Below are 55,951 nucleotides of genomic sequence, written 5' to 3'. Positions count from 1 at the left end.
GGTCAACAGCTGCGCAGTGACCAACGAGGCGGTGCGCCAGACGCGGCAGGCGATCCGGCGCGCGCGGCGTGCACGGCCGGAGGCGCGGGTCATCGTCACCGGCTGCGCGGCGCAGATCGATCCGGAGAGCTTCGGCGCGATGCCCGAGGTCGACCGGGTGATCGGCAATGCCGAGAAGCTGACGCCCGCCGCATGGGCATCGGGCGAGGCCGCGCTGGTGCAGGACATCATGGCGGTGCGCCAGACCGCGCCGCATCTCGCGGCGAGCTTCTCGGCTCATGCCCGCGCCTTTGTCGAGGTGCAGAATGGCTGCGACCATCGCTGCACCTTCTGCGCCATCCCATTTGGCCGCGGGAACAGCCGCTCGGTGCCCGCCGGCGCGGTGGTCGATCGGGTCCAGGCGCTGGTCGAAGCGGGGCATCGCGAGATCGTGCTGACCGGGGTGGACCTGACCAGCTACGGCCCCGACCTTCCGGGATCGCCCACGCTCGGGATGCTGGTCGAGCGAGTGCTGGCGCATAGCGGCGTCGAACGGCTGCGCCTCTCCTCGCTCGACGGGATCGAGATCGACGAGCGGCTGTTCGCGCTGCTGACGCAAGAGGCGCGGGTGATGCCGCACGTCCATCTGTCGTTGCAAGCCGGCGACGACATGGTGCTCAAGCGCATGAAGCGGCGGCATTCGCGCGCGCAGTCGGTGGCGCTGGTTGATCGGCTCAAGGCTGCGCGGCCGGGACTTGCGATCGGCGCGGACCTGATCGCGGGATTCCCGACCGAGGATGAGGCGATGTTCGCCAACACGCTGGCGCTGATCGACGATTGCGACATCGTCCATGCGCATATCTTTCCCTATTCCCCGCGCGACGGCACTCCGGCGGCGCGGATGCCGCAGGTCGCGCCCGGCGTGGCCAAGGCGCGCGCGGCAGCCCTGCGCCAGCGCGCGGCGGTGCGGCGGGCGGCATGGCTTGCGTCGCTGGTGGGAACGCGGCAGGCGATTCTGGTGGAACGGCCCGGCGATCGGGGCCATGCGGGGAATTTCGCTGAGGTACGGATCATGCCGCACCCGTTCGCCCCGAGCTTGCCGAAGGGCCGTTCTTCCTCTTTAGCGGAAGAAGAACAGGACGGCGCTTCGACAAGCTCAGCGCGAACGGAGGTTGGTAGAATCGTGTCGCTCAACATTGCGGACGTGCAGGACGGCAAGCTGATCGGGATGGCTGCGTGAGCGGGCCTTCGTGGCGCGAGCGGCTGCTCGGCGGATTCAAGAAGACCTCGGACCGGCTGGTCGGCAACCTTGCCGGGCTTGGCGCCGCGCGGCTGGACGATGCGACGCTCGACGAGATCGAGGAAGCGCTGATCGCCAGCGACCTGGGCCCCGGCACCGCGGCGCGCATCCGCAGCCGGCTGGCCGAGGGGCAGTATGAGCGCGGCATGGAGGATCTGGGCATCCGGCTGGTCGTCGCCGAGGAGATCGAGAAGGCGCTGGCGCCCGTCGCGCAGCCGCTGACCACCGACAAGGCGCGGCCGCAGGTGATCCTGGTGATCGGCGTCAACGGATCGGGCAAGACAACGACCATCGCCAAGCTTGCCGCGATCCTCAAGGATCAGGGGCTGAAGGTGATGCTGGCGGCGGGCGACACGTTCCGCGCGGCCGCGATCGGCCAGCTCAAGACCTGGGCCGAACGGGTCGGCGTGCCGATCATCGCGGGCGCCGAGGGCGGCGACGCGGCGGGCATCGCGTTCGAGGCGTTGAAGCAGGCGACCGACCAGCGCGCGGACGTGCTGATCGTCGATACCGCAGGCCGGTTGCAGAACAAGCGCGAGCTGATGGACGAGCTCGCCAAGATCCGCCGCGTGCTCGGCCGCATCGATCCGGGCGCGCCGCACGACGTGGTGCTGGTGCTCGACGCGACCACCGGCCAGAACGCCCTGAGCCAGATCGAGGTGTTCAAGGAAGTCGCCGGCGTCACGGGCCTCGTGATGACAAAACTCGACGGAACCGCGCGCGGCGGCGTCCTCGTCGCCGCCGCGGAGAAATACGGTCTCCCCATCCACGCGATCGGCGTGGGCGAGAAGGTCGACGACCTGCGCGGCTTCGATCCCAACGAGGTCGCCCGGATCATCGCCGGGGTCGAGGCGTTCAACAGGTAACTCAGTGACAGGCCGTTCCGGCCCCACAATATAAGGCCATCATGACCTCCAGCGAATCCCCTGCCGCAAAGCCTGTCCCGACTCCGGGGCTGCGCATGCTGATCGATTTCGGCCCGCTCGCCGTGTTCTTCGCCGTCAACAGCCTGATGGGCGGGCCGCAGCTCATGCGGATGATGGTGGCGACCGCGGCGTTCATGGTCGCGATCTTCATTGCGATGGGCCTGTCGCTGTGGAAGACGCGACACATCTCGCCGATGCTGTGGATCTCGGGGGCGCTGGTGCTGGTATTCGGCGGGCTGACCCTGTGGTTCCACGACGAGACCTTCATCAAGGTCAAGCCGACGATCGTCTACTCGATGTTCGCCGCGGTGCTCGCCTATGGCCTGATCGCGAAGAAGCCGCTGCTGCAGATGCTGCTCGAAAGCGCCTATCCGGGGCTGACCGCCAAGGGCTGGCGGCTGCTGACGATCAACTGGACCGTGTTCTTCGTCGCGATGGCGATCCTCAACGAGATCGTCTGGCGCACGCAAAGTTGGGACTTCTGGGTCGGCTTCAAGCTTTGGGGCGTGGTGCCGCTGACGCTGATCTTCGCGATGGGCAACGTGCCCATGCTGCTGCGCCACGGCCTGACCACCGACCGCGAGATCGTCGACAAGGCGCTGCCGCCAGAGCAGTGAGTCCCCGGGCCGGACAAGAAAAAGGGCCGCGGTTCACGTGAACCGCAGCCCTTTTCATATGGGTCGTGACGATCAGCCTTCCTGGTCGGCCCGGCTCACGCCTTCGCCATCAAGGTTCGCCGCGACGAAATCCCAGTCGATGATCTTGGTGATCGCGTCGAGATAGCCCGGGCGCGCGTTGCGATAGTCGATGTAATAGGCGTGCTCCCACACATCGATCGTCAGCAGCGGCTTGTAATCATAGACCACCGGCGTGTCGGCGTCGTGGAGCGAGGTCACCTTGATCTCGTCGCCGTCGAGCACCAGCCAGCCCCAGCCGTTGGAGAAATGATTGGTCGCCTCGGCGATCAGCTTCTTCACCAGCTCTTCCTTCGAGCCGAAGGTCTTCTCGATCAGCTCGGCGAGCTTGCCGGTCGGCTCCTTGGGCTCAGGCGTCAGGCCGAACCAGTAGAAGGTGTGATTCCAGATCTGCGCCGAGTTGTTGAACAGCGCCTTGTCGCCGGTCTCCTTGGCGTGGCGGATCACCTCGGAGAGCTTCTTCCCCGCAAGGCCCTTGTCGGCGACGAAGCCATTGGTCTTGTCGACATAGGCCTTGTGATGCTTGCCATAGTGGAAATCGAGCGTCTCGGCCGAGATGGTCGGCGCGAGCGCGTCCTTGGCATAAGGCAGCGTGGGCAGTTCAAAAGCCATGGGAAGACCCTCCTTGTTCTGGTGTCGCGCCCGCCTAACGCATCAGGCGATGCTTCGCCGCACAAATTTTTCTCGTGCCGCCATCGAAATGGACGATCAGTGGGGCAGCCACGCCCAGATCGGGTTGGCGGGGTCCGACAGCAGCTTCACGGTGAGCGCCACGGACATGAGAACGAGCAGCGGACGCACGCCCCTGCCCCCAAAGCGCATCGCGAGCCGCGCGCCGATCTGGTTGCCGACGATGTTGGATGCGGCCATGCCGAGGCCCAGCATCCACAACACCTTGCCGCCCGCGATCATCGCGAGCAGGCCGGCGACATTGGTGGCGAAGTTCAGGAACTTGGCATTGGCGATGGCGCGAACCAGGCCGAGGCCGGCGAGCGCGACCATCATCGTGGTCAGGAACGATCCCGCGCCGGGGCCGAAGAAGCCGTCGTAGAAGCCGAGCACCGCCGACACTGCGGTGAGGCCGACGGGACCGAGCCGGGCGTGGCGGTCCATCTCTCCCATCGGCGGCGCGAGCAGGAAATAGATCGCCATCAGGATCAGCAGCACCGGCACGAAGGCGGTGAGGAAGCCCGGATCGACATGCTGGACGGTGAAGGCGCCCGCCGCCGAGCCGAGGAACGCCCCCGCCGCGGGCATCGCGAAACGCCGCAGGTCGAGATGCCCGCCGCGCCAATAGGCGATGCAGGCCGAGGCGGTGCCGAACGCGCTCTGCAGCTTGTTGGTGGCGATCGCCGCGACCGGCGGCACCCCGGCCGCCATCAGCGCGGGAATGGTCAGCAGCCCGCCGCCGCCGGCCATTGCGTCGATCGTTCCGGCGACGAAGGCGATGGCGAGGAGGAAGGCGACGATTTCTGCGGTGAATTCCATGCCGGGCGCGATAGGCGGTGCTCGGGAGCGCTGGCAATGGCTATGCGCACCTGCCCACGCCGCCCTTGGTCATCCCGAGCTTGTTTCAGGATCCATTTCTCCACAGGCGGCTGAGCCGCTGGTGGTACGGTGGATGCTGAAACAAATTTAGCATGACGGCAGTGGAAGAGGAAGTGAACGGGTCGCTATCCGCCCGCGTTCAGCAGCTCATGCCGTTTGAGCGCGTGGCGAAGCTGGTCGTAGCTCAGGCCCAGAGCCTCGGCGGTGGCGCGTTGGTTGAATCGGTTCTCGGACAATGCCCGGCTCAGCAGTTCGCGCTCGAAGCGGTTGACGCGGCTCTTGAAGTCGCCTGACAGATCGTCCTCGCGCCGGGGCAGCGGGCCGGGCTCCTCGGTGACGAGCTGGACCGGGGCGGCGTTGCCGGGGATTCCGTGCGGCATCGGCGCGGGACGATAGGGCGAGGCGAAGGGATCGATCTGGATCGCATCCACCGGCCCGTGCCGGTCCCAGCGATAGACAGCGCGCTCGACCACGTTGCGCAGCTCGCGGACATTGCCGGGCCAGCTATAGTCGGTGAGCGCATCGAGCGCGGTGGGGCCGAACCCCTCCCAGTCCCGCCCGATCTCCGACGACATGCGCCGGCCGAAGAACTCGGCGAGGACGAGGATATCGCCGGCGCGCGCGCGCAACGGGGGCAGCGTCACCACCTCGAACGAAAGGCGGTCGAGCAGGTCGGCGCGGAAGGTCCCCTTCTCCACCCGCTCGGGCAGATGCTCGTTGGTCGCGGCGATGATGCGGACATCCACCTGAATCGGGCGCGACGCGCCGATCCGCGTGATCTCGCCATATTCGACCGCGCGCAGCAGACGGTCCTGCGCCGCCATGCTGAGCGTGCCCAGCTCGTCGAGGAACAGCGTGCCGCCATCTGCTTCCTCGAACCGGCCCGCGCGCGATTTGGAGGCACCCGTGAAGGCGCCTGCCTCGTGGCCGAACAGCTCGGCCTCGATCAGCGTTTCGGGAAGCGCGGCACAGTTCATCACGACGAGCGGCTGATCCCAGCGCGGCGACAGGCGATGGAGGCGCTCGGCGACCAGTTCCTTGCCGGTCCCGCGCTCGCCGATCACCAGCACCGGGCGATCGAGCGCCGCCGCGCGCGAGGCAAGCTCGAGCGCGTCGAGAAAGGCGCCGGATTGGCCGATGACCTGGGTCGCGCGCTCCATATCCGAACCTTTGGGGTATTTTCCCAACACTTGGCAAGAGAACATTTGCGACCAATCGCCGTAACACATGAAAAATGGCGGATTTCAGCCAGTTTCCGAACTTGGCACGCCCCCTGCAATATATCGGGCATGCCGCAATCGAGCGGCAAACGAGACACCAAGGGACGGAACGACAATGTACAAGGGCAACAACAGCTTTCGCGCCACGATGGCAGCGCTGGTCTGCACCCTGGTCGTGAGCACCACCTGCCTCGCCAGCGTGGTCGGCCCCGCCGCCACCGCGACGGCAGACGTTTCCACTCAGGCCACGGCCTGAGCGGTCCCGCCGGGCGGGCACCCCCTAGCCCGCCCGGCGGCACGAAGTTTCAAGGAGCAAGTTGAAGATGGGCATTTTCTCTCGCACCCGCGACATCATCGCAGCCAACATGACCGACCTTCTCGACAAGGCGGAGGACCCGGCGAAGATGATCCGCATGATCATCCTCGAGATGGAGGAGACTCTGGTCGAGGTTCGCGCCAGCGCGGCGCGCACCATCGCCGACCAGAAGGAGATGCGGCGCCATATCGCGAAGCTGGAGAACCTGCAGGCGAGCTGGACCGAGAAGGCCGAGCTGGCGCTGAGCAAGGACCGCGAGGACCTGGCCAAGGCAGCGCTGGTGGAACGCCAGAAGGCGTTCGACATGTGCGATCAGCTTCGCGCCGAGATCGCGGTGCTCGACGATGCGCTGCGCGCCTCGGAAGAGGATATCGCCAAGCTGCAGACCAAGCTGCGCGATGCCCGCGCTCGCCAGAACGCGATCATGACCCGGCTGGAAAGCGCCAACAACCGCGTCAAGCTGCGCGAGATGACCAACGGCTCCAAGGTGAGCGAGGCGTTCAGCCGCTTCGACCTGCTCGAGCGCCGCGTCGACTTTGCCGAGGGCCGCGCCGACGCGCTGGCGCTGGGCGCGCCGAAGAAGACGCTGGAGGAGGAGATCGCCGAGCTCCAGTCAGCCGAGAAGGTCGACGCCGAGCTGGCCGCGCTCAAGGCGCGCCTGAACAAGGAGGGCTGAGGCGATGCAAGACTTCTTTGTCGGCCTGGTGATCATCGCACCGATCATCGGCATCCCGTGGCTGATCCTGCACTATACGACGAAGTGGAAGCAGGCGAAGACGCTGACGGGCGAGGACGAGAACCTGCTGGACGAGCTGCACTACACGGCACGCCGGCTCGAAGATCGCCTCATGACCATCGAGCGGATCATCGCCGCCGACAATCCCGAGTTCCGCCTGCGCGGCAACGATGCGCCGCCGATCCGCGAACTCCCCGACTATGAACGCGCACGGAGGAACTGAAATGTCTGCCAGCCGCACGCAACTCTATCGCGACAAGGTCAACGGCAAATGGCTGGGCGTCTGCGAGGGTCTTGGTGAGTATACCGGCGTCGACCCGCTGTGGATCCGCCTGGGCTTCCTGGCCCTGCTGGTCGCCACCTTCCCGCTGATGTTCTTCGTCTATATCGGCCTGGCGATGGTCACCTCGCAGAAGCCGATCGGGCTTTACCACAGCGACGAGGACAGGAAATTCTGGCAGGGCGTGCGGGCCAATCCGCGCCGCTCGACTGCCGAAGTCCGCTCGAAGCTGCGCGATATCGACCGCCGCATGGCCGACATCGAAACATTCTACACGAGCCGCAACACGCAGCTCGCCGACGAGATCGAGCGCCTGCGCTGAGCCGCGGCGTCAACGGGAGGGAATCACAGATGAGCTGGAGTGGACCGGGTTTCGTCGTCGCAATCATCGCGATCTCGACCTTCGGCTGGCTCGTATCGACCTGGATCCGCGCAAAGCACGGCTATCCGGTGGAGAATGAGTGGAGCGGCATGACCGGCAAGGCCGATCCCGCCGCGAAGCGCGAGATCGAGCTGCTGACGAACGAAAATGAGCGGCTGACGGGGCAGATCGGCCGGCTGGAGGAACGGATCGCAGTGCTGGAGCGCATCGCCACCGATCCCGCCGCGCGCACCGCCCGCGAAATCGACTCGCTGCGCTGAAACGCAACGAACGCAAAAGGATAATGAAGATGGATATCGCGTTTGTTCAGCCCTTCTTCCCCCTGATCGTCATCATGGGCGCGATGGGAATTGGCGGCTGGGTGCTCACCACCTGGCTTCGGATCAAGCACGGCTACCCGCTCGACGGAGCCTGGGGACAGGCGGTGTATCCCAAGACCAGCGACGAGAGCATGGAGCGCATCAAGCTGCTGAGTCAGGAGAATGCTCAGCTCCGCGCCGAGCTCGGCTCGATCAAGGACCGGTTGGCGAATGTCGAGCGGATCGTCACCGATGGCAGCGTGGCGCTGGATCGCGAGATCGAAGCGCTCCGCGTCACCAAGAACTGAGGACTGACCACCATGGATAAAGGCCCCTTCGTTCTCGGCTTCTTCATGATCGTGGTGGGGCTGCCGGTGATCCTCGGGATCGGCGCCGACATGTTCCGCCGCTGGCTGAAGCACAAGGAGAAGATGGCCGAAGCGCTCAACGCACAGACCGCCGAGAAGGCCGCGCAATATGCGGCGCATACCGAGCGGCTGGAGCAGCGGGTGCGGGTGCTGGAGCGGATCGCGACCGACAAGGGTCTCGACCTTTCCGACGAAATCGAGCGGCTGCGCGACGAGCGGCCGGTAAACTGACCAACCCTGTGTAACGGGAGTAACAACAATGTTGATCGGGTTCTTCGCGGTACTGGGCGTGATCGGCGCGATCGGCGTCACGCTGTCCGAGATGCGCGACCGCCCCGTCCGCCGCGCCGAGAGGCTCGCGCGCGAGCAGGCGGAAGCGACAAACTGAAACGACACGCCCGCCACGGGCTGAACAAGGCAGGAGGCTAGAAGATGGGTCCGTTTGAGATGGTGATCGGGATCGTCCTGATCGTGACCATCGGCGGCATCGTCCGCGCGAAGATGGGCGTCCGCAAGGACAAGTGGGGCAACGAGCATCACGTCAACGACGGCGCGAACGCTGCCGAGGCCCGGCGTCTTCAGGAAGAGGTGCGCACGCTCAAGGATCGCATCGCGGTTCTGGAGCGGGTGATCACCGACAATCACAGCGCAACCAATCTCGACCGCGAGATCGAGAAGCTGCGCGACGGTCGGAACTGACCGGCACAACGCAACCGAACGCGTCTGATGGAGGGCGTGATGAGTGACCCCAATTTCTACCTCGTGATGGCGACGGCCGGCCTGGCAGGGCTCGGCATGGTCACCGCGGCGGGCCTCGCCGGATGGCGCGGCTGGCTGTCGCTAAAGCGGCAGGAGCTGAACCTGGCCCATGCCGGCGACGGCCACCACCCCGCCCCCAGCACCGCGGGCGCACGGATCGAGATCGCCGATCTCAAGGAACGCATCCGCAAGCTCGAGGCGATCGCCGCCGGCGTCGACCTGTAACGCATAACCGGGAGCGGCACCCTTGCAGCCGCTCCCGGCCCAGCATCGGATCAGCGCGTGATCCGGTGCTGTTCGAGGAAGCGCAGTGCGTCCGTCTGGAGCCGCGCGATCTTTGCCCCTAGGTCAAAATGCCCTGCTGGCATGGCGGCGCAACCCCGCTATAGGCGCGGCGATGCCGAACCTTGACGATATCCGCGACGAATATGCGTTCCTCGATGCCGACGATCGCTATCGCCTGCTGATCGACCTCGGCCGCGCGCTCGAACCCATGCCCGATGCGCTCAAGACCGATGCGACGCTGGTGCGCGGCTGCTCGGCGGCGGTGTGGGTCTATCCCACCGTGCGCGACGACGGCACGCTCCATTTCCTTGCCGACAGCAACGCCGCGATCACCAAGGGGATCATCGCGCTGGTCCTGCTGACGGTGCAGGACCGCAGCCCCGCCGATATCCTGGCGACGCGCATCGAGGACGCACTGGCGCCGTTCGACCTGCGCAACCAGCTCAGTTCAAACCGCACGCAGGGCATCCCCAACATGATCGCGCTGATCCGCGCCACGGCGGAACGCTACGCGGCGTGAAGCCGGACGACGGCCGCCTCTACCGCGCGATCTGGCGCTGGCATTTCTATGCCGGGATGTTCGTGGTGCCGTTCATCCTGCTGCTGTCGCTGACCGGGGCGATCTATCTGTTCAAGCCGCAGTTGGACGCGTGGCAGGAACGGCATTGGCACAGTGCGCCGTTCCAGCGCATCGTCTCGCCCGACGATCAGTTGAAGGCCGCGCTCGCCGCAGTGCCGGGCGCACAATTCTACAGCTATCGCATGCCGCCCGCGCCGGCGGGCGCCGCGGTGATCCATATCGGCCTGCCCGACGGGAGCATGCGCGACGTCGGAGTATCGCCCGACGGTCGGGTTCTCGGCATCGCCGACCCCGACGCACGGATAGCGGTGACGGTTTCGCGCATCCACGGCTCGCTGCTGATGGGAAAATGGGGTGGATTGCTGGTCGAGACCGCCGCCTGCTGGGCGATCCTGCTGATTATCTCCGGCCTTTATCTCTGGTGGCCGCGCGGCCGCGGGTTGGGGGGCGTGCTCTGGCCGCGAATCGGCGCGCGCGGGCGGCTTTTCTGGCGCGACCTCCATGCGGTGACCGGCTTTTGGGTGAGCGGTCTGGCACTCGTGCTGCTGCTCTCCGGCCTGCCCTGGACCGATGGCTGGGCGACCGCATTCCGCGCAGTGCGCGCCGAGCTGGGGCTGGTGCAGGGGCCGCAGCAGTGGAAGGGCGGGATCGACTTTCATGCCGAGCATGACCACGACGCCATGATGCGCGCGCAGGCAAAGCCGGTGACCGCCGGCCTCAGCCTGACCGACATCTATCTGCGCGCCGGACTGGAAGACCTGCCCGAGCCGGTCGTGCTGACCCCACCCGGCGCACCGATGCCGTTCGGCCCGCCCAACGGCAATGTTTGGAAGGTGTCGAGCGAGACGCAGAACCGTCCGCTGGCTCGCTCGGTCAGCTTCGATCCGGTGACAGGCAAGGTCGTGGCGCGCGAGCGGTTCGCCGACAAGCATGTGATCGATCGCGTCATCGGCTATGGCATCGCCTGGCACGAAGGCCAGCTGTTCGGATGGATCAACCAGTTGATCGGCGTGCTCACCGCACTGGCGCTGATGACGCTTGCGGTGAGCGGCGTGGTGATGTGGTGGCGCCGCCGGCCCGGCGGGTCGCTCGGCGCCCCGCCCCGCCCGGCCGACGCGAAGCTGCGCATCGTCGCCGCGATGACGATCGTGCTGGCGGCGCTGTTGCCGATGCTGGCGCTATCCCTGATCGTGCTTGCCGCGATCGACCGGCTGCTGCTCCCGCTCTGGCCGCGGGCACAATATTGGCTGGACCGCCGCCGGCCCGTCTGAGCTTCACGCGAGGCCGGCCGCCCGCGCCACCTCATCGAGGTCGGCGCCTTCGGGCACCAGCAGCCATTCGCGGCTCGCCGCGGCATTGACCATCGTCACGGCGCCGCGCGGGCAGACGCCGAGGCATTTGACGTCCACCACGCCCGCTATGGCCTTGCGGCCCTTCGTCAGCCCCAGATGCTTGCGCAGCGCCTTGCCCAGCGGCTGCTTGCCCTTTGGCCCGAACCCGCCGCCAAGCCGTTTCGAACATTTGGCGCAGACCAGAACCGCGCCCGACCAGTTGGAGCGGATATGCGTCTTCAATCCGGCCGCCACTGGCGCCGTTCCTCGGCGGCGCGCAGCACCTCATAGGCCGTCTGGATCGCCTGGAAGCGCTTCGCCGCCTCGGCATCGTTCGGGCGGATATCGGGATGGTTCTCCTTCGCCAGCCGCCGCCACGCGCCGCGCACGCCCTCGAAATCGGCGTCCGGATCGAGCTCGAGCACGTCAAGCGCACGCATCTCGTCGCGCGAGCGGCTGCCATCGCCGGGGCCGGCCCAGGCGTTATGGCGGCTCGCGGTGAAGCCGTCAGCCGTGCGCCGCTCATCAGCCTCGCGCTTGGCGGCCTCCTCGGCGGTCAGCCCCTCGAAATAGTTCCAGTTGCGGTTGTACTCGGCGGCATGCGCCTCGCAGAAATACCAGCGCTCGGGACTGTTGGGCGATTTGGGCGCGGGCCGGTCGCCCGGCTCCTCGCACCCGTCCCGATCGCACAGGCGCACGCGCACGGTTTCGCGCTCGGACCCGTAGGGCCGCCAGCGGGGGAAGCCCCAATCCATCGAACGTGTCGAACGCGCCATCGCCCGCCAGATAGGCGCGGATGGCGGAAATTTCCAGCGCCGCGCGACGCCCTTGGGGACTTCTCGGGGAAGGTCGCGCGCAGCGCTTGACGCCCCCGCCCCCTCCCTGTAGAGGCGCCGCTTCCCGCTCGCACGGCCCCTTCGTCGAGCGGTCTAGGACGTCGCCCTCTCACGGCGAAAACACGGGTTCGAGTCCCGTAGGGGTCACCAGCGATTTCAAATACTTAGCAGAAGATTTCGAGCCCGAGGGCCGATTTGGCCGGAATCTGGCCGGAATACATTCTCGGATTTCGCGGGATATTTCTGGACGCCGAAGTGCGCTCAGGAGCCTGCGCCGTTGGCACCTCGAATCGGCCGACGCATCGCGACATCGCGAAGATTATTGACCAGAATGAGCGTGCCTCTTCGGCCCTTGGCGATCCGGAGTTCGCCGCTCGCGATCAGATGCGGAGCGCCTAAGACCTGTCATGGCGATGGGAGTGGGAAATGCAGACGCAATCGGCTCGACCTCGCACGCCCCTTTCGGCCTCCGCTCCCGTAATATGGCTGCGTGCGTCCCGGCGTCCGTGCTCACGAGCCATTACGCTCCCGGTAGTTTGCGCCCCGCTTCGGACGGTCCAACTCATGTGAGTGTGCGCCAACGATGCATTGGCCACAGCGGCATGGGGGGCCGACGGAGAGATCGATGCCCAATCAGGACGACAAGCCTCACGACCAGGTCACCGCCTATATGCACGGCGGCAAGGAGGCCGAAGACTTCCGCATCGAGAACATGACGGTCAACTTCGGGCCGCAGCACCCTGCCGCGCATGGCGTGCTGCGGCTGGTGCTCGAGCTCGACGGCGAAGTTGTGGAACGAGTCGATCCGCATGTCGGGCTGCTTCACCGCGGGACCGAGAAGTTCACCGAGTACAAGACCTACCTCCAGTCGATCCCCTATTTTGACCGGCTCGATTACTGCTCGCCGATGTGCATGGAGCATAGCTACGTGCTCGCGATCGAGAAGCTGCTCGACCTCGAGGTGCCCCTGCGCGGCCAGTATCTGCGCGTGCTGTTCGCCGAGCTCACGCGCATCATGAACCACCTTCTCAACCTCGGCAGCCACGTCATGGACGTCGGCGCGATGACGCCGAACCTGTGGCTGTTCGAGTTGCGCGAGGACACGATGAACTTCTACGAGCGTGCGTCGGGCGCGCGCATGCACGCCAACTGGTTCCGCCCGGGCGGCGTGCGCGAGGACGTGCCGGTCAAGCTCCTCGTCGATATCGCCGACTGGCTCGACACGCGCCTGCCGCGCCTGTTCGAGGATTCGATCGCGCTGGTCGAGCGCAACCCGATCTTCCTGCAGCGCAACGTCGATATCGGCGCGGTGAGCCGCGACGACGCGGTGCGCTGGGGCTTTTCGGGGCCGTGCCTGCGCGCCTCGGGCATCCCGTGGGACCTGCGCAAGTCGCAGCCCTATGACGTGTACGATCGCATGGAGTTCGACATCCCGGTCGGCAACAAGGGCGACTGCTACGACCGCTTCATGGTGCGCGTCGAGGAAGTTCGGCAATCCGCCAGAATCATGAGCCAGTGCCTGCGCGACATGCCCGGCGGCCTGGTCGCGAACAACGACCGCAAGGTGACGCCGCCCAAGCGCGCCGACATGAAGCAGTCGATGGAAGCGCTGATCCATCACTTCAAGCTCTACACCGAGGGTTTCCACGTCCCGGAAGGCCAAGTCTATGTCGCGACGGAAGCGCCCAAGGGCGAGTTCGGCGTCTATCTGGTCAGCGACGGCAGCAACAAACCCTATCGCTGCAAGATCAGGCCGACGGGCTTCAGCCATCTGCAGGCGATGGACATGATGTGCCGCGGGCACATGCTCGCCGACGTCACCGCGATCCTGGCCTCGATCGACATCGTGTTCGGCGAGGTCGACCGCTAACCACCGCGGAGACTCAGTCGGTGGAGTTCGTGCTTATCGCCAGAGCCTGCTCGCCGCATTGGTCACACACGCGCGGAACCCGTCCGAAATCGGACGTGAGTCCGAACGCGTCCGTGATTGGCCGGACGGCCCTGGGAGTCACCTGCAGCGATGCGGCGAGGCATCGATCGCAGCTCGTCTCGGGGGATCGTTGTTTGATCAGATCGCGGATGCGTGCAGCTAGCATGCGGCACGGGTGTCATCGCCAGCCGCGATTCGCATTTATCTAGGTAAATGTCCCTGACCGTTTCCACCGGATAGCAGCCGTTTACCGGCGGCCGCCATTTCAGAGCTACGCGGAAGATCCGCCCATATTCTCCCTCTCGACGTGCAATTCTCCCATTACCGGAGGACCTTGAGGACGAGTTCCGCGTTAGCCCCGATATCATGTTCCGGCACCGGCTTGGGCCGAGGCGCCGGTCCGCACAGATGATCCGAGGTGCCGATCAACGTGACCGCGCAACTGCCCTTCACCGATCGGGTCGAGATCGGGTCGAAGCTCGACTCGATCCTAAACGATGCGAAGAAACTGCAGTGCCGGTCCCCTGCCCCGGCCCCCGCACCGACGCCGCGTTCCCTTCCGGAGGAATTGCAACTGGCGATGGACGCCCAGGCGGCCGCGCCCCGCGAGGGTACGGCAGCGCCCTTCGCGGCACCGATCCCGGACTCGATCCCGATGACGGGCGAGGAAGACCCGCTGGTCGAGGTGGACAACCCGGACTTCGCGGATATCGTGGCGGAGTTCATGCGCTCGGAGCGCCGCGCTGATGCGGCCGGAGGTGAGTCGGCGCGCACGGGATTGGCGGAAGCGCTGCTGCCGTTCGCAGAAGACACGCCGGACCCCGCCATGCTGGTGGCGGCGATCGAGGCGCCGTTCGCCCGTTTCTCGGCGGCTGTCGGCACCGAACCCGGGCGCGATTTCCATCCTGCCGATCCGGTGCTGCTGCGGGCCGTCGTCACGATCGCGACCGAGGCGCGCGGCGCGTTGACTGGGCATCGCGAAGCGCCACCCGCCTGACGCGGATATCTGGAAGGAAATGCGATGGAATCGACGGTTCTGCACGGCAAGCGCGTGCTGGTGACGGGCGGGGCCGGCGGGGTCGGCCGTGCCGTCGCCGCGCGCATGGTGCAGCAGGGCGCGCGCGTCCTGCTCAGCGACCGCGGCGAGCTCGACCTCCGGCAAGTGACCGAGAGCATCCGAACCTCGGGAGCCGAAGGCGAAATCGAATCCGTCACCGCCGATCTCTCCAACGCGTCAGGTCTCGGCCGGATGTTCGAGCGGGTCGACGACTGGTTGGGCGGACTCGATATCCTCGTCGCGTGCGCCGGCGTCGGCTCGGGCCCGCTGATGGAGATGTCCGAGCCGGACTGGCGCTATGTCATCGAAAGCAACCTGGTGAGCTATGTCGCCTGCACGCAGGGCGCGATCGAGCGAATGCGGGCGCAAGGCAACCGCGACGGCATCGTCATCCTGGTGGGATCGATCAGCGTCCACATCAAGGCGGTCGGCGAAAGCGTCTACAACGCGTCGAAGGGCGGCGTCGCGTCCTTCGCTGAGACGCTGCGCAAGGAGATGATCCCCGACGGCATCCGCGTCACCTTGATCGAGCCCGGCGCGATCGGCTCGGCGATGCAGCCCTATTCCGCGGCGGAACGCGCGCAACAGATCGCCGAGCACAAGATGCTGCCGCCCGAACAGGTGGCCGAGGCGATCCTGTTCGCCGCCACCCGCCCGCCCGGCATCGATGTCGTGACGCTCCGCATCGAGCCGCTCGACCAGAAGATCTACTGATGGCGCGCAGCCGGGAGTTCCTCGTCGGCACCTACGACCGTGGCGGCGGGGGTGGCCTCTATCCGCTCTCGCGCTCGCCCGCCGGCGCATGGAGCGTTGGCGAACCGTGGCGTGAGGCGCGCAACGCCTCGTTCGGCGTGCGCTCGCGGCGCTTCGGCCTCGACTATCTGGTGGACGAGATGGCCGGCACGATCGTCGCGTGCGACGCGATGGTGCGGCGCGTGTCGGCACGGGTTTCCTCGGGCGGCGAGCAGCCCTGCCATCTCGCGCTCGACGAAGCCAACAACCGCCTCGCCTGCGCGAATTATGGGGATGGGACGCTGGCGATCTCCGGCGAGATGCTCACCATCCCCGGCGGCGGATCCCGCGGCGCGGGGTCTTCGGAAGGCGTCGACGGCCCCGCGGGCACCCCGGGCGGCGGCACGGGCAACGTCTATGACGTCGCGCGCCAGTATCTCGGCCGCAACGCGTCGGACCTCAAGACCGACACGTCCGACGACCTGCCGATGAACCCCAACGTCCCCAACAATGTCTGCTGCGCCAACTTCGTGTCGGGCGTGCTGATCGAGGCGGGGGTGATGGATTCGTCGCTGCGCACCGACTCGGTCGCTCAGCTCAACAGCAACGTGCGCAACGCCGGCTGGACTCAGGTCGATCCGTCCCAGGCTAAGCCCGGCGACGTCGTGATCATCCAGGGCGGCGGCGTCTCGCATACCGAGATCTATGCCGGCAACGGCCGCATGATCGGATCGAACAACGCCAATGCCGATGGCAGCCAGCGCATCACGGAGAACAACCTCTCCTGGGCGCTCGACCATGGCGCGGTGATCCTGCGCGCGCCGGGCGGCGCCAACAATGGCGGCGCGCGCCCCGAGGGCACCAATGGCGCCGACCGCCCCGCCCCGACGGGCGAGGGCACCCGCCAGCAGCGCATCGACCAGGCGATCGCCTATTTCGAGGGCCAGGGCTGGACTCGCGCCCAGGCCGTCGGGATCGTCGCGAACCTCGATGCCGAGAGCGGCATGGATCCCAACATCAACCAGATCGGCGGCGGACCCGGCTATGGCCTCGCGCAATGGGAAGGGCCGCGCCAGGCCGATTTCCGCGCCTGGGCCGGCAAGGACATCCGCCAGTCGAGCTTCGCCGAGCAACTCCAGTTCATCCAGTGGGAGCTCAACAATACCGAAGCCGCGGCGGGACGCGCGCTGCGCGGTGCGGACGATCCGGGCGAAGCGGCCTCGATCGTCACCCGCCGCTACGAGCGCCGCGCCGACCGGGCGCGCGACATCTGGAACCGTTGACGCCACCCACGGTTCAGCCGCTGCATGAAGTGGATCATTGCCCCGTTCGTCGCACTGGCCGGGCTGGCACCCGCCGCGGTGCCGGCCCAGCAGTCCGAGCGGGTGCGCTGCGTGCTCGACGACGGTCGGCCCCAGCCGTGCAGCATGTCGATCGTGACGCGCGGCGGCGTGCGCCACATGACCTTCCGGCTCGGCAAGCGGCAGGTGAAGTTCGTCGGCCGCGCGCAGACCGGCTGGTGGTCAGGCCGGCTCGACGGCAAGCCCGCAATGGGCTTCGAGCGCAATCGCGGCCATGTCGTCTTCAGCACCAACGACCTCAGCCGCAGCTTCGCCTGGTTCTATCCGGGCAGCGAGCACGGCACCTATTGAGCGGCGTCGAACGCGAACAGCGTCGCCGGCACGCCATATTTGGCAGGCCAGCCCTCCCACGCCGCATCGGTCGGGCCGATCGCTGCCTCGACCACGCGCCAGCCGCCCTCGCTCTTGCGCAGCAGGGCGGCATAGCTGCGCGAGACATAGCCCTGCCGCGCCGCCTCGGCCTTGCGCGTGCCGCCATAGTCGAACGGCATACCGCCCGCCTGCTGCATGTCGGCGAACAGAAACGCCCAGCCCCCCTGGCGGTTGAGCTGGCGGACCACGAACACCGGCGGTTTGCCCAGCTCCTCCACCACCGGAATCCGGGAAGCATCCAGGATCGCATTGCGCTCGACGCTATCCACGGTCTCCATCGTCCCCGCCGCGATCATCAGTGCCGTCCATAGCATCGTGCCACCAATTGGCTTTCGTGTTGCTACGCGAACAAATGCTACCCGCGCTGAATGTTCCCATGTCTTGGCGGAGGCGGAGACGAATCCAGCCATTCTGCCAGCTCCCCCGAGCATGAATAGGACACCGCCAAGGCGGCAAGCTCACTTCGTGCGCACTTCGCCATCAAGCGCCACGAAGCCCCCATCCGAGTAGAATGCTGGCACCGTGCCGCTCACGCCATAATAGCGGAAGCTCAGCGCGCGGAAGCGATTGATGTAGAGCACGCCGAAGCCCTGCCGCGGATCGAGCAGCAGATCGATGCGATAACGACCGTCCGCGCTGGCGGGGAAAGCCACCCGGGGCGCGTCGGCGGTACGGCTGCCGACGACGAATCGCGCTTGCTGGGCGGCCGGATCGATCTCGGCGAGGGCTGCGATGGCGCCGCTTTTGGTGAAGCGGATGCCGAACCTGCCCCCCGGCCGCACGGCCAGGCCGGCGGTGATCCGGGTCCCCTTGCCGATCGGATCGGCCGCGGGGGCCGCGGTTGATAGCCGGCCTGCAAGGACGTTGAACTGCCGCGCGACCGGATCGGCGATGTCGACCGCAAGCGCACCGTCGACAGTGCGGCGGATCGCATGCGCGACCAGATCGCCGCCCCATTCGAGCTCCGCATCGTCACGCTTGTCGCGGCGATGGGCGATCCAGCCGAACAGCAACCGGTTCGGACCTGCGCCCGCGGTCTTGCCGGCATAGAAGCCGCGCCCGTCCAATGCATCGAACGCGCCATAGGCATAGGGACCGGCGGAGGTTGCCGCCCTTAGGTAGCGGGTCTGGCGAGACGCGTCGCGCTGATCCGAATAGAGCAGGAACCAGTCCGGCCCTTCCCGGAACAGGTCGGGCACCTCGAGGTTGAGCGGAGAAGGCTCGGCGTAGAGCGGCGGAGCTGCGGTCCAGCGGTCGAGATCGGGCGAGGTATAGAGGCCGATCGCCGCCTGCCCGCTCTTGCGCGTGGTGAGCAGCATCCACCACGCCTTCGCCTCGTCGTTCCAAAAGACGAACGGGTCGCGGAAATCCCAGCGATCATAATCGGGAAGCCCGGAAAAGCGCGGCGTTGTGAGCTTCGTCCACGGTCCCGCGAGACCGGGCGCGTGCGACGCCATCACGATCTCCTTCGGGTTCCCGTCCGGAAGATGGCCGGTGTAGAAGATGCGATAGCCGCCGGCGGGATCGGCAACCACGCTGCCGCTGCCGGTCCAGTAATCGGGAGCGCCGGCGGGGCCGACTGGAACCGCCTCGACCGGGGCCGACCACGCGGTGAGATCAGCAGACGAAGAGACCCGCCAGGGATGACGGCCCTCGTTCTGCAGATAGAAGACGTGGTAGCGCCCGTCCTGATGGAAGGGATTTGGATCGCCGATCCCCTGCGCTTCCAGCCCGAAGAATATGGGGGCAGCGGTTGCGGCTGGATCAGGCGATGGCGAAGCGGCGGGGGTCGGCGCGGGGATCGTGACGCTCGGCCCAGTCTCCACTTCCGGCAGGGATTGCCCGCAAGCCGAAATGAAGGGAACGCCAAGGAGGGTCAGCGGCGTCAATACGCGCGCGCAGAGGATACGCATCGTCAAACTCCCGGACAGAGTAGCGACAGGGTTCCCGCCGATGCGCAGGCACCGGCGGGATCGGAGGTCACATCTTGAAGCGCAGGCCGAGGCTGAAATACCGCCCCTCAACGCGCAGATCGCGCGGGAAGTACTGGCTCTCGTTATAGTAGCGGTAGTTGTTGAACGGCTCGCCAAGGAGGTTGCTGACGTTGCCGACCAGCGTGAAGCCGGGCGTCAGGTCATAGGACACCGAGAAGTCGAGCCGCGAGATCGGGCGAGTCAGCTCGCCCGCATATTGCACCTCATTGGTGGTGCGGTTGTAGCTCGTCACGAACTCTGACCGGCGGTTGTACGAAAGCCGGGCCGAAATGCCGTGCTTCTCGTAGAAGCCCGTCAGATTGTACGCCCAGGTCGAAAGGCCGGTGAGCTTCACCTGACGCGCGCCTTCTCCCAGCGCCAGCGGCAACGCATTCGTGCCGTCGAGATAGGTGACGTTGGCTTGCGCGCCGAAGCCCGATAGCCAGCCCGGCAGGAAGTCGAAGAAGGTCTGGACCGACGCCTCGACGCCCTTGATGCGGCCCTTGCCTGCGTTCTCCGGCCGGTTGATCTGGATGCGGCCATAGACCGGGTCGATCACATCGCGGGTATAGTTGCTGATGAAGCCGTCGAGATCGCGATAGAAGGCCGCGATCGACGCCGATCCGTTCTTCGAGAAATAATATTCGAGCGTCGCGTCGTAGTTCTTCGAGGTCAGCGGCTTGAGCTCGGGATTGCCGCCACTGCCGAACGCCGCATAGAGCGGCGGCGAGCCGTCCGGCCCTGGGCTGTTGCGGGTAATGTTGAGCGAGGGGTTGAGCTGCCCGAAGCCCGGACGCGTTCGCGTCTCGGTAAAGGCGAGGCGCATCTGCCACTGCGACCCGAAGCGGAAGCGCGACAGGAACGAGGGCAGGATATCGACATAGTTCTGCCGCGCGTCGCGCTTCACCGGCTGGCCGTCGACGCGCGAATAGCCCGAATAGACACCATCGGTGTTGACGACGCGGACGCCCAGCGTGCCGTCGACCTGAACCCCGCCCAGATCGAACGCATATTTGCCCTGCAGATAGGCGGCATAGCTCGATTCCTTGGCGCTGAACCCGTTGAACGGGTCGAACGGGATTTCCGCCGTGGCGAACTTGCCCAGCGCCTCGCGGATGCCGCCGTCGTTGGGAAACAGCATCACCAGTTGCTGCAGCGAGGCGTAGGAGAGCTGGCGCAGCGCCTCGGCATTGTCGCGGATCGACTGGCGCGGCGCGGCGAGCCAGTTCTGGAAGCGCTGCGGATCGCCGCGATAGCCGTCGGTGATCATCTCGAGCGCGCCGGTCGGCAGGCTGTCGAGGCGAAGACCAAGGCCCGCGGTATAGGCATAGCGGTTATTGTTCTGCGCCATCGACGTGCGATCGGTCGCGCGCACGCCGAACTGGATATTCGGCAGCCAGTCGATATCGGTCTCAAGGTCCAGATCGAGGCGACCCTGATAGCCGTCACCCTTGGTCACGAAGTCGCGCTGATAATAGCCGCGCCACAGCGTGTTCGCCGGGTTGGCGATGTCGTAGCCGCCCAGATCGAAGATCGCCGAGCCGCGCACGTCCCAGTCGACGTTGATCGTCGGCGCGGTCGCGAGCTGCGCATCGACGCTGTCCTCACGCGCCTGATATTTGCTGTGCGTATAGGCGAAATCACCCGAGAGCGTGGCGCGGCCCGTCTTCCACTTGAACCCCACCGCGCCCTGATAGGTGTCGGTGCTGTCGTCCTGCGTCGAGCGGAAGAATTCCGGGACGTAGCCGCCGGTCTTGGTGAAGCTCTGCGCCTTCAATGGCTCGCCCGGAACGAGCACGACGTTGGAGATCGTCGGCAGCACACCGCTGGCGCTGCGCCGCTCGAAATTGACGTTGAACGCGTCGCGCATCACGTCGCCGCGATAGGCCTGCCACAGACCCTCGGCATAGATTTCGAGGTCGGGCGTGGGTCGCCACTGGATCGTGCCGTTGATCGCAGGGCGATGCCGGACGCCCTTCTCATAGAAATTGCCGGCATTGGCGGGAAAGCGGAAGTTGCCGACGCCGGGCGTCGTGACGGGGATATCGTCGCCGGAATCGCCGGTGTTGAACCCCTGCGGGCTGATCACTGCCGAGTCCGCATAGCGATCGGCGTTGCGATAGGTGGTGCGGACATAGCTGAAGTTGATCAGCGCGCCGATCTCGCCCACCGGCGTCTCCCAGCGTTTGGTCAGCAGCAGATTGCCCGCCGGGTCGAACGCCTGCGACTGATCGTTGTACGAGCCGCGGATCTCCCCCGCGATCTGAGTATCCTTGACGTCGAACGGGCGGCGCGAGCGGAGGTTGACCAGGCCGGCGAGGCCCGGCTCGATCAGGTCGGCGGTGCCCGACTTGTAGACCTCGATCCCCGCGGCGACGCCAGCGGGGAAATCCTGCAAGTGCAGCTTGCGGTCGTCGGCAGTGAAGAATTCGCGGCTGTTGAAGGTGGTTGAGACGTCAGGCAGGCCGCGCACCAGAATGTCGCCAGCCTCGTCATTGTAGCGAAGCACGGTCACGCCGGTGACGCGCGCGATCGATTCAGCGGCGTTGTTGTCGGGCAGCTTGCCGATGTCCTCCGACACGATCGCGTCGACGATCGAGTCCGAATTGCGCTTGATCGCCGCCACCGAGCCGAGCGCCGCTCGATAGCCGGTCACGACAATGTCGTTCGCCGCGGGCTCCTCGGTCTCGGGCTTCGTGTCGGCCGCGTCCTGCGCCGCGGCCGGGGTAGCGATCATCAGCGCCGCGAGCGAGGCGGTGGCCAGAAATCCGATCATCTTCTCAGTCATCCAGATTCTCCCTGTTCGTCTTTTGTGTTCCGTCGAATCCCGCCCGGCGCCGGCACGCACCTTCCCCGCGCTGGCGGCGCAATGCCGGCAGCGTGCCGATGGGTTCCGGGATGTTCAGCGCCGCGCGCACGGCGTTAGGTCAGCGTATCCGCGATCGCTTCATTTAGGGTTCCCCATGCTGCGCATCGGCCAGGCAGTGAGGTTCATCACCGCCTGGCCGCCTCGCGCCGTCGCGCTCCACGTCAGCGCGCCGCCGCCGCGGTAGAAACGGTCGGTGATCGTCTGCCGGCCATCGTTGACGAACACCTCGACGATCGATTCATCGGCGAGGACGCGCAGCTTCACCTTGCGGCTCTTGAGATCGACCGGCGCGACATGGCGGTTGGCGAAGCCGTCATGGAAATGCGGGCCGGATCGGGTGCGGTCGACGAACACCTCGTTCGCCGTGGGATTGACCCCGATCCGCGTCTGCCACCCCTGCCCGTCCGTCAGCGCGATCGACACCTGATTGGCGGTGCCGGTGTCGAGCTCAAGCTCGATATCGGTCTTTCCGCCCTCGATCGGCAGCGGGACCGGCGTTTCCGACAGCACCAGCGCCGAGGCACGCCGCGGCGTACCGCGAAGCGCTTCCAGCTCGCGCACCGGCGCCTGGAGGATGTGATAGCCCTCCCTCGTCTTGCGCAGCGCCACGGTGCGCGCCACCGTCATGATCCCGCGCGCCGGCCAGGTCGGGATCCATTCGGCATAGCGCCAGTCATTGGCCCAGCCCATCCACACGCGGCGGGGATCGCCCTTGGGCATGTCGCTCCACGAGATGGTGGCGTAGAAATCCGCGCCATAGTCCATCCATTGCGGCGCGCCGGGCCAGCCCGGCACCGGCGTGAACTTTTCGCCATCGAAATCGCCGACGAAATACTGCCCGCCCGATCCGCCGCCAACGGCGTTGTCGCCGAGGTTGATGCTGAGCACCCAGCGCGTCTCGCCCGGCGTGCCGCCCTCGACCGGCAGCTCGAACAGATCAGGACACTCCCAGAACTTGCCGCGCCCGCCGGCGGGGCCGAAGCTGCTGCGATGCGTCCAGTCCTTGAGGTTGGGCGAAGTGTAGATCTCTGCGGTGTTCGCCGCCGCCTTGAGCACCACCATCACCCAGCGCTTGGTGGGTTCGTGCCAGAATATCTTGGGATCGCGGAAGTGCTTTTCGTTGCCGGCATTCAGCACCTCGCCATGGATGGTAAAGGTGCGCCCGCGGTCGTTGCTGTAGGCAAGATACTGGGACTGCCGCTCCGTCTTGGGGTTGTGTCCGGTATAGATGGCGATCATCGGCGGCTTGCCGTTCTTGCCGAAGCCGGTGGTGTTGTTCCAGTCGATGACGGCGGTTCCGGAGAACGCCATCACGTCCGTCTCGGGGATCGCGACCGGAAGCTCTTCCCAATTCACCAGGTCGCGGCTGACCGCATGACCCCAGCTCATATGGCCCCAGCGATCGCCGTGCGGGTTGTACTGGTAGAACAGGTGGTACTCGCCGTCATAATAGACGAGGCCATTGGGATCGTTCATCCAGTTCTGCGCCGGGCCATAGTGATAGCCGGGCCGCACATCAGCCTGCTGCGCCGGAGCCGCCGTGGCGAGCGCCGCGGTCGCCGCGAGGAGGATGGCCAGCTTCTTCATGCGCGCACGCTCCCCAGGTTCATGTCTTCCAATGCGATGCCGTTGGTTTCGGGCATGAACTTCCACGTCCACACGAGCTGGAGCAGCATCATCGCACCGAAGAAGGCGAACACCCATCCGCCGACGCTGGCAGCGAAGACCGGGAACGCCCAGGTGATCGCAGCCGCCATCACCCAATGGGTGGTGCTGCCCAGTGCCTGTCCCTTGCCGCGCACCGCGCTAGGGAAGACTTCGGAGATGAACACCCAGATCACAGCGCCCTGCGACATCGCGAACGCCGCGATGAAGCCGAGCAGGCCGAACAGGATCAGCGTGCCGTCGGGATAGGCGCTTTCGAGCTGCCAGCCGACCAGCAGCAGGGTCGCGGCGCAGATCACCGATCCGGCAAAGAGCAGCGGCCTGCGCCCGAACCGGTCGATCAGGAACAGCGCGGCGACGGTGAAGACGAGGTTGGTGCCGCCCACCGCGATCGACTGAAGCAGCGCGCTGTCGGCGCCGGCGCCGGCAAGCTCGAAGATGCGCGGGGCATAATAGAGCAACGCATTGATGCCCGAGAGCTGGTTGAACATCGCGATCGCGATGGCGCACGCCACGGGTGTGAAATGGCTGCGCCGGAACAGGCGCGGCTTGCCCGCGGCTTCCTCGCGCGCTTCGGCCAGTTCGATGCGGGCGAGCTCGGCGCGGGGATCGGCGAAGCCGAGGCGCTTCATCACGCCCTTTGCGCGATCGGCCTGCCCGTGGATCGCCAGCCAGCGCGGGCTTTCGGGCAGCAGCAGCGTGACCGCAAGGAAGATCGCCGATGGCACCGCGACGATGCCGAACATCCAGCGCCACGCGACATCGTGCGAAACCAGCCCAGCAATGATGTAGTTGGACAGGAAGGCGATCAGGATGCCGAGCACGATGTTGAGCTGGTTCATCGCGACGAGGCGCCCGCGGAACCGCGCGGGCGAGACCTCCGCGATATAGATCGGCGTCACCACCGATGCCGCACCGATCGCGAGCCCCCCCATGAAGCGGAAGACGAGGAAGGTGTCGAGATCGGGCGCGAGACCGGTGCCGAGCGACGAGACGACATAGGCGATCGCCACCGTCAGCATCACCGCCTTGCGTCCATACCGGTCCGCCGGCGCACCTGCGACCAGCGAGCCCAGCACAGTGCCGATCAGCGCGGAGGCGACGGTGAAGCCGAGCATCGCGTCGGTCAGCCCGAACTGCGCCTGCAACGCCTGGGTGGCGCCGGAGATGACCGCCGTGTCGAAGCCGAACAGCAAGCCGCCGAGCGCGGCGCCGGTTGCACTGAGGACGATCGCGACGGTAGCGCGCGCTTCCTCATCGGGCGCTCCGGCGAAGGAAGCGGACACGCTATTCATTTGCGAACTCCGTGATCGAAGGGGCGATGAGCGAGCCCGTGGCTGCCCAGTGCATTGGCCACTGGCGGGTGACGATGCGGTATGCGAGGGCGAAGGCGCCGGTGAGACCCGCCGAGGGTCCGGCCGTTGGCGGAACGACATATTCGTCCATGTCGAGGCTGCGCATGCTGGCGTCGTAGCCGGCGAGCTTGGCTACCAGCGCGCGGCGCACGCGGGCATGCATGAGATGCGATTCCATGACTCCCCCGCCCAGGATGATGCGGTCGGGTCGGACGATATAGGTGAGCGTCGCGCACAGCCCGGCGAGATAATCGGCCTCGATATCCCAGCCGGGATGGTTGACCGGCAGCGTCTCCGCCGCGGCGCCCCAGCGCGCCTTCATCGCAGGGCCGCACGCCAGTCCTTCAAGGCAATCGCCATGGAACGGGCAGATGCCGGGGAAGTCATGGTCGCCGGGCGCGCGCGGCAGGCGGATATGCCCCGCCTCGGGATGGTTCGCGCCGCCATGCGGAGCGCCGCCCACCAGCAAACCGACGCCGATCCCGGTGCCGACGGTCACATAGCAGAAGGTGTCGAGTCCGCGCCCGCTGCCGAACAACCGCTCGCCCACCGCGGCGCAGTTGACGTCGGTGTCGAGCACCATCGGCGCGTCGATCGTCTGACGGAAATGGCCGAGCAGGTCGACGTCCTGCCAGCCCGCCTTGGGCGTCGAGGTGATCGAGCCATAGTCGGGCGCAATCGGGTTGAGCGACAGCGGCCCGAAGCTGCCGACCGAGAAGGCCGAGAGCGCTCCGTGGCGAGCGATGCTCTCAGCGAAGAAGGCCGTGGCAGCGCTCAGCGTTTCCGCGGGCGTCGTCGTCGGGATGCGGGCCTGCGCCAGCACCGTGCCGTTACGGTCGGCGATGCCGCAGAGGAACTTGGTGCCGCCCGCTTCGACGGCGCCGATCAGGAAGGGTTCGTCCGCCACTATGCGCGGTCCGCAACCAGGCGCAGCGCGTCGTTCGCGAGTCGCCTGTACGTATCGATGACGCAATGCCCTGCCATACCTCTCCCCACGAATCCGGGCGCGATTTCGCGCTCCGATAGACTAAATCTACTAAGGTGATTTAGTCGCGTCAACGAGGAAAATTTACAGCTTCGTTAGGTGATTATCCTTCTTCAATCGCCGGAGGCTTCACCAGAGCGGCAAGATCGGGCGAGTAGCTGGCGTGCAGCGGAAGCAGTCCGGCGCCGGTCGCGGCGGCGGCGTCGCCCAAAGTTCCCTGACGCACCAGCGGGACGAAGAAGTCAGGCGGCACGTCGCTGCGCAGGCGGCGTTCGAGCCCCGCGGCGATCGTGCCGAGCATCGGCCCCGGCAAGGCGCCGTCGACCACCACCGCCTCCAGATCGAGCAGGCTGTTGGCGCCGACGATCGCGAAATGCAGGGCGTCGCAGCAGCGCTCGACCCAGGCGGCGCGCTCGGCGTCGCCCTCCGCCGGAAGCGTGTAGAGCGAGGCGTGGTGGACCAGATAGTCGCTGCCCCCGCCGGCGCAGACGGGCATCGAAGCCAGCGCGCCGGCGTTGCCGTGGCGGCCCTGGACGACCTTTCCGCCAAGAACCAGCCCGCCGCCGACGAAGGTGCCGAGATTGACGCAAAGGAAATCCTGAAGGTCGAGGCCCGCACCGCAGAGCAATTGCGCGAGCGTGGCGGCGTTGCCGTCATTCTCGAAATAGACCGGCCAGGCGATCCCCTCGCGCAGCCGCGCCTCCACGGCGGGATCGCGCCACTCGCTCGCCTGATCCTCCGAAACCCCGGTCTCCTCGCGCCATTCGCCGAGGAACCACGGCATCGCGAGGCCGACGCCGAGAAACGCGTCGTCGTCGGTGTCCGGCGCCGAGGGCTGAAGCGCCTTTGTGAATCGGTCGATCTCGTGCAGCACCGCATCGACCGCGGGAAACGCGACGGCGATCCGCTCGACCGCCTTGAGCTCGCCGTCAAAGCCGAGCATCGCGAGCGTCAATCCGCTTCGCCCGACCTCTACCCCCACGGTGTAGCCGCGCTCGCCGTTGATGCGATAGATCGTTGCGGGCTGCCCCATGCCGCCGGTGCGTTTGCCGGCCTGAGTGAGAAAGCCCTCCGCCTCGAGTTCATCGACGATCCGGACCACCGCCTGTGCCGACAGCGCCGTCGCGCGGGCAAGCTCGGCCTTGGAAGCACCGTTCATCCGCCGTACCGCAGAGAGGATCAGCCGTTCGTTGTAGCGCCGCATGCCGCTCGCATTGGTCCCTCTGCGCATGGCGTGCATCGATCACGGTTCCCGGCTGTTTCGAGATGGCCGCCACCCATAGGAGGCGCGACCGCGCCGCGCCACCTCAATACGCGAAAGGGAACGCGCAGACACGCGCCTGCCGGCGCTCAAGGCTTTACCGGGCGAATTGCCGCGGCATACCCGTCTGGCGCTGCGGCAGCTGCGTGGCGAATGCATGCCCCGGCACGCCGAGGCGGACCGTGTCGCCGATCGCCGCGCGCATGCGTTCAAAGGTCGAGCGCAGTTCAGCGACATCGAACTGATCGGCGCGGATGCTGTAGCGGCGTGGATACAGGTCGAACCCCGCATACATGCTGAGCCAGCTGGGGTCCTGGAACGTCTCCCATTCGTAGCGCACCAGCTCGCCCTGCGCGCGCCACGCATCGATCTTCGCCTGCAGCGCTTCGGGCAGCTCCATGGTCCGCATCCGGTCCCACAACGGCTCGCCCAAACGCCGGTTCAGGCAATAATGGAGCAGCAGGAAATCGCGGATGCGCTCGAATTCGAGCCGCGACTGGCGATCGAACAGCGTTGCCAGCGCGGGGTCGAAGCCGCGATCCGGGAATAGCCGGACGAGGCGCTCGAGACCCGACTGGATGAGGGTGATGCTGGTCGATTCCAGCGGCTCCAGAAACCCGCCGGCGAGGCCGATCGCCACGACATTGCCCTTCCAGAACCTGTCGCGATGGCCCGGCGTGAAGCGGATGCGCCGCGCTTCGCCGAGCGCGGCCCCCTCGATATTGGCCCGCAGGACCGCCTCTGCCGCATCGTCCTCGATATGGTCGGAACAATAGACATAGCCGTTGCCGATGCGGTGCCGCAGCGGGATGTGCCATTGCCAGCCCGCCGCGCGCGCGGTCGAGGTCGTCACCGGGCGATAGGCATCGACCGGCTCGCAGCCGAGCGCGATCGCGCGGTCGCAAGGCAGCCATTTGCGCCAGTCGATGAACGGCACGCCCATTGCCTCGCCGATCAGCAGGCCGCGAAAGCCCGAACAGTCGATCCAAAGATCCGCCGCCACGCGGCGCCCGTCGGCGAGTTTCACCGCGCGCACCCGCCCGTTCTGCGGGTCCTGCTCGACGGCCTCGATCCGCCCGTCGAGATGCGTGACGCCCCCCGACAGCGACAGATCGCGGAGCACCGTGGCGAATTTGGATGCGTCGAAATGCAACGCGAAATCGAAGACGCCCAGATCGCTGCCGGGCCGCTCGGGCGGTGCGAGGAACCGGTCGTGCTCGGCGAGCTGGGTGCACAGGCAATAGTCCGCCAGCGGCACCTCATGCCCTGCGGCGCGCAGCTTGAGCCAATAGTGATGGAACGGGACGCCCCGCGCCGGCACGCCATAGAGGCCGAACGGATGATAGAAACGGTGCCCCGGCTCGGCCCAGTCGGCGAAATGGATGCCGAGCTTGATCGTCCCCTCGGTCGCGTCGAGCACCTCTGCCTCGGTCAGGCCCACGGCTTTCAGGAAATCGCGGATCGCCGGCACCGTCGCCTCGCCGACCCCAACGGTGCCGATCTCCGAGCTGTCGATCAGCGTGATGTCGAGATTGGCGTGGGCAAGCGTGCGCGCGAGGTAGCTCGCGGCCATCCAGCCCGCGGTCCCGCCGCCGACGATCGCGATGCTGCGGATCGCATCGCCACCTCCCTGTCCCGCCGCGGTGTTGGCCATCCTCTTCAATTCCTGTCGTACGAACGAAAAATGCCCGCCGAACGCTCTGCGATCGGCAGGCAGTGAGGAGTCACGTCTGGGGATCAGAACTTGGCGCGGACGCCTGCGACGAAGCGCCGCTCGTAGATCTGGTCCCAACCGACCTGGTCTTCCCAGGTCAGGTAATAGCGCTCATGCTCGCCGGTCAGGTTCGACGCCTGGCCATAGATGGTGAAGTTGTCCGTCACGTCGAAGGCGATCGACGCATCGAAATAGTTGGTCGGGCGCTGATAGACCGAAAGCCCGGCGATCCCGCTCCAGTTCTGGGTTTCCAGGCGCTTCGAGCGGTAGTTGTAGGCGATGCGCGCCGAGAACGGGCCATATTCATACCACAGGGCCGCATTGACCTGGTGCTTCGAATTGTCCTGAAACGGTTGCTTGTTGCCGGCCAGGTCCACGCCGCCCGCATCGCCGAGCGACAGCGTGTAGTTGGCATCGATGCCGAAGCCGCCGAGCCATCCGTCGACGCCATAGTCGACCAGCGCCTGGCGGGCCGAGAATTCGAGTCCCTTGAGCGTACCGCCGGCACCCTGGGTGATCGTGTTCACCGGCAGCGCGGGGTTGCGGACGACCCCATCATTGTCGGGAATGTCGCCGCGCAGGATGGTCGTGTTGACGATGAAGCTGTCGACCGAGAGGTAGAACGCGCCCGCCGCCAGCATGCTCGAGCGGCCGGTATAGAGCTCGAGGCTGGCCTCGACATTGCTCGACCGCCACGGATCCAGGTCCGGATTGCCGCGCTGCTGTGCCGACTGGGCACGGAAGATCGGCGGGTTTACCGTGGTGTCGATCGCATAGCCGACGTTCAAGCCGCCGCCCCATTGCAGGAAGTCGAGCAGCGTCATCGTCTTGGCGTAGGATGCGCGGAACTTGAGCTTGTCGCTCAGGTCGAACGCGACGTTGAACGCGGGCAGGAAGTCGGTGAACTCGCGATCGGTGTACAGGTCGCCCGCATCCACGCCGGACACGCCATAGGCCTGCGGCACGCCGACGATGTTCTGGCGCACGCGGAACTTGGTGTTGACCACGCGGACGCCGCCATTGGCGCGGAACGGGATTCCGAAGGCTTCGCCCTCACCGTTGATCTGCACATAGCCCGCGATCTGTCGCAGGTTCATGTCGAACGAGTCGGCCGGGTTCACGTTGTTCTTGTTGCCCGGGTAGAACTTGTTCTGGAACGCTTCCGCGTCATCCATCGCACGCGGATCGAGCACCCAGATATTGGGCACGCCGGCCGCTGGCATCGCGTACTGCTTCACCTGGCCACCGAAGATCGGATCGGTGCCCGGACGGACGAAGCCCGCGGTGTAGGCGCGGCCCGACGCATCGAGCACCGAGCAGCTCGGGTTGTTGAGGTTGACGTCGAACGCCTTCCACTTGACGAGGCAGCCGCCCGCCGGATTGGCCGGATTGTCGGTGTTGCCGACATAATATGGCGAGACGCGCTCGAACACGAACTGCTCGACCGAGCGCTCGCTGTAGCGGGCGCCGGCGCTGATGCCGATGCCGCTGTCGGACTCCCACTCAACGTCGCCGCGGACCGTCCAGATGTCGCCGTTGCGATATTCGTTGCCCTCGGACGAAATCGTCTTCAGCGCATATTTGCTGAGGTCCTTCGCCTGGTTGAGGAAGTTGGTCGGGAAGGTGAAGCCGAGCGCCCCGCTGGAATAGTCGAGGATCGCCTTCTGGCTGTAGACGCGATAGCCGCCCGGGTTGAAGGCGCGATCGCCGCCCTGGCTCGCAGGATAATGGCCCACGCCCGAATAGGCCCATTGGAAGCCGTCGGTCATGTTGAACTGCAGATAGCTCTGGTCGAGCTCGCGGCTGGCCTTGCCATAGATGCCGCGCAGCGAGGCTTTCAGCCCCTCGCCATCGTCATAGTCGAGCTGCAGGTTGTAGTTCTGCGACTCCGACTTGATGCGGAAGGTTTCCGCATAGCTGTCGAAGTTCGGCATGTCATATTCATAGGTCTGCACGGTGTGAATGTTGTACTGACGCCCGCCGATCGGTGCGCTCAGCGCGCCGGTGTTGCGCGATTTGGTCGGGCGGTAGGGCGACGACATCCAGTCGACATTCTGGAACTGGAAGCCCGCGGTGCGGTCATACTGGGTCTGCTTGGTGTAGAAGGCGTCCGCGGTCAGCTTGAGCGTATCGCTCAGCTCGAATTGCAGCGAGAGGTTGCCGCCGAGCCGCTCGCGCGAGGTGATGCGGTTCCACACGGTGTGCGATTGCGCTGTGATGTACGCGTCGTCGGCATCGCCGTCGCCGTTCATGTCGAATCCGGTGATCACGCCGGCGCCGTTGCGCACTGGCGTGCCGCGGCTTACCCCGTTGTTGCCCACCGCAAAGTCGCCCTGCGATCCGGCCGCCTGCTGCGCGGCGCTGAGCCCTTCTTCGCTGAGGCCTACGCCGTAGTTCTGGATGCCGCGATAGCTGTTGGACAGATCGACCTTGCTGTACGCCGCCGAGACGAGGATGCCGAAGCGGCCCGAATTGTACGAGATCAGGCCGTTGAACGACGGGTTCCACTTCTTGGTCTCATCGCCATATTGTGCTTCCGCGGCAGCGGAGACCGTTAGTCCCTTGGGCAGGCTGAACGGGCGGCGCGTGAGCAGATCGACGGTGCCCGAAAGACCGCTTTGCTGGAGCGAGGCGGTCGGCGACTTGTAAACGGTTGCGCCGGCGAACAGCTGCGAAGGGATGTCGGTGAAGTTCGGCTGGACGGTGGTGACCGAGTTGGCGCCGAGGAATTCCTCACCGTTGAGAAGAGTGGTCACCTGCGGAAGGCCGCGGATATTGATTCGGCCACCCTCGCCCGCCTCGCGACGGATCTGGATGCCGGGGATGCGCTGGAGCGAATCGGAGATGGTGCGGTCGGGCAACTTGCCGATATCCTCGGCGCTGATCGCATCGACGACGCTGTCCGCCTCGCGCTTCACGTCGATTGCACGCGCCTGCGATGCGCGGATGCCGGTGACAAGGATTTCATCTTCCTGCCCGACGGCCGGCTCCGCCGCGTCCTGCTGCGCGTGCGCGATGCCGGAAATGCCTAGCGCCGCAGCGGATACAGCTGCCAGCAACACCGAGCGTGCACCAACCTTCCGAATCGACATACCCTTCTCCCTGTTTCGCGGCAGACCAACGCGTCTCCACAGCCGCCTTGCTGCTCATCGCAAGATCGTGAGGACATTCAATACATATATGAGACCAATAGTCAAATGGTATGAGACCAGTTGATCAATGGTATTATATATTACGGGACGCGTAACCTTAACGGCTCGATCGACGGCGCAGCGGGTGCTGCTTGCCGCCATGCTCGCGCCCTGGAACTGCGCTGTGAAAGGTCTCGATCGCACCGCGATCCTGCAGCGTCACATAGGCGGTTCGCCCGTCCCGGCCGCCGAATGCGATGTTACTCGGCAGCCGCCCTTTCAGGCGTACCTCGCGCAGGATCGCGCCGTCTGACGCGAGCACGGCGACTGTGCCGGCACCATGACGCGTGACATAGAGGTTGCCCTCGCGGTCGCAGCGCATCCCGTCGAGGCCGTGGTCCGCAAAGCGCGCGAAGAGCCGCTTGCCCGATATCCCGCCCCCCGCGCCGAGATCATAGGCCCAGATGCGCCGCTGCACGCTTTCCGCGACGTAGAGGCGGCCGCCGTCCGGGCTCACCTCGATCCCGTTCGTGGTGCCCATCCCGTCCTCCAGAATGCTGGCCTGCCCTTGGCGGTCGATCCGCCAGATGCGGCCGCTTCCCGTCCGCCAGTCCGGGTCGCTCGCATAGACCGTACCGTCGGGCGCTATCGCGATGTCGTTCGGCTGATGAGCGCCCGGCAGATCGGCATAGACCGAGACCTTCCCGCCGGCGTCCACGGCGAGGATGCGGTGCCCCTTATAGTCCGCAACGAGCATCCGGCTGTCGGCAGCAAAGCGGATGCCGTTGCCGACGCTCCCTGCGGGAAGGGTGGCGAACAGCGTTGCACGCCCCTCCGCTACCCGCCCGATCGTGCCCTCACGCGCGAAATTGACCAGGTAGAGCGCACCGTCGGGGCCAGTGGCGGGGCCTTCTATGCCGCTGGTGAACACGCCGTCCCCGACATAGTCCCGTGCGATATAGTCGGTCTGACCCGAGCGCTGCATGGTGGCGCACCCGGTCAGCAGGAGCAACGCCGCCAGCGCAGACCCCGTCCGCCTCACAGCATCGCACTCAGCGCGAGGGTCAGCAGCAATGCGACGATCGAGATCAGCGTCTCGCACACCGTCCAGGTCTTGAAGGTCTGCGACAGGGTGAGTCCGAAATAGGTCTTCACCAGCCAGAAGCCGCCATCGTTGACGTGGGAGAGGATCAGCGATCCGGCGCCGGTCGCCAACACGAGCAGTTCGGGCGAGATCCCGCTTCCCGCAGCAACCGGCGCGACGATCCCCGCCGCGGTCGCCATCGCCACCGTCGCGGAGCCGGTCGCGATCCGCATCATCGCGGCGACCAGCCAGGCGAGTACCAGCAGCGGCACCTGAACCGACTGCGCCATGCCGACCACCGAGGCGGAGACCCCCGCTTCCATCAGGATTTTCCCGAACCCCGCGCCCGCGCCGACGATCAGCGTGATCAGCGCGGTGGGCGCGAGGCAGTCCTCGAGGAAGCGGCCGATCGATTCGCGGTCGAAGCCAAGCGCGCTGCCAAAGGTGACGAAGCTCAGCAACAGGCCAGCGAGCAACGCGCTGACCGGATGCCCGGAAAAGCGGATCGCGTCGTTGACCAGGCTGCCCTTCGCCGCGAACAGATCGGCCCAGCTACCCATCAGCATCAGCGCCACCGGGAGCAGGATCGTCGCGACCGTGATCCCGAACCCCGGCAATTCGCGCGAGACCTTCCGCTCGGTCAGCGCTTCGGCCATCGGATTCACCCCCTCGACGATCACATGGCGATCGATCAGCGTGGCGAAGACCGGCCCCGCAAGCGCCGCGGTCGGGATGCCGACGATCAATGCGTAGAGCACGGTGAGGCCGATATCCGCCTTGTACGCCCCCACCGCAAGCAACGCCGCTGGGTGCGGCGGGATCAGGCCGTGCACCACCGAAAGCCCGGCGACCATCGGCAGGCCCACCTTCAGGATCGACGTCCCGGTCCGCATCGCGACGGTGAAGACGATCGGCATCAGCAGCACGAAACCGACCTCGAAGAACACCGGCAGGCCGACGATGAACGCAGCCGCCATCATCGCCCAATGCACCTTGGCGGGGCCGAACCAGCCGATCATTGTCTGCGCGATCCGCTCGGCACCGCCCGATTCGGCCATCAGCTTGCCCATCATCGTACCCAGCCCGACGACCAGCGCGATATGGCCGAGTGCGTTGCCGACGCCAGCCTCATAGATCGCCAGCAGCTTGTCGAGCGGCAGCCCCGCCGCCGCGCCCAATGCCAGCGAGGTGACGAGCAGCGCGATGAACGGATTGAGCTTCAGCCTGGCGATCAGGAAGATCAGCCCGCCGACCGAGGCGAGGCCGAGCAGGACGAGGAAAACGTCGCGGCTCATCGCGCGGCCTTCTCGCGCAGCGCGACCGACTTGATCGTCCAGAGCGGGTTGTTGCCGTTGCCGGTAAAGGTCATGCACAGATCCTGCGCACCCTTTTGCGGCGCGACCGGCACCGACAGCCGGGTGAGCGCGGGACCCGTGACCTGTGCGAGCGAGACCCAACCGATCCGCTCGCCCGTGCAGCCGGCGCGGATCTCCAGCTCGCCGGCTGGGGTGGCGGGCTTGGGGCGCGGCGCGATGGCGCGGCCGTTGTTGAGCTGGAAGTTGTACGGCACCTGCCCGACCTCGACCTCGACCGCGGTCACCGCATCCATCGGAGCGGCTTCATAGATCCAGCACGGCTCGAGGATGTTGACGAGGAAGTCGGCGCGCGGCCCTTCGACGGGCGCGTCGTCGATCAGCGCGAGCGAGTGGGAGGCGCTGCAGGCCTTGAGCTCGCGATCGTCGCGGCGCAGCGCGGCGGTGCGGTCATAGCGTCTGTCTACCGCACCCGGCAGTTGCTTGCCGCCGCGAAACGCGACCGCACGGAGCCGCGTGGGGAACGCCACCTCAACCGGCCCGGCATAGAGACGCGATTTCACGTCCGGCGCGCTGCCGTCGGTGGTGTAGCGGATTTCCGACTTCACCTGCGTCTTCACCTCGACCGTTGCGCTGTTCGCGGCGACCGAGCGGACGCGCGCGAAGGGGATGAACGCGCTTTCGGCGGGCTTCAACCCCATCGCCTTGATGCGATCGATCTGCGGGATCAGACGCTCAACGAACCCGTCGAAATCGCGACCCTTGCCCAGCCAGGCGACCTCGGCCAGCGCCGACAACCGCGGGAATATCATGTAGCCAGCACGTTCGTCGCCGCGGATATGCTCGCTGAACATCGTCGACTGGATGCCGAGGATATGCCGCTGCTGCTCGACAGTCAGCGACGGGGGCAGCGGGTCGAAGCGATAGATGTCCTCCAGCGTGTTCGGCTTGCCGCGCCCCGGCCCCTCCGCCGCCGTGCTGCCCTGGACGTGATCGAAATAGAGGTCCGGCGACGGCGCCAGCACCGTATCGTGCCCCGCCTGCGCCGCGAGTACGGCGCCCTTGATGCCGCGCCACGACATCACCGTCGCGTTGGGCGCGAGGCCGCCGTCGATGATTTCGTCCCATCCGATCAGCTTGCGGCCGCGCGCGGTGAGCAGCTTCTCGACCCGCTTCATGAACCAGGATTGCACCGCATGCGCATCGGCCAGGCCCAGCTCGCGCATCCGTTTCTGCACCGCCGGGGAGCGCTCCCATTCGGTCGCCACCACCTCGTCCCCGCCGACGTGGATATAGGCCGAGGGGAACAGCTCGGTCACCTCGGCGAAGATGTCGTCGAGGAAGGTGAAGGTCGGCTCCTCGATGTTGAACAACCAGGTGTAGACGCCCCAATCCGAATGGATGCCGTCGGGCACCGGCCCGCTGTTGCCCAATTCGGGATAGGCGCGGATCACCGACAGCACATGACCCGGCATCTCTATCTCGGGCACGATCGTGATGTTGCGTGCCGCGGCATAGGCGACGATCTCGCGGATCTGCGCCTTGGTATAGAAGCCGCCGGTGCGCGGCAGCGGCGGCGCACCGGGTGCGCTCGCGGGGATGCGCCATGCGCCGATCTCGGTCAGCCTGGGATATTTATCGATCTCGATCCGCCAGCCCTGATCGTCGACCAGATGCCAATGCAGCGTGTTGAGCTTGTGCGCGGCCATCGCGTCGATCAGTTTCTTGACGAACTCGGGTGATTGGAAGTGGCGCGCGCTGTCGAGCATGAAGCCGCGCCATTTGAAGCGCGGGGCGTCCGAGACAGTAACCGCCGGCGCCTCGCCGCCGGGCGCGGTCGCCAGCTGCCACAGCGTGACCGCGCCGTGGAACAGCCCGGCATCGTCGCTCGCGCCGATCACCGCGCCGGTCGCCGAGCTGGTCAGGCGATAGCCTTCGCTGGGCAGGCCCGCGATGCGCTCGAACCGCACGGTCGGCGCGCCGTTGCCCGGCTGTGCCGGAAGGCCCAGCCGCTCGTTCAGCCAGGCCGCGGCCTTCTCCGCACCCGAATCGCCCGAGGGAGTATGGACCGCCAGGCCATCAGCGAGACGAAAGCCTTTGCCGGTCACGGCAACCTCAACTGGCTGGGGGAGCAGCGGCGGCGCCTGTTGCGCCTGTGCCGGCGCGATCAAGGCGATCGCCGCCGCGACCTCCGCAAGAAAACTCCGCGCGCCCACTGATGCCGCCATGCCCACTCTCCTGTACATATCCAATTTAATACCTTTCATGCCCATATGCTTGAGCATGCAGTATGAAACGGCCCCACACCGGGCATTAAGCGAGGCTTTCTAAGCGGGAGATCTGCATTTTGCTAGCGGTTTGGTATAAATTGGTTATGCTGTTTGCGTGACCAAAATCTCCGCGCGACAACCAGTGAGCGCGGCAGTTCGGGAGAGGGTGAGGCATGCGTTCAGGCACCGGGGACGATCCGGTCATCGTCAAGTTCGATTTTAACGAGGCCATCGTTCCCGCCAAGCCGGGGATGATCAGCTCGGAGACGCTGGCCAAGCCGCTGCATATGCTCCCGGTGGGCGGCAAGGCGGCGTGGAGCGTACAGTTCGACGCGCTGCCCAAGCTGGTCGTGCGTATGACCCTGGCCAATGGCGTGGTCGCGCTGGGCGAATTCTATCGCGACCACGAATGGTCGCGGATCGAGGCGATTGCGGGCGACCTTCTCGGCGTCAACATCGCTCATCTGACCCTGCAGGAGTTGCCTCTGCCCTTGGTGCGCGAGTTCGACGGGTTCGAGCTGGCGATCTGGGACGGCTGGGCCAAGACGTTAGGGCTGCCGCTCCATCGCCTGCTCGGCGGGCCGGTGCGCGAGAAGGTGTTGTGTCACGCCTGGTCGAGCCACCGCACGCTCGACGAAATCGGCCCCTGGGTGCGCGCCTATCAGGAGCAGGGCTATCAGGGCATCAAGCTCAAGGCCGATCTTGAGGACGACGTCGTCGGCATCTGCGAGCGGATCGCGGCGCACGCACCGGGCATGAAGGTCGTGTTCGACCCGAACCAGCGCTGGGAGAACATGGCGTCGGCCAAGCTGCGCATCCGCGGGCTGGAGTCGGTCGGCAACGTGCAACTGCTCGAAGACCCGATCCCGAAATGGATGATCCCCGACTATGCCGATCTGTGCCGCTTCTCGTCGATCCCGATCGCGCAGCACATCGCCCTGCCTTATATCTATCAGGGCCAGCGCGTGCATGACATCATCGCGCTGATCCAGCAGCGCGCGGCGGACGGGTTCAACTTCAACGCCGGACTGGCGAAGTTCGCACAGCTCAACGCCATCGCGGAAGCCGCCAACCTCTGGTGCTTCCACGGGTCGGAAGTCGATCTCGGCATCCTCGAGGCAATGTATCTCCACCAGTCGATCGCAGCGAAGAGCTGCGTCTGGTCGAGCGACATCTTCGGCCGGATGCTCCGCGAGCATGACCTGCTCGACACGCCGCTGCGCTTCGAGCCGCCCTATGCCTTCGTGCCCGAAGGGCCAGGCCTAGGTGTCTCGCTCGATCCCGCCGCATTGGAACGCTACGGCGTCCGTCACGAGGTATTCGCATGACCAGCATCATCCGGATCCCGTCGGAGCAGCATGTCACCGCTGGCCCCTATTCGCCCGTGCTCAAGATCAGCCGCGACGCCGATCTCGTCCTGATCTCGGGGCAAGCGCCACTGAACCTCGCCGGCGAGGTGATCGGCGACACGATCGAGGAGCAGGCACGCGTCACGCTGGAGAATTGCCGCAAGCAGCTCGCCGCCGCGGGCGCGGATTTCTCCAACGTGTTCAAGGTCAATGTGTACCTCACCGACCTTGCCGACTGGCCGCGCTTCAACGTGGTGTATCGCGAGATCATGCCCCAGCCCTTCCCGGCGCGGACCGCGATCGGCTGCGCGCTGCTCGACGCGTTCCAGGTCGAAATCGAGATGTGGGCGGCGGTTCCATGAAGTGGCAGGATCTCAGCAGCCCGCGGCTCGACGCGGTCGACCGCAATACGCCGGTGGTGCTCAATATCGCCGCGATCGAGCAGCATGGCCCGCACCTTCCGCTCGACACCGACGCGCTGATCGGCCGTCACTTCACCGGCCGGATCGACGCTGAACTCGGCGATCAGGTGCTGATCCTGCCGCAGCTCCCGGTCTGCTGCTCGCGCCACCACATGGCGTTTGCGGGCACGCTCACCGTGCGGCACGAGACGTTCCTCGCCTATATCACCGATCTGCTCGGTTCGGTCGCGGCGCACGGATTCCGCAATATCGTGATCTTCAACAGCCATGGCGGCAACCTCGCCATCGGGCAAGTCGTGCTCGAATCCTTCGGCAACGATCACCCGGAGGTCGAGCTGTTCATGCTCACCTGGTGGCGCATCGCCGCCGACGAGCTGGCGAAGATTCAGGAGACCGAGTTCGGCGGCGTCGGCCATGCCTGCGAGTTCGAGACCTCGCTGGTGCAGCTGATCGCACCCGAGCTGGTCGAGATCGATGCGGCGGTCGATCAGCTGCCCGTGCATGATTTCCACTGGGCCGCCGCCGACCTGCTCCATGCCGGGCGCGCGGCGCATCACCGCAACATGCACCAGCTCAGCGCCGGGACCGGGGTTTCGGGCTGCCCGTCCAAAGCTTCCCCCGGCAAAGGGCAGGCGATCTCCGACGCCGTCACCCGCGCCGCCGTCGCGATGCTCGAGGACATTCGCAGCGCGAGTGCCCGTCCCGGTTGATCGGACACACACCGCCTGCCCTTGCCGGTTGACGCAGCGCCTGCCATAGGCCGCGCCCCGCCGCGCCTGCGCCGGTGGCCATCATAACCGGCAAAGGAATTGCGCGTGGACAGCGCCACCCGCCCCAGCGCGCTCGGGCTCGATTTCGGCACGACCAACACCGTGGTCGCATTGGCGGACGGCCGCGGCGATTCGCGGCTGGTCGAGTTCGCGGGTGAAGCCGCGGCGGGCGCCGTGTTCCGCACCGCACTCTGCTTCTGGGAGGAAGAGCGCGGCTGGAACGGAATCGCGCATGAGGCCGGCCCCTGGGCGATCGAGGAATTCCTCCAGTCGCCGCTCGACAGCCGCTTCGTGCAGTCGTTCAAGAGCGTCGCGGCCAGCCCATTGTTCGAGCGCGCGCAGATCTTCGGCAAGCCGCTCCGCTTCGAGGACCTGGGCCGGAAATTCCTGAGCAAGCTGGTCGCGCATGCCGGCGGCGCGCTCGACGACCGGCCGCGCCGCGTGATCGTCGGCCGCCCCGTCGAATATGCCGGCGCCCGCCCCGATCCCGCGCTCGCGCGCCAGCGCTACGACGCGATGCTGGAAGGGTTCGGGGTCGAGCTTCACTATGTCTACGAGCCGCTTGGGGCCGCGTACAGCTATGCGTCGCAGCTGACCGAGCCTGCCACGATCCTGGTCGCGGATTTCGGCGGCGGCACCACCGACTTCTCGATCGTCCGCGTCGCCGAGCCGGGTGCTGCGCGGCGTTGCGAGCCGCTGGGATCGTCGGGCATCGGCATCGCCGGCGACCGGTTCGACCAGCGCATCGTCGACCACCTCGTGCTGCCGCTGCTCGGCAAGGGCGGCAACTATCGCTCGTTCGGCAAGCTGCTGCCGATCCCCGGGGGCTATTTCACCGAGTTCGCCGACTGGTCGCGGCTCGCGCTGATGCGCAACCGCCGCACGCTCGACGAGCTGCGCCGCCTGCAGCGCGACGCGATCGACCCCGAGCCGATCGGGCGGATGATCGCGCTGATCGAGCATGAGCAGGGCTTTCCGCTCTACGACGCGGTGGGCAAGCTCAAGCGCGCACTCTCGAGCCAGGCCGAGGCCGAGTTCCGCTTCGAGGGCGGCGGCGTCACGATCGCCGAACCGGTCCGCCGCGCCGATTTCGAGCAATGGATCACTGAGGACCTGCGCCGCATCGGGGCTGCGCTGGAGGTGGCACTCGAACAGGCCGGCACATCCACGGACCGGATCGACCGCGTGTTCCTGACCGGCGGCTCGTCACTGATCCCCGCGATCCGGGCGCTGTTCCAACGCCGCTTCGGGAGCGAACGGATCGCGACGGGCGGCGAGCTCACCTCCATCGCGCACGGCCTCGCGCTGATCGGCGAGCAGGACGATCTCGCCCCCTGGGTCGCGTGAAACACGTCCGCAGCTGAGCGAGCCGCGGCCAAGTCGGCTTTCAAGGCGACGCCGAGGCCCTCGGCTTCCAGCCGGGCGAGCAATTTGGTGCCGCCGGTCTCGATCGCCAGCCAATGAAGATCATCGCTCATGCCGCGCAGCCTATCCGGCCAGCGCAACCTGCGCGAGCATCCAGACGCCGACGGCGAGGAACAGCAGCGCCGCGACGATCCGCACGGTGCGAAGCGGCACGCGCTTCACCAGCGCGTTGCCCAGCAGCACCGCGGGAACGTTGGCGATCATCATGCCGAGCGTCGTGCCCGCCGTGACCCAGCCGACCTCGGCGAAGCGCGCGCCGAGCGCGATCGTCGCGATCTGGGTCTTGTCGCCCATCTCGACCAGGAAGAAGCACATCGCCGTGGCAATAAAAGCGCCGTATTTCAATGATTTATTGACATCTTCGTCAAGCTTGTCCGGGATCAGCGTCCACGCCGCCATGGCGATGAAGGACGCGGCGATCAGATAGCGGAACCACGACCCGTCCAGCCACGCCGCCGCCTGCTGGCCCAGCAGTGCGGCGAGGAAATGGTTGGCGAGCGTCGCAACGAGGATGCCGAGGATGATCGGCACCGGCTTCCGAAAGCGGGTGGCGAGGACGATCGCGAGCAGCTGGGTCTTGTCGCCGATCTCGGCGAGGGCGACCAGCGCGGTCGAGGTGAGGAAGGCTTCCAAGCAAAGTCTCCGGGCCGGGCGGTGCGAAGCTCCAACGACACCACGCCCTCCCGCCCGGCCTGAGCGGAAAGCATGGCGCCATTGGTCTCGCCCGAACGGGACCGACGGACGATCCCTGCTCCCTTCGCGCCATGGCCTCTCGACCAAGCATGTTGACGCGGAGGCCCGTCCTGCGACGGCTGGCTACTCCCCAGATGACTGTGGCGGCCCCTAGCGGCTTCGGCCGTGCGACGCAAGTTGCCCTGGCCCGCCTGCTCATGGCATACATACCGCAACCACGAAAAACGGAGAGGACCATGGCCACCGCAATCGCCGACAAGCCCGCTATGTCGCCCAAAGTGTCTGGCGCCGAATGGGAGGCGCGCCAGCAGCTCGCCGCCGCCTATCGCGTGTTCGACATGCTCGGCTGGTCCGAGATGATCTACAACCACATCACGCTGAAGGTGCCGGACGAGGACGGCACCTTCCTGATCAACCCGTTCGGGCTGCATTTCAGCGAGGTGAAGGCGTCGAACCTGGTCAAGATCGACATTGACGGCAACAAGGTCGATGGCAGCCCCTACCTCGTCAACCGCGCCGGCTTCGTGCAGCATTCGGTGTTCCACCGGCATCTGCCCGACGTGCACTGCATCATGCACACCCACACCACCGCGGGGATGGCGGTGAGCAGCCTGGAGGGCGGGCTGCAGCCGATCAACTTCTATGCCTGCAACTTCGCGGGGCAGATCGCCTATCACGACTTCGAGGGCGTGACGGTGCGCGACGAGGAAGGCGAGCGGCTGATCGCCAATCTCGGCGACAAGCGCATGCTGCTGCTGCGCAACCACGGCATCGTCGCGATGGGGCGAACCCTGCCCGAGGCGTTCGTCAAGCACTGGGCGCTGCAGCGCGCATGCGAGATCCAGCTCGCCACGCTGTCGATGGGCAAGCCGCTGGTCGTGCCCGACGAGGTGATCGCGGTGCATCAGCGCGACCTGCACATGGCGCAGGCGTCGATCGCGCCGGGCGCGGCAGACTTCGCGGCGATGGTGCGGCTGGTCGACCGGACCGACAAGAGCTGGCGCGAGTAGCCGGCGGCGCCGAAGTTTACACCCGGGGCGGATTGGCCGCATGACGCATTTGTTCTCCTTTGCCTGCGGCGAATAGGCCGCTGCGCATATTATAACCCATTTGGTTCGTGTAGGAAAATGGAGGGGCATTTCCCGCAGTTTTCTGCGGCTTTCGTCGCAAAGGCGAGGCGCCCCTATCGGCTTCAGCCCACCAAGGCTGCCGCATAGATGCGAACCGATAGACGGAACATGTCGTGGACGATGTTGGCGATTGCGCCCGGTGCAATTGCACGCTGCCGAGCGGAACGGGGAACATGTCGGCGCCCATTGACCGGGGTGCGACAATGACCCGTTCCACAACCAAGTGACCCGATCGCGAACGGCGTACCAACGCTCGCCCCTTTTCACCATCGGGTAAGCCTGGGGCGCTAGAACCCTGCCGGCCAGCAGGAACGCATCCATGATCAAGCACCCCCTTCTCGTACTGTGCGCCGGCGTTCTGGCGATCGGGGAATCGTCCGGATCGCAACAATATCATGAGGCACCCATCGTCCTGCGATCCGACCCGGTGAAGGCCGACTGCCAGACCGGTCATCTGGAGAAGTATCCGCGCTACCTGGCAAGCGGACTGGAGCTGTCGCTCGTTTTCCGGGGGCCGATCGAGGCGAGTGGGCACGGCGAGCTTTTCGATCAGCTCCCCACGGAATTTCGACTGGCCAATGTCATCGTCAACGACGCACGCGTGCTCTTCGTCACCGCGCAGAAGCAGGTGGCAAGCCGCGAGGCCGTCGATCAGCTCATCCGGAAAGCCTGCGAGATCGAACGCATTCCCGGGTTTCGCCTGACCGGCGCCCAAACGATCGATGAGCGCGAAAAACGACGTGCGGATATCCAGCGCGCGGCTCAGCGCGTCGAGCGGGCGCGGTGGGAGCGCGAGACCGCACGCCGCCGCGCCGCAGAGGAGCGCGCCGCCCTCAGGGCACTCCGGCGTTCGCCGCCCACGCCCGATGAACTGACGGTCTTGCTGCGCGACAAATGGGACGAGGTGCTCTCTATGGTGCCGGATAACCCGGTGACTGAAGGCAAGTTCAGCCGGGTGCGCGATGTCCGGTGCAGCCGCCGCGAGGGGAGATTTCACTGCCTTGTCGGCGTACTCGGCACGTCCAAGCAGGGGCCAGAGTACGAGCAGTTGGAACTGGAATTCAGGCGGCTAGAAAATGGGACCGTGGAGTTGGAGTTCCCCGAGGTCGTCATAACCTGAAGCGCCGCGGCCGGTTGCTGCGCCGCCCGCTATTCCGCCTTCGCGACCTTCGCCAGCAGCATATCGACCTGGACCTGCGCACCGGGCGCGGCGCTGAGCGTCTCGACCGTGCCGTCGAACGGGGCGGTGAGCGCCTGCTCCATCTTCATCGCCTCGAGCACCAGCAGCTTCTGGCCGGCGGTCACCGCCTGCCCCTCCACCACCTCGACCGAGACGATGCGGCCGGGCATCGGGGCGAGGATCGAGCCGTCGCCGGCTGCTGCGCCGCCGGCACCGTCGGTGCGATCGGCGGTCACGCGGAAGGTGGCGCCGCCATGGACCAGCAGCGCGGCGCCGTCGCGCGCATGCGGGTGGACGTGCGAGGCGAGGACGCCGCGCTCAGCCTCGAACGTCACGCGCTCGCCATTCACGCTGACCGCGCGCCCGGTCGCCGGATCACGGTTGAGCCGGAACCCTTCGAGGCCGCGCGCCATCGCCGCCGCGGAGTCAGGCAGGTCCTGCTCGAACCGGGCGGTGGCGCAGGTGAGGTCAGCCGCGGTCGGCAGCGGATCGACCGTCAGCGCCTCCCCGCGCCGCTCGATCAGACCGGTGTCGAGCTGGCCCAACGCGAAACCCTCGTCGCCGAGCAGCCGGAACAGGAAGCCGGCATTGGTGCGCACCGGCCACACCGTGAGATAGCTCAGGTCCGCGCGCAGCAATGCGATCGCATCGTCGCGATGCGCGCCATGCGCGATCAGCTTGGCGATCATCGGATCGTAGAAGGGCGAGATCGTCGATCCTGCCTCCACCCCGGTATCGACGCGCACGGTGCCGGCGAAATCGAGCGTTTCGAGCTTCCCGGTCGAGGGCAGAAACCCCCGCGCCGGATCCTCGGCATAGAGCCGCGCCTCGATCGCATGGCCGTTGATCGCGATCTCCTCCTGCCGCAGCGGGAGCGGCTCGCCGCTGGCGACGCGGAGCTGCCATTCGACAAGATCGACGCCGGTGATCGCCTCGGTCACCGGATGCTCGACCTGAAGCCGGGTGTTCATCTCCATGAACCAGATGCGGTCGCCGTGCAGGCCCTGCGACGCATCGGCGATGAACTCGACCGTGCCTGCGCCGACATAGTTCACCGCGCGCGCGGCCTTGATCGCGGCCTCGCACACCGCGCTGCGGGCGTGCTTGTCCATGCCGGGCGCCGGGGCTTCCTCGATCACCTTCTGGTGGCGGCGCTGCATCGAGCAGTCGCGCTCGAACAGATGGACGATGTTGCCGTGGGTGTCGCCGAACACCTGCACCTCGATATGGCGCGGGGCGAGGATGTACTTCTCGATCAGCACGCGATCGTCGCCGAAGGACGAGGCGGCCTCACGCTGGCACGAGGCGAGCGCATCGGCGAATTGCTGCGCAGCATCGACCCGCCGCATGCCCTTGCCGCCGCCGCCGGCGACCGCCTTGATGAGGACGGGGTAGCCGATCCTGTCGGCCTCGCGCTGGAGGCGGTCGAGCGACTGGTCCTCGCCGAGATAGCCGGGGGTGACGGGTACGCGGGCGTCCTGCATCAGCTTCTTGGCCGCGTCCTTGAGGCCCATGGCGCGGATGCTGTCGGGATTGGGGCCGACCCAGATCAGCCCGGCGGCGATGACGGCCTCGGCGAAGTCGGCATTCTCGGAGAGGAAGCCGTAGCCAGGGTGGATCGCCTCAGCCCCCGTTTCCGTGGCGGCGGCGATGATGCGCTCGCCGATGAGGTAGGACGCACGAGCTGGTGACTTCCCGATATGGACGGCTTCGTCGGCCTGGCGGACGTGGAGCGCGTGGGCATCGGCATCGGAATAGACCGCGACGGTGCGGATGCCGAGCCGGCGCGCGGTGCGGATGATGCGGCAGGCGATCTCGCCGCGGTTGGCGATGAGGAGGGATTGGATCATTGGTCTTCCTCTGGATCCTCCCCGGAACGGGGAGGGGGACCATCGCGCAGCGATGGTGGAGGGGGCCCGGCCTGACGGCATGCGATGACGATCGCGGTCAGGCAGCCTTCCATGTTTTTCAGGATTTCGGTCGCGGGGAGTCGTAGCGTGCGGAAGCCTTGGGCAGCGGTGAAGCGGTCGCGCGCTTCGTCCAGCCGCGGCTGCGTTCCACGTTCGTGTGACTCGCCATCGATCTCGATCAGCAGACGTGCGGACAGGCAGGCAAAGTCGGCCGTATATGGTGTCAGCGGGAATTGCTTGCGGAAGCGGTAGCCGCCGGGACGTTTCTGGAGCTGTTGCCAGAGCAGTACTTCGGGCAGGCTCATTTCCTTGCGGAGTTTGCGGGCGCGGCGAACCTGTTTGATCGGTTGCTTGAGGATGGCGGGGCACCCTCCACCACTCGCCTGCGGCGAGCGGTCCCCCTCCCCGTTCCGGGGAGGATTTTTAGGCGTGCCGCTGCTCACATCCTAAACACGCCGAAGCGCGTTCCCTCCTCCACCGGCGCGTTCAAGCACGCCGCGAAGGCCAACCCGAGCACGTCGCGAGTCTGCGCCGGATCGATGATGCCGTCGTCCCAGAGGCGCGCGGTGGCGTGCCAGGGGTTGCCCTCGTCCTCATATTTCTGACGGATCGGGGCCTTGAAGGTCTCGGCCTGCTCGGGCGTCCAGCTGTCCGCGTCGCGGTGCACGGTGGCGAGCACCGACGCCGCCTGCTCGCCGCCCATCACGCTGATGCGGCTGTTGGGCCAGCTGAACAGGAAGCGCGGCGAATAGGCGCGGCCGCACATGCCGTAATTGCCCGCGCCGAAGCTGCCGCCGATCAGCACGGTGACCTTGGGCACGCTCGCGGTGGCGACGGCGGTGACGAGCTTGGCGCCGTGCTTGGCGATGCCCTCCGCCTCGTACTTGCCGCCGACCATGAAGCCCGAGATGTTCTGGAGGAACAGCAGCGGGATGCGGCGCTGGCAGGCGAGCTCGATGAAATGCGCGCCCTTGACCGCACTCTCGCTGAACAGCACGCCGTTATTGGCGAGGATCGCTACGGGGATGCCCCAGATATGCGCGAAGCCGCAGACCAGCGTGCTGCCGTAGAGCGCCTTGAACTCGTGGAATTCGGAGCCATCGACCAGGCGGGCGATGACCTCGTGCACGTCATAGGGCGCGCGGACGTCAGTGGGGACGATGCCGTACAGGTCCTCGGCATCGTAGCGCGGCGGGCGCGGGTCGAGGATCGCGACGTCGGGCTTGCGGTCGCGGGGGAGGTGGCTGACGATATCGCGGACGATGGTCAGCGCATGCGCGTCATTCTCCGCGACATGATCGACCACGCCCGACTTGCGGCCGTGCAGGTCGCCGCCGCCCAAGTCCTCGGCCGAGATTTCCTCGCCGGTCGCGGCCTTCACCAGCGGCGGGCCGGCGAGGAAGATCGTGCCCTGGTTGCGCACGATCACGCTCTCGTCGGACATCGCCGGGACATAGGCGCCGCCGGCGGTGCAGCTGCCCATGACGCAGGCGATCTGGGGGAGGCCCTTGGCCGACATATTGGCCTGGTTGAAGAAGATGCGGCCGAAATGGTCGCGGTCCGGGAACACCTCGGCCTGATGCGGCAGGTTGGCGCCGCCGCTGTCGACGAGATAGATGCACGGCAGCCGGTTCGCCTCGGCGATCTCCTGCGCGCGGAGGTGCTTCTTGACGGTCATGGGATAGTAGGTGCCGCCCTTCACCGTCGCGTCGTTGCACACGATCATGCACTGGCGGCCCGAGACCCGGCCGATCCCCGCGATCATGCCCGCGCCGGGGACCTCGCCCGCATACATGTCGCATGCTGCGAGCTGGCCGATCTCGAGGAAGGGCGAGCCGGGATCGAGCAAGCGCTCGACGCGCTCGCGCGGGAGCAGCTTGCCACGCGCGGTGTGGCGCTCGCGGGACTTCTCGTTGCCGCCCAGCGCCGCCGCCGCGACATCGGTGCGGAGCCGCTCCACCAGCGCGCGATTGTGCGCAGCATTGGCGCGGAAACTCTCATCCTCGGGCGAGAGCGCGGACTTGAGCACGGGACCGCTCATCTTGCGGCTTCCGCAAAGCTCGCGCAGAGCGGAGGAAAGGGGGACTTCATGGCAACCATCCTGCTGCTCGTCGCGTCCAACATCTTCATGACCATCGCCTGGTACTGGCACCTCGGCAAAGACGGACTGGAGAAACCCATTCTCACCGTCATCCTGCTCTCCTGGCTGATCGCCGGGGTGGAATATTGCTTCGCCGTGCCCGCCAACCGCGTCGGGTATCTCGCCGGCTGGACGCCGGGGCAGCTCAAGATGGCGCAGGAGGCGATCGCGCTGACCGTGTTCGGGGTTTTCATGGTGACGGTGCTGGGCGAGGCATTGCACTGGCGCCACGCCGCGGCGTTCGCGTGCATCATGGCGGGGGTGGCGTTCCTGTTCGTCGGCAAGTGATTCACGCCGCGCCGACCAGCTCGCGGCCGATCAACATGCGGCGGATCTCGTTGGTCCCCGCGCCGATGTCGAGCAGCTTGGCGTCGCGCAGGAAGCGCTCGACCGGCCAGTCCCTGGTATAGCCCGCGCCGCCCAGCGCCTGGACCGCTTCGCCCGCGACCCTGAAGGCGTTCTCGCTGGCGAGGAGGATCGCGCCGGCGGCGTCGAAGCGCGTGGTCCTGCCCGCGTCGCATGCCTGCGCTACGGCATAGACATAGGCGCGCGCGGAATTGAGCGCGACATACATGTCGGCGACCTTGGCCTGCATCAGCTGGAAGCTGCCGATCGCCTGGCCGAACTGCTTGCGCTCGCGCAGATACGGCAGGACAACATCGAGGCACGCCTGCATGATGCCGAGCTGGATGCCGGCGAGCACGGTGCGCTCGTAATCGAGGCCCGACATCAGCACGCCGACGCCGCCGTTGAGCGGGCCCATGACATTCTCCTCGGGCACCTCGCAATCGTCGAACACCAGCTCGGCGGTGGGCGAGCCGCGCATGCCCATCTTGTCGATTTTCTGCCCGATGCTGAAGCCGGGCATGCCCTTCTCGATCAGAAAGGTGGTGATGCCGCGCGAGCCTTCGCCAGTCTTGGCGTAGACGACGAGCGTATCGGCATAGGCGGCATTGGTGATCCAGAATTTGGTGCCGTTGAGGATGTAGCGGTCACCGCGGCGCTCGGCGCGCAGCTTCATGCTGACGACGTCGCTGCCTGCCCCAGCCTCGGACATGGCGAGGCTGCCGACATGCTCGCCGGAGATCAGCTTTGGGAGGTATTTCGCCTTCTGCTCGGGGCTCGCCCAGCGGCGGATCTGGTTGACGCAGAGGTTGGAATGCGCGCCGTAGCTGAGGCCGATCGAGGCAGAGGCGCGGCTGACTTCCTCGCACGCGATGACATGCTCGAGATAGCCGAGGCCGAGGCCGCCGAACTCCTCGTCGACGGTGATGCCGTGCAGGCCGAGCTCGCCCATCGCGGTCCACAGCTCGTCGCGCGGGAACCAGTCCTCGGCATCGATGCGCGCGGCGAGCGGCTCGATCCGCTCCTTGGCGAAGCGCTGCGTGGTGTCGCGGATCATCTCCGCGGTCTCGCTCAGCGCGAAATCCATCTGGGGCAGGCTCATCAGGCTCTCCTGGGATTTTCGGCGCAGCTTAGCCGCTCGACACGCGATAGAAAAATTGAAAGGCAGCGCGGAACAGCATAGATGGTATCTATGATAGACCGCTATCTGCTGCGCTATTTCCTCGCCGTCATCGATAGCGGGACGTTCACCGCGGCCGCCGCGCAGGTCAATGTCTCGCAGCCCACGCTTTCCGCCGGCATCGCCAAGCTGGAGCGCGAGACCGGGGCGAAGCTGTTCCGCCGCAACAGCCAGCGGGTCGAGCTGACCGAAGCCGGCGCGCGCTTCGCGGTGCACGCACGGCGGATCGAGCGGGAGTTCAACCTGGCGCAGGCATCGATCGACGGGCTGGCGCCGGGCGGCACGCTGCGGCTGGGCGTGCTCAATACCATCGCCACCGCCGAGCTGGCGGCGTTCGCGGCGCTGGCCGCGCGCGCCGCCCCGGCGCTTGCGGTGGAGCTGGTCGAGGGCAATGCGGCGGCATTGTCGCAGCATCTGTCGCGCGGGCGGATCGATCTCGCGCTCACCGCGACGCATGGCGAGCCGGGCGGGGAGATGGAGCCGTTGCGCACCGAATCCTATGTGCTCGCCCTCCCCGCCTCGCACCCCCTCGCCGGCGAACCCGCAATCCCCGGCGAGGCGCTGGCGGGCGAGACGATGATCGTCCGCCGCAACTGCGAGGCGCTGTCGGAGACCAGCCGCTATTTCACCCGGCGCGGCATCCGCCCCTTCTTCGCGCTGCGCACCACCAATGACGACCGCGCGCTGGAGATGATCGCGGCGGGCCTTGGGGCGACGGTGATCCCCGAGTCGCACCGCCATCCGGGAGTCGCGAGTCCCGCGCTGCTCGGCTTCGGCATCACGCGCACGCTCGCGCTGGCCTGGGGTGATGATACGGTGGCGATGCGGGAGGCGTCGGCACCCCTCACCGATGCGCTGCGAGTGCAGTTTGCTTGATCCTCCCCCGCCAGGGGGAGGTGGCAGGCGCAGCCTGACGGAGGGGGCGGATGCCAGAACATATGTTGGGAGTCCTCCCCCTCCGTCGCCTTCGGCGCCACCTCCCCCTGGCGGGGGAGGATTAGGAATGTTCGGGGGCTGACAGGCGCAATGTTCACGCTATGTGAAACCCGACAATGGGAGGGCAGGCATGGCGGGGCGCTATTTCGACGAGTGGCAGGTGGGCGACCGGATCGTGCATGACCTGCGCCGCACGGTGACGGAGACCGACAACCTCCTCGTCTCCACCCTCACCCATAATCCGCAGCCGCTGCACCTCGACGCCGAAGCCGCGGGCGCGACCGAGTTCGGGCGGATCGTCGTCAACGGCACCTTCACCTTCGCGCTGCTGATCGGCATCTCGGTCGGCGACACCACGCTGGGCACGCTCGTCGCCAATCTGGGCTATGACGAAGTGCGCATGCCCAAGCCCGTGTTCATCGGCGACACGCTGCGCGCCGAGACCGAGGTGGTCGAGCTGCGCCCCTCCAAGTCGCGCCCGGGTCAGGGCATCGTCACCTTCCGCCATGTGATGCTCAACCAGCGCGACGAGACGGTTTGCACCTGCCTGCGCAGTGCCTTGCTTCAGGCGCGCGGCTAAGGTCTGACTGGAAATACGCGAAAGAGCGCATTTCCAAACAACTCCAAGCCACACCATCCGTTTTGGAGTACAAGTACTTCCGATATGGGCTTAGCATCATACTCAGAACGATAATTCGTTAACCAAATCGGCGTATAAACACTCCTGTAAACAAGGAGCAATATTATGCGCCTGGTTTCGGATAGAAGAGGCACAGCGATCATCGAGTTCGCGATCCTGTTGCCCGTCCTTATTGCCATGCTCACCGGGATGATCTGTTACGGTCTTTACCTTGGCGCGGCGAACTCTGTGCAACAACTTGCAGCAGATGCAGCACGGCACAGCATCGCCGGTGAAACGCTTGCCGAACGCCAGACGATGGTCACCGGCTATGTCGACACGCATGGCCCGTCCTACTTCCTCGTCCGCGCCGAGCGGCTGAGCGAGGTGAGCGCGACCGAGCAGGCGAACGGCCGGCTGCGCGTGCGCATTTCCTACAATGCAAGCTGGCTGCCGATCTTCGGCTTCTCCCGCTTCATCCCGCTGCCGCCGTCGACGATCACGCGCGACTGCGTGACGCTGGGGCCTTCGACATGAGCCGCGCGCTATGGCATGACCGCGACGGAACCGCCGCGATGCTGATCGGGGGCGCGCTCCCCTTCCTGCTCGCCGCGGCCGCCGCTGCGGTGGATGTCGGCGCGGTCGCGCTGGAGCGGCGGCGGATGCAGGGTGCGGTCGATGCCGCCGCGCTCTCCGCCGCGCAGGACCTGACCGCCGCCGACGCCCGCGCGCGTGCCGTGCTCACCGCCAACGAGGTGGTGTCGCCCGCCACGGCGCAAGTGGCGACGGGGCTGGTCACAGGCAGCGGCACTTCGCGGGCCTTCACCACCGATTCGACCGGAAGTGCGGTGCGCGTCACCGCGACCTATCCCAATCCCAGCTATTTCCTGCGCGCGCTGGGGTTGCGCTTCAACGACTCCAGCGTGAGCGCGGTCGCGGGGCAGCGCAACCTGGGCGCGATCTCGATCGGATCGGCGGTGGCGACCTTCGACAACGGCCTGATCAACAGCCTGACGCGCGGCCTTACCGGATCGAGCGTCGGCCTGTCGCTGGTGGGCTATCAGGGGCTGGCGAGCGCCGACATCAGCCTGTTCGCCTTTCTCGACGCGGTGGCGGTGCGCGGCAATCTGGGCGTCATGACCTATGAGCAATTGCTCACGCAGGACATCGAGATGCCCGCGCTGCTGCGTGCGCTCGACGATGTGGCCGGGGGACAGGGGCTGGGCGCGGTCGCGTCGGGGATCACGGGCACGCCGCGCTCGATCCGACTGGGCGACCTGATCGGCCTCGACATGGCGGGGGCAGGATCGGCCGGCAGCGGCGGCGCATCGGCATTGGTGGCAAAGATGCGCGCAAGCGAGCTGCTGGGCGCGATGCTGTCGGTCGCCAATCGCGACCATGTCGTTGCGCTCGACCTTGCGGGAAGCGTGCCCGGTCTCGCCGCGCTGCGCGCCGAGATCAAGATCGGCGAGACGATGCAGTCGAGCCCGTGGATGGTGGTCAACGACCGCGGCGGGATCGAGGTCAGCACGGCGCAGGCGCGGATCAACCTGACCGCCGAGATCGGGCCGCTGCTCGGCCTTGGCGTCAAGCTGCCGCTCGCGCTCGAGGTGGCGCCGGCGCGCGCGATCCTCGACGCGGTGCCGTGCGCGCCGCGCGACACCGCCGCGGTACGCGCGCGCGCCGGGGTGGCGAAGCTCGCCATCGCCGATCTCGCCATCACCGATCCGATCCCGGCGACCGCCGGCGCGCTCACGCCCGCCCCGCTGATCCGTGCGCCGCTGATCTCGGTCGATGCGAAGGCGCTCGGCGCGCTGGAGGCATCCGACTGGCAGCCCCTCACCTTCACCAAGGCCGAGATCGCCGCGCACCAGTCCAAAAAAGTCGCAACCACCGACGGCGTCTCCACGCTGCTCGGCACGACGCTGGCGTCGACCGATATCGACGTGCGGATCCTCGGGCTTGGGCTCGGTATCGGCCTGCCCGGCGAGAGCCAGGTCCTCGCACGGCTGCTGCAGACGGCGCCGGCGCTGGAGACGGCGTTGTTCCAGCTGCTCGGCGCCACCGGCCTCAGCATCGGCACCGCGCATGTCCGCGTCGACGGCTATCGCTGCGGCAAGCCGGTGCTGATGGCATGAGCGAGGACGACAAGATGGATTCGCTCGACGGCATCCATCCGTGCGACATCCGCTTCTTCCGCGAGCGCGCGCGCGAGGAGCGGCGGCGCATCCGCTACGCCGATACCGGGCGCGGGCAGCGCATCCACGCCGAGATGGCCGAGCATTACGAGATGGTCGCCGACCTGCTCGAGGCGAAGGCGGGTCTGGTTGCCCCGTCGCTCGGCTGGTCGCTCAGGCGGATGCTCGAACGGCTGCTGCGCTGAGCGGGGTTGGGTTTCGCATCACAAACGCTAGTGTGTGGGCCGCATGACCCGCTTCACCGTCAACAACCAGCCCGTCCAGTACAAGCTCGACGCGCGCACGCCGCTGCTGTGGGCGCTGCGTGACGCCTCCAACCTCACCGGCACCAAATATGGCTGCGGCACCGGCGATTGCGGCGCCTGCACGGTCGATATCGACGGGGCGGCCGTGCGATCCTGCCAGGTCACGATCGGCGCGATCGAGGGCAGCTTCGTCACCACGATCGAGGGGCTGGCGGAGAATCGCGCGCATCCGGTGCAGCGCGCGTTCCTAGCCGCGAATGTCGGCCAGTGCGGCTACTGCATCCCGGGCATGGTGATGGCCGCATCGGCGCTGCTGCGGAAGAATCGCAACCCTTCGGACGAGGAGATCGCCGCGGCGATCACCAACCTTTGCCGCTGCGGCGTCTATCCCCGCCTGATCGAGGCGATCGGCCGCGCGGCGCGGCTGGCGCGGGGGGAGGACGACGCCGGCCCCGAAGAGCAGGGCGATCAGGCGCCCGCGATCGGGGAATGAATCCTTTCGCAATGCTGTCAGCGCAATTCAGAAGCGTGTCAGCCGACTCGGTGCAGTAGCGGGTTATTCTGAACGCCGGCGCTCTGCCGGAGCGGAGGACCGAGATGAAGAAGCTTATTCTGGCCGCGCTGATCGGTGCGACCATCCTGACCCCCACCCTGGCGGTCGCGCAGGAGCGCGGCCAGTGGCGCGGGCGCAACGGCGGCGAGGCGCGCGAGCAGCGGCAGCAATTCCGCGCCGAGCGGCAGCAGCAGCGCGAGCAGTTCCGCGCGCAGCGGCAGCAGCAGGCGCCGCAGCAGATGCAGCGCCCCGAATTCCAGCGCCCGCAGCGCCAGTTCGGCCAGCCGCAGGGCGCGGCCCCGCAGTGGCGCCAGGAGCGCCGCGAGTTCCGTCAGGAACGCCGCGACGATCGCCAGGACTTCCGCCAGGAACGGCGTGAGGATCGCCGCGACCTGCGCCAGGGCCAGGTGACGCCCGAGCAGTTCCGCCGCGACCGCCGCGACGACCGCCAGGATTTCCGCCGGGATCGCCAGGACGACCGCCGCGACTGGCAGGATCGCCGCGATGACCGGCGCGACTGGCAGCGCGATCGCTGGGACGATCGCCGCGACTGGCGCGATGGCCGCCGCGACGGCGACTGGCGCAACCGGAGCGACCGGGGCGGCAACTGGGACCGCGGCTGGCGCCAGGATCGCCGCTACGACTGGGGCAGCTATCGCGCCCGCAACCGGAACATCTACCGGCTGCCGCGCTATTACGCCCCGCGGGGATGGAATTACGGCTATCAGCGCTTCTCGATCGGGCTGACGCTGGGTTCGATGCTGTTCGCGTCGAACTATTGGATCAACGATCCGTGGTACTATCGCCTGCCGCCCGCCTATGGCGGCTACCGCTGGGTGCGCTACTATAACGACGCGCTGCTGGTGGATATCTACAGCGGCGAGGTGATCGACGTCGAGTACGACATCTTCTGGTAGGATCGTCACCGATCGTCACGCGCGGAGGCCCGGCCGGCAACGGCCGGGCCTCTTGCGTTTCATCGCGCCCTCGGCAAGTTGCGATCCATGAGCATCTTCGCGAAACCGAAACCCAAACAGGGCGGCGCCTCGATCGCGCGCGCGCGCACCGGGCAACAGATCACGACGCGCCTCGAGGCGAATCCCGCCATCCGCAAGGCCAAGGTCGATGCGGCGCAGATCTATTACTATCCGGGGTTCCTGAGCGACGCGGAATGCGACACGCTGATCCGGCTGATCGACGCCAACCGCCGGCCATCGACCCTGCTCTCGGCCTCCGACGATCCCAATTTCCGCACCAGCGAGAGCTGCGACCTCGACCGCTGGTCGCCCGAGGTGCGCCCGCTCGACGAGCGGATGGCGACCCTGCTGGGCCTGCCGCCCGAGCATGGCGAGACGATGCAGGGCCAGCGCTATGCGCCCGGCCAGCAGTTCCGCCCGCATTACGACTGGTTCAACGAGAGCCAGGAATATTGGACCGCGATGAAGGCGTCGGGCGGACAGCGCACCTGGACGACGATGATCTACCTCAACGATGTCGAGGAGGGCGGCGCCACCTGGTTCCCCCAGGCCGGCATCCGCGTGATGCCCAAACGGGGGCTGCTGCTCGCCTGGAACAACATGCGGCCCGACGGCGCGCCGAACCCGGCCACGCTGCACGAGGGCAGCCCCGTGGTGAAGGGCACCAAATACATCATCACCAAATGGTTCCGGGAATTTCCCTGGATCAACTTGCCGATCAAGACCTACTGATGGGGTGCGGCACCGGCCCGCTCCCCCACCCGGCCATCCATCGATTGTACGTTGTGGGTGGCCGGGTGGGGGAGCGGGCTGGAAGCGCGCGCCACGTGAGCGGCGCAAACGTCTCTAGAGTCTGTCCTGATTATGCTGAATCGATTGGGGATTCCCAAGAGGGTGTGATTGTGATTCAAGCTGCTGGCTGGGCAGGAGGCCAGCAGGGATGGCACGAGCCTATTCTGACGATTTG

57 protein-coding genes, 1 tRNA gene and 1 riboswitch (1 of these 59 cut by a window edge) are annotated in these 55,951 nt (G+C 66.6%); of the genes, 36 read left to right on the top strand and 22 right to left on the bottom strand.

The window, feature by feature from the left end:
• The 3 genes in view from mtaB to VGD28_RS05560 are tightly spaced (at most 41 nt apart) and all read left to right on the top strand, a layout consistent with a single transcriptional unit that may run on beyond the window.
• Positions 1–1,219, top strand: the 3' portion of a protein-coding gene (gene mtaB / locus VGD28_RS05570; RefSeq protein ID WP_331027336.1) for a tRNA (N(6)-L-threonylcarbamoyladenosine(37)-C(2))-methylthiotransferase MtaB. The gene continues 107 nt to the left of window position 1, outside the view; 1,219 of the gene's 1,326 nt are visible here — the last part of the coding sequence; its start codon lies off the left edge, out of view; its stop codon occupies positions 1,217–1,219.
• The gene (gene ftsY, locus VGD28_RS05565) at positions 1,216–2,145 is read left to right on the top strand and encodes a signal recognition particle-docking protein FtsY (RefSeq protein WP_331027335.1); all 930 of its coding nucleotides are present in this window, start codon (positions 1,216–1,218) and stop codon (positions 2,143–2,145) included. Before mtaB ends, ftsY begins: the two co-directional genes overlap by 4 nt.
• Before the next feature lie 41 nt (positions 2,146–2,186).
• Positions 2,187–2,822: a septation protein A gene (locus tag VGD28_RS05560; protein WP_331027334.1), complete on the top strand. Its 636-nt coding sequence runs from the start codon at positions 2,187–2,189 to the stop codon at positions 2,820–2,822.
• A 72-nt stretch (positions 2,823–2,894) separates the two neighbouring features.
• Here the strand turns inward: VGD28_RS05560 and VGD28_RS05555 are convergent, their stop codons facing one another.
• The 3 genes from VGD28_RS05555 to pspF all read right to left on the bottom strand — a co-directional run bounded on the left by VGD28_RS05555 (position 2,895) and on the right by pspF (position 5,608).
• On the bottom strand, positions 2,895–3,512 hold the full coding sequence (locus VGD28_RS05555; protein ID WP_331027333.1) for a superoxide dismutase: 618 nt from the start codon (positions 3,510–3,512) through the stop codon (positions 2,895–2,897).
• 96 nt (positions 3,513–3,608) lie between these two features.
• The gene (locus VGD28_RS05550) at positions 3,609–4,388 is read right to left on the bottom strand and encodes a TSUP family transporter (protein ID WP_331027332.1); all 780 of its coding nucleotides are present in this window, start codon (positions 4,386–4,388) and stop codon (positions 3,609–3,611) included.
• Positions 4,389–4,573: 185 nt separating this feature from the next.
• On the bottom strand, positions 4,574–5,608 hold the full coding sequence (gene pspF / locus VGD28_RS05545) for a phage shock protein operon transcriptional activator (RefSeq protein ID WP_331027331.1): 1,035 nt from the start codon (positions 5,606–5,608) through the stop codon (positions 4,574–4,576).
• A gap of 175 nt (positions 5,609–5,783) precedes the next feature.
• Between pspF and VGD28_RS05540 the strand changes: the two genes are divergently transcribed.
• The 12 genes from VGD28_RS05540 to VGD28_RS05485 all read left to right on the top strand — a co-directional run bounded on the left by VGD28_RS05540 (position 5,784) and on the right by VGD28_RS05485 (position 10,944).
• The gene (locus tag VGD28_RS05540; protein WP_331027330.1) at positions 5,784–5,924 is read left to right on the top strand and encodes a hypothetical protein; all 141 of its coding nucleotides are present in this window, start codon (positions 5,784–5,786) and stop codon (positions 5,922–5,924) included.
• Between the two features lie 67 nt (positions 5,925–5,991).
• Positions 5,992–6,660, top strand: coding sequence for a phage shock protein PspA (gene pspA, locus VGD28_RS05535; protein ID WP_331027329.1), 669 nt, complete (start codon positions 5,992–5,994; stop codon positions 6,658–6,660).
• Between the two features lie 4 nt (positions 6,661–6,664).
• Positions 6,665–6,943, top strand: coding sequence for an envelope stress response membrane protein PspB (gene pspB / locus VGD28_RS05530; RefSeq protein ID WP_331027328.1), 279 nt, complete (start codon positions 6,665–6,667; stop codon positions 6,941–6,943).
• Between the two features lies 1 nt (position 6,944).
• The gene (pspC, locus tag VGD28_RS05525) at positions 6,945–7,322 is read left to right on the top strand and encodes an envelope stress response membrane protein PspC (RefSeq protein WP_331027327.1); all 378 of its coding nucleotides are present in this window, start codon (positions 6,945–6,947) and stop codon (positions 7,320–7,322) included.
• Positions 7,323–7,351: 29 nt separating this feature from the next.
• Positions 7,352–7,642, top strand: coding sequence for a hypothetical protein (locus VGD28_RS05520; RefSeq protein ID WP_331027326.1), 291 nt, complete (start codon positions 7,352–7,354; stop codon positions 7,640–7,642).
• A gap of 29 nt (positions 7,643–7,671) precedes the next feature.
• Positions 7,672–7,989 carry a hypothetical protein gene (locus VGD28_RS05515; RefSeq protein WP_331027325.1) on the top strand — a complete coding sequence of 106 codons (318 nt, stop codon included), beginning with the start codon at positions 7,672–7,674 and terminating at the stop codon, positions 7,987–7,989.
• Between the two features lie 12 nt (positions 7,990–8,001).
• Positions 8,002–8,280: a hypothetical protein gene (locus tag VGD28_RS05510; protein WP_331027324.1), complete on the top strand. Its 279-nt coding sequence runs from the start codon at positions 8,002–8,004 to the stop codon at positions 8,278–8,280.
• A gap of 28 nt (positions 8,281–8,308) precedes the next feature.
• A complete protein-coding gene (locus VGD28_RS05505; protein ID WP_331027323.1) occupies positions 8,309–8,437 on the top strand; it encodes a hypothetical protein in 129 nt (42 codons plus the stop codon).
• A gap of 44 nt (positions 8,438–8,481) precedes the next feature.
• Entirely contained in the window at positions 8,482–8,748 is a 267-nt protein-coding gene (locus VGD28_RS05500) for a hypothetical protein (RefSeq protein WP_331027322.1), read from the top strand.
• Between the two features lie 39 nt (positions 8,749–8,787).
• Positions 8,788–9,033 (top strand): hypothetical protein, encoded by a 246-nt coding sequence (locus tag VGD28_RS05495; protein WP_331027321.1) that lies wholly within the window; start codon positions 8,788–8,790, stop codon positions 9,031–9,033.
• Between the two features lie 172 nt (positions 9,034–9,205).
• Positions 9,206–9,613, top strand: coding sequence for a SufE family protein (locus tag VGD28_RS05490; RefSeq protein WP_331027320.1), 408 nt, complete (start codon positions 9,206–9,208; stop codon positions 9,611–9,613).
• Entirely contained in the window at positions 9,610–10,944 is a 1,335-nt protein-coding gene (locus VGD28_RS05485) for a PepSY domain-containing protein (RefSeq protein ID WP_331027319.1), read from the top strand. Before VGD28_RS05490 ends, VGD28_RS05485 begins: the two co-directional genes overlap by 4 nt.
• A gap of 3 nt (positions 10,945–10,947) precedes the next feature.
• Here VGD28_RS05485 and VGD28_RS05480 read toward each other — a convergent pair whose 3' ends face one another.
• Positions 10,948–11,259, bottom strand: coding sequence for a (2Fe-2S) ferredoxin domain-containing protein (locus VGD28_RS05480; protein ID WP_414714471.1), 312 nt, complete (start codon positions 11,257–11,259; stop codon positions 10,948–10,950).
• A complete protein-coding gene (locus VGD28_RS05475) occupies positions 11,244–11,780 on the bottom strand; it encodes a J domain-containing protein (protein ID WP_331027318.1) in 537 nt (178 codons plus the stop codon). Before VGD28_RS05475 ends, VGD28_RS05480 begins: the two co-directional genes overlap by 16 nt.
• A 134-nt stretch (positions 11,781–11,914) precedes the next feature.
• Here VGD28_RS05475 and VGD28_RS05470 point away from each other — a divergent pair.
• The 6 genes from VGD28_RS05470 (at position 11,915) to VGD28_RS05445 (ending at position 17,211) form a co-directional block, all read left to right on the top strand.
• Positions 11,915–11,990 (top strand) — tRNA-Glu (locus VGD28_RS05470).
• Positions 11,991–12,510: 520 nt separating this feature from the next.
• Positions 12,511–13,710, top strand: a complete 1,200-nt coding sequence (locus VGD28_RS05465) for an NADH-quinone oxidoreductase subunit D (protein WP_331027357.1) — start codon at positions 12,511–12,513, stop codon at positions 13,708–13,710.
• Positions 13,711–14,188: 478 nt separating this feature from the next.
• A complete protein-coding gene (locus VGD28_RS05460) occupies positions 14,189–14,767 on the top strand; it encodes a hypothetical protein (RefSeq protein ID WP_331027317.1) in 579 nt (192 codons plus the stop codon).
• 24 nt (positions 14,768–14,791) lie between these two features.
• Complete coding sequence (locus VGD28_RS05455; protein WP_331027316.1) at positions 14,792–15,541, top strand: SDR family oxidoreductase; 750 nt, start codon at positions 14,792–14,794, stop codon at positions 15,539–15,541.
• Positions 15,541–16,842 carry a phage tail tip lysozyme gene (locus tag VGD28_RS05450; protein WP_331027315.1) on the top strand — a complete coding sequence of 434 codons (1,302 nt, stop codon included), beginning with the start codon at positions 15,541–15,543 and terminating at the stop codon, positions 16,840–16,842. Before VGD28_RS05455 ends, VGD28_RS05450 begins: the two co-directional genes overlap by 1 nt.
• A gap of 24 nt (positions 16,843–16,866) precedes the next feature.
• The gene (locus VGD28_RS05445) at positions 16,867–17,211 is read left to right on the top strand and encodes a hypothetical protein (RefSeq protein ID WP_331027314.1); all 345 of its coding nucleotides are present in this window, start codon (positions 16,867–16,869) and stop codon (positions 17,209–17,211) included.
• Here VGD28_RS05445 and VGD28_RS05440 read toward each other — a convergent pair.
• The 12 genes from VGD28_RS05440 to VGD28_RS05385 form a co-directional block, all read right to left on the bottom strand.
• Entirely contained in the window at positions 17,205–17,606 is a 402-nt protein-coding gene (locus tag VGD28_RS05440; RefSeq protein ID WP_331027313.1) for a hypothetical protein, read from the bottom strand. The two genes, VGD28_RS05445 and VGD28_RS05440, sit on opposite strands and share 7 nt — an antisense overlap.
• Positions 17,607–17,750: 144 nt before the next feature.
• A complete protein-coding gene (locus VGD28_RS05435) occupies positions 17,751–19,205 on the bottom strand; it encodes a hypothetical protein (protein ID WP_331027312.1) in 1,455 nt (484 codons plus the stop codon).
• Between the two features lie 67 nt (positions 19,206–19,272).
• Positions 19,273–22,053, bottom strand: a complete 2,781-nt coding sequence (locus VGD28_RS05430) for a TonB-dependent receptor (RefSeq protein WP_331027311.1) — start codon at positions 22,051–22,053, stop codon at positions 19,273–19,275.
• Between the two features lie 159 nt (positions 22,054–22,212).
• Positions 22,213–23,721 carry a glycoside hydrolase family 32 protein gene (locus VGD28_RS05425; protein WP_331027310.1) on the bottom strand — a complete coding sequence of 503 codons (1,509 nt, stop codon included), beginning with the start codon at positions 23,719–23,721 and terminating at the stop codon, positions 22,213–22,215.
• Positions 23,718–25,094 carry a sugar porter family MFS transporter gene (locus VGD28_RS05420; RefSeq protein WP_331027309.1) on the bottom strand — a complete coding sequence of 459 codons (1,377 nt, stop codon included), beginning with the start codon at positions 25,092–25,094 and terminating at the stop codon, positions 23,718–23,720. Before VGD28_RS05420 ends, VGD28_RS05425 begins: the two co-directional genes overlap by 4 nt.
• Positions 25,087–26,061 carry an ROK family protein gene (locus VGD28_RS05415; protein WP_331027308.1) on the bottom strand — a complete coding sequence of 325 codons (975 nt, stop codon included), beginning with the start codon at positions 26,059–26,061 and terminating at the stop codon, positions 25,087–25,089. The genes VGD28_RS05420 and VGD28_RS05415 overlap by 8 nt, the downstream gene beginning before the upstream one ends.
• Positions 26,062–26,242: 181 nt before the next feature.
• The gene (locus VGD28_RS05410; RefSeq protein ID WP_331027307.1) at positions 26,243–27,370 is read right to left on the bottom strand and encodes an ROK family transcriptional regulator; all 1,128 of its coding nucleotides are present in this window, start codon (positions 27,368–27,370) and stop codon (positions 26,243–26,245) included.
• 127 nt (positions 27,371–27,497) lie between these two features.
• Entirely contained in the window at positions 27,498–29,054 is a 1,557-nt protein-coding gene (locus tag VGD28_RS05405) for a tryptophan halogenase family protein (RefSeq protein ID WP_331027306.1), read from the bottom strand.
• A gap of 83 nt (positions 29,055–29,137) precedes the next feature.
• On the bottom strand, positions 29,138–32,206 hold the full coding sequence (locus VGD28_RS05400) for a TonB-dependent receptor (protein WP_331027305.1): 3,069 nt from the start codon (positions 32,204–32,206) through the stop codon (positions 29,138–29,140).
• A gap of 157 nt (positions 32,207–32,363) precedes the next feature.
• Positions 32,364–33,230, bottom strand: a complete 867-nt coding sequence (locus VGD28_RS05395; RefSeq protein WP_331027304.1) for an SMP-30/gluconolactonase/LRE family protein — start codon at positions 33,228–33,230, stop codon at positions 32,364–32,366.
• 53 nt (positions 33,231–33,283) lie between these two features.
• Positions 33,284–34,624 (bottom strand): gluconate:H+ symporter, encoded by a 1,341-nt coding sequence (locus tag VGD28_RS05390; protein WP_331027303.1) that lies wholly within the window; start codon positions 34,622–34,624, stop codon positions 33,284–33,286.
• Positions 34,621–36,870 (bottom strand): beta-N-acetylhexosaminidase, encoded by a 2,250-nt coding sequence (locus tag VGD28_RS05385; RefSeq protein WP_331027302.1) that lies wholly within the window; start codon positions 36,868–36,870, stop codon positions 34,621–34,623. Before VGD28_RS05385 ends, VGD28_RS05390 begins: the two co-directional genes overlap by 4 nt.
• A 215-nt stretch (positions 36,871–37,085) precedes the next feature.
• On the opposite strand from VGD28_RS05385, the gene VGD28_RS05380 reads away from it, so the two are divergent.
• The 4 genes from VGD28_RS05380 (at position 37,086) to VGD28_RS05365 (ending at position 40,800) form a co-directional block, all read left to right on the top strand.
• Complete coding sequence (locus VGD28_RS05380) at positions 37,086–38,240, top strand: mandelate racemase/muconate lactonizing enzyme family protein (protein WP_331027301.1); 1,155 nt, start codon at positions 37,086–37,088, stop codon at positions 38,238–38,240.
• Positions 38,237–38,623 (top strand): RidA family protein, encoded by a 387-nt coding sequence (locus VGD28_RS05375; RefSeq protein WP_331027300.1) that lies wholly within the window; start codon positions 38,237–38,239, stop codon positions 38,621–38,623. Before VGD28_RS05380 ends, VGD28_RS05375 begins: the two co-directional genes overlap by 4 nt.
• The gene (locus VGD28_RS05370; RefSeq protein ID WP_331027299.1) at positions 38,620–39,393 is read left to right on the top strand and encodes a creatininase family protein; all 774 of its coding nucleotides are present in this window, start codon (positions 38,620–38,622) and stop codon (positions 39,391–39,393) included. The genes VGD28_RS05375 and VGD28_RS05370 overlap by 4 nt, the downstream gene beginning before the upstream one ends.
• 105 nt (positions 39,394–39,498) lie before the next feature.
• Entirely contained in the window at positions 39,499–40,800 is a 1,302-nt protein-coding gene (locus VGD28_RS05365; protein ID WP_331027298.1) for an Hsp70 family protein, read from the top strand.
• Positions 40,801–40,941: 141 nt separating this feature from the next.
• Here VGD28_RS05365 and VGD28_RS05360 read toward each other — a convergent pair whose 3' ends face one another.
• Positions 40,942–41,511: a TMEM165/GDT1 family protein gene (locus VGD28_RS05360; protein WP_331027297.1), complete on the bottom strand. Its 570-nt coding sequence runs from the start codon at positions 41,509–41,511 to the stop codon at positions 40,942–40,944.
• Positions 41,512–41,577: 66 nt separating this feature from the next.
• Positions 41,578–41,718: riboswitch (yybP-ykoY riboswitch) on the bottom strand.
• 89 nt (positions 41,719–41,807) lie between these two features.
• On the opposite strand from VGD28_RS05360, the gene VGD28_RS05355 reads away from it, so the two are divergent.
• Entirely contained in the window at positions 41,808–42,581 is a 774-nt protein-coding gene (locus VGD28_RS05355) for a class II aldolase/adducin family protein (protein ID WP_331027296.1), read from the top strand.
• A 439-nt stretch (positions 42,582–43,020) separates the two neighbouring features.
• The gene (locus VGD28_RS05350) at positions 43,021–43,821 is read left to right on the top strand and encodes a hypothetical protein (protein WP_331027295.1); all 801 of its coding nucleotides are present in this window, start codon (positions 43,021–43,023) and stop codon (positions 43,819–43,821) included.
• Positions 43,822–43,850: 29 nt separating this feature from the next.
• Here VGD28_RS05350 and VGD28_RS05345 read toward each other — a convergent pair whose 3' ends face one another.
• The 3 genes from VGD28_RS05345 to VGD28_RS05335 all read right to left on the bottom strand — a co-directional run bounded on the left by VGD28_RS05345 (position 43,851) and on the right by VGD28_RS05335 (position 47,832).
• A complete protein-coding gene (locus VGD28_RS05345) occupies positions 43,851–45,731 on the bottom strand; it encodes an acetyl/propionyl/methylcrotonyl-CoA carboxylase subunit alpha (RefSeq protein WP_331027294.1) in 1,881 nt (626 codons plus the stop codon).
• The gene (locus VGD28_RS05340) at positions 45,728–46,135 is read right to left on the bottom strand and encodes an endonuclease domain-containing protein (RefSeq protein WP_331027356.1); all 408 of its coding nucleotides are present in this window, start codon (positions 46,133–46,135) and stop codon (positions 45,728–45,730) included. Before VGD28_RS05340 ends, VGD28_RS05345 begins: the two co-directional genes overlap by 4 nt.
• Before the next feature lie 95 nt (positions 46,136–46,230).
• The gene (locus VGD28_RS05335; RefSeq protein WP_331027293.1) at positions 46,231–47,832 is read right to left on the bottom strand and encodes a carboxyl transferase domain-containing protein; all 1,602 of its coding nucleotides are present in this window, start codon (positions 47,830–47,832) and stop codon (positions 46,231–46,233) included.
• 48 nt (positions 47,833–47,880) lie between these two features.
• Between VGD28_RS05335 and VGD28_RS05330 the strand changes: the two genes are divergently transcribed.
• Positions 47,881–48,219 (top strand): DMT family protein, encoded by a 339-nt coding sequence (locus tag VGD28_RS05330; RefSeq protein ID WP_331027292.1) that lies wholly within the window; start codon positions 47,881–47,883, stop codon positions 48,217–48,219.
• Position 48,220: 1 nt separating this feature from the next.
• Here the strand turns inward: VGD28_RS05330 and VGD28_RS05325 are convergent, their stop codons facing one another.
• Entirely contained in the window at positions 48,221–49,372 is a 1,152-nt protein-coding gene (locus VGD28_RS05325; RefSeq protein ID WP_331027355.1) for an isovaleryl-CoA dehydrogenase, read from the bottom strand.
• 96 nt (positions 49,373–49,468) lie between these two features.
• Here VGD28_RS05325 and VGD28_RS05320 point away from each other — a divergent pair, with 96 nt between their 5' ends.
• From VGD28_RS05320 to VGD28_RS05285, 8 genes are all read left to right on the top strand, one after another.
• Positions 49,469–50,332: a LysR family transcriptional regulator gene (locus VGD28_RS05320; protein WP_331027291.1), complete on the top strand. Its 864-nt coding sequence runs from the start codon at positions 49,469–49,471 to the stop codon at positions 50,330–50,332.
• Between the two features lie 190 nt (positions 50,333–50,522).
• Positions 50,523–50,972 (top strand): MaoC family dehydratase, encoded by a 450-nt coding sequence (locus VGD28_RS05315; protein ID WP_331027290.1) that lies wholly within the window; start codon positions 50,523–50,525, stop codon positions 50,970–50,972.
• A 165-nt stretch (positions 50,973–51,137) separates the two neighbouring features.
• Positions 51,138–51,548 (top strand): TadE/TadG family type IV pilus assembly protein, encoded by a 411-nt coding sequence (locus VGD28_RS05310; RefSeq protein ID WP_331027289.1) that lies wholly within the window; start codon positions 51,138–51,140, stop codon positions 51,546–51,548.
• Positions 51,545–53,149, top strand: a complete 1,605-nt coding sequence (locus tag VGD28_RS05305) for a pilus assembly protein TadG-related protein (protein WP_331027288.1) — start codon at positions 51,545–51,547, stop codon at positions 53,147–53,149. The genes VGD28_RS05310 and VGD28_RS05305 overlap by 4 nt, the downstream gene beginning before the upstream one ends.
• Positions 53,146–53,394, top strand: a complete 249-nt coding sequence (locus VGD28_RS05300) for a hypothetical protein (protein WP_331027287.1) — start codon at positions 53,146–53,148, stop codon at positions 53,392–53,394. The genes VGD28_RS05305 and VGD28_RS05300 overlap by 4 nt, the downstream gene beginning before the upstream one ends.
• A gap of 43 nt (positions 53,395–53,437) precedes the next feature.
• Positions 53,438–53,947: a (2Fe-2S)-binding protein gene (locus VGD28_RS05295; RefSeq protein WP_331027286.1), complete on the top strand. Its 510-nt coding sequence runs from the start codon at positions 53,438–53,440 to the stop codon at positions 53,945–53,947.
• A 104-nt stretch (positions 53,948–54,051) separates the two neighbouring features.
• Positions 54,052–54,924 (top strand): RcnB family protein, encoded by an 873-nt coding sequence (locus VGD28_RS05290; protein WP_331027285.1) that lies wholly within the window; start codon positions 54,052–54,054, stop codon positions 54,922–54,924.
• Positions 54,925–55,011: 87 nt separating this feature from the next.
• Entirely contained in the window at positions 55,012–55,716 is a 705-nt protein-coding gene (locus tag VGD28_RS05285) for a 2OG-Fe(II) oxygenase (RefSeq protein WP_331027284.1), read from the top strand.
• The last annotated feature ends 235 nt before the right edge of the window (positions 55,717–55,951 follow it).

This window comes from Sphingomonas sp. (assembly GCF_036402235.1).
GTDB lineage: Bacteria > Pseudomonadota > Alphaproteobacteria > Sphingomonadales > Sphingomonadaceae > Sphingomonas.
This window is presented reverse-complemented; position numbering and strand designations above follow the sequence as displayed.

Coding starts and splice junctions, on each gene's coding strand:
- VGD28_RS05560 (WP_331027334.1), top strand. CDS start 2,187: ATGACCTCCAGCGAATCCCCTGCCGCAAAGCCTGTCCCGACTCCGGGG.
- VGD28_RS05555 (WP_331027333.1), bottom strand. CDS start 3,512: ATGGCTTTTGAACTGCCCACGCTGCCTTATGCCAAGGACGCGCTCGCG.
- VGD28_RS05550 (WP_331027332.1), bottom strand. CDS start 4,388: ATGGAATTCACCGCAGAAATCGTCGCCTTCCTCCTCGCCATCGCCTTC.
- pspF (WP_331027331.1), bottom strand. CDS start 5,608: ATGGAGCGCGCGACCCAGGTCATCGGCCAATCCGGCGCCTTTCTCGAC.
- VGD28_RS05540 (WP_331027330.1), top strand. CDS start 5,784: ATGTACAAGGGCAACAACAGCTTTCGCGCCACGATGGCAGCGCTGGTC.
- pspA (WP_331027329.1), top strand. CDS start 5,992: ATGGGCATTTTCTCTCGCACCCGCGACATCATCGCAGCCAACATGACC.
- pspB (WP_331027328.1), top strand. CDS start 6,665: ATGCAAGACTTCTTTGTCGGCCTGGTGATCATCGCACCGATCATCGGC.
- pspC (WP_331027327.1), top strand. CDS start 6,945: ATGTCTGCCAGCCGCACGCAACTCTATCGCGACAAGGTCAACGGCAAA.
- VGD28_RS05520 (WP_331027326.1), top strand. CDS start 7,352: ATGAGCTGGAGTGGACCGGGTTTCGTCGTCGCAATCATCGCGATCTCG.
- VGD28_RS05515 (WP_331027325.1), top strand. CDS start 7,672: ATGGATATCGCGTTTGTTCAGCCCTTCTTCCCCCTGATCGTCATCATG.
- VGD28_RS05510 (WP_331027324.1), top strand. CDS start 8,002: ATGGATAAAGGCCCCTTCGTTCTCGGCTTCTTCATGATCGTGGTGGGG.
- VGD28_RS05505 (WP_331027323.1), top strand. CDS start 8,309: ATGTTGATCGGGTTCTTCGCGGTACTGGGCGTGATCGGCGCGATCGGC.
- VGD28_RS05500 (WP_331027322.1), top strand. CDS start 8,482: ATGGGTCCGTTTGAGATGGTGATCGGGATCGTCCTGATCGTGACCATC.
- VGD28_RS05495 (WP_331027321.1), top strand. CDS start 8,788: ATGAGTGACCCCAATTTCTACCTCGTGATGGCGACGGCCGGCCTGGCA.
- VGD28_RS05490 (WP_331027320.1), top strand. CDS start 9,206: ATGCCGAACCTTGACGATATCCGCGACGAATATGCGTTCCTCGATGCC.
- VGD28_RS05475 (WP_331027318.1), bottom strand. CDS start 11,780: ATGGCGCGTTCGACACGTTCGATGGATTGGGGCTTCCCCCGCTGGCGG.
- VGD28_RS05465 (WP_331027357.1), top strand. CDS start 12,511: ATGCACGGCGGCAAGGAGGCCGAAGACTTCCGCATCGAGAACATGACG.
- VGD28_RS05455 (WP_331027316.1), top strand. CDS start 14,792: ATGGAATCGACGGTTCTGCACGGCAAGCGCGTGCTGGTGACGGGCGGG.
- VGD28_RS05450 (WP_331027315.1), top strand. CDS start 15,541: ATGGCGCGCAGCCGGGAGTTCCTCGTCGGCACCTACGACCGTGGCGGC.
- VGD28_RS05445 (WP_331027314.1), top strand. CDS start 16,867: ATGAAGTGGATCATTGCCCCGTTCGTCGCACTGGCCGGGCTGGCACCC.
- VGD28_RS05440 (WP_331027313.1), bottom strand. CDS start 17,606: ATGCTATGGACGGCACTGATGATCGCGGCGGGGACGATGGAGACCGTG.
- VGD28_RS05435 (WP_331027312.1), bottom strand. CDS start 19,205: ATGCGTATCCTCTGCGCGCGCGTATTGACGCCGCTGACCCTCCTTGGC.
- VGD28_RS05430 (WP_331027311.1), bottom strand. CDS start 22,053: ATGACTGAGAAGATGATCGGATTTCTGGCCACCGCCTCGCTCGCGGCG.
- VGD28_RS05425 (WP_331027310.1), bottom strand. CDS start 23,721: ATGAAGAAGCTGGCCATCCTCCTCGCGGCGACCGCGGCGCTCGCCACG.
- VGD28_RS05420 (WP_331027309.1), bottom strand. CDS start 25,094: ATGAATAGCGTGTCCGCTTCCTTCGCCGGAGCGCCCGATGAGGAAGCG.
- VGD28_RS05410 (WP_331027307.1), bottom strand. CDS start 27,370: ATGCGCAGAGGGACCAATGCGAGCGGCATGCGGCGCTACAACGAACGG.
- VGD28_RS05405 (WP_331027306.1), bottom strand. CDS start 29,054: ATGGCCAACACCGCGGCGGGACAGGGAGGTGGCGATGCGATCCGCAGC.
- VGD28_RS05400 (WP_331027305.1), bottom strand. CDS start 32,206: ATGTCGATTCGGAAGGTTGGTGCACGCTCGGTGTTGCTGGCAGCTGTA.
- VGD28_RS05395 (WP_331027304.1), bottom strand. CDS start 33,230: ATGCAGCGCTCGGGTCAGACCGACTATATCGCACGGGACTATGTCGGG.
- VGD28_RS05390 (WP_331027303.1), bottom strand. CDS start 34,624: ATGAGCCGCGACGTTTTCCTCGTCCTGCTCGGCCTCGCCTCGGTCGGC.
- VGD28_RS05385 (WP_331027302.1), bottom strand. CDS start 36,870: ATGGCGGCATCAGTGGGCGCGCGGAGTTTTCTTGCGGAGGTCGCGGCG.
- VGD28_RS05380 (WP_331027301.1), top strand. CDS start 37,086: ATGCGTTCAGGCACCGGGGACGATCCGGTCATCGTCAAGTTCGATTTT.
- VGD28_RS05375 (WP_331027300.1), top strand. CDS start 38,237: ATGACCAGCATCATCCGGATCCCGTCGGAGCAGCATGTCACCGCTGGC.
- VGD28_RS05370 (WP_331027299.1), top strand. CDS start 38,620: ATGAAGTGGCAGGATCTCAGCAGCCCGCGGCTCGACGCGGTCGACCGC.
- VGD28_RS05355 (WP_331027296.1), top strand. CDS start 41,808: ATGGCCACCGCAATCGCCGACAAGCCCGCTATGTCGCCCAAAGTGTCT.
- VGD28_RS05350 (WP_331027295.1), top strand. CDS start 43,021: ATGATCAAGCACCCCCTTCTCGTACTGTGCGCCGGCGTTCTGGCGATC.
- VGD28_RS05345 (WP_331027294.1), bottom strand. CDS start 45,731: ATGATCCAATCCCTCCTCATCGCCAACCGCGGCGAGATCGCCTGCCGC.
- VGD28_RS05335 (WP_331027293.1), bottom strand. CDS start 47,832: ATGAGCGGTCCCGTGCTCAAGTCCGCGCTCTCGCCCGAGGATGAGAGT.
- VGD28_RS05330 (WP_331027292.1), top strand. CDS start 47,881: ATGGCAACCATCCTGCTGCTCGTCGCGTCCAACATCTTCATGACCATC.
- VGD28_RS05320 (WP_331027291.1), top strand. CDS start 49,469: ATGATAGACCGCTATCTGCTGCGCTATTTCCTCGCCGTCATCGATAGC.
- VGD28_RS05315 (WP_331027290.1), top strand. CDS start 50,523: ATGGCGGGGCGCTATTTCGACGAGTGGCAGGTGGGCGACCGGATCGTG.
- VGD28_RS05310 (WP_331027289.1), top strand. CDS start 51,138: ATGCGCCTGGTTTCGGATAGAAGAGGCACAGCGATCATCGAGTTCGCG.
- VGD28_RS05305 (WP_331027288.1), top strand. CDS start 51,545: ATGAGCCGCGCGCTATGGCATGACCGCGACGGAACCGCCGCGATGCTG.
- VGD28_RS05300 (WP_331027287.1), top strand. CDS start 53,146: ATGAGCGAGGACGACAAGATGGATTCGCTCGACGGCATCCATCCGTGC.
- VGD28_RS05295 (WP_331027286.1), top strand. CDS start 53,438: ATGACCCGCTTCACCGTCAACAACCAGCCCGTCCAGTACAAGCTCGAC.
- VGD28_RS05290 (WP_331027285.1), top strand. CDS start 54,052: ATGAAGAAGCTTATTCTGGCCGCGCTGATCGGTGCGACCATCCTGACC.
- VGD28_RS05285 (WP_331027284.1), top strand. CDS start 55,012: ATGAGCATCTTCGCGAAACCGAAACCCAAACAGGGCGGCGCCTCGATC.